Here is a 57,671-nt window from a genome sequence, read left to right as displayed (position 1 = left end):
AGCAGGATCGTGAGGAAGGCGCGACCCACGACGCCGTTGTCGGTGCCGACGAGCACCCAGACGACGCACACGATCGCGGCGAGGATGAGCGCCCCGATCGCGACCCACAGCGAGATGCGAATGAGCTTCGAATCGGCGGTGCCGGTCGACGGATGCTCGGGCACGGTCATTGTGGTCCCCTACTCTCTTCGCGGGCCCCCGCCCGCACGCCCATCCTGGCACGCGGCGCGTCGCGGGCCGAGGGGTCATTCCCGCTCTGAGGATGAACGCTCGAGCGCCTCGGGCAGCCGCCTGCTGCGCACCCCTCAGCGGAGGACGAGCGCGGCAGCGCCGAGCAGCGGGCCGTCTCCCCCCAGCGAGGAGCGCTCGACCCGCACCGCCCGCGCGTAGGGCAGCGCGGCCGACTCGTGCGCTGCATCCCGGACCAGCTCGATGTAATCGTCGGCGACGTTGACGAATCCGCCCGCGATGGCGACGGCCTCGAGGTCGAAGAGCGTCGCGGCCGTCGCGATCGCGCGGCCCACGGCATCCGCCGAACGTCGGACAGCGCGGATCGCGATGTCGTCGCCGGCACGATACGCCGCCGCGAGGTCCTCGCCCGTGGCGCCCGGCCAGCCCTGTTCCCGGGCCCACGCGACGGTCGCGGTGCCCGAGCCGATCGCCTCGACGGTGCCCACGAAGGGATCGTCGTCCACCCGCGCCTCGAGGCGGATCTGGCCGATGTGCCCCGCATTGCCGGAGACTCCCGTCACCGGAAGGTCGTTCGCGATGAAGCCCCCGCCGATACCCGTGGAGACCACCATCGCCAGTCCCGTCCGGCATCCCGCCAGCGCGCCCCGCCAGTGCTCCGCGAGCGCGATGCACGTGCCGTCGAGGGCGAGACGGACCGGAACCCCCGGTGCGAGGCTCGAGAGCAGCTCGACGACGGCGAGCCCGCGCGCGGCCGGCAGGTTGATCGGCGAGACGGCGCCGTGCGGCAGATCGACGGGGCCGGCCGACCCGATGCCGACTCCGACGAGACGCTGCTCCGCGGTCAGGTGCTCGAGGGCGGATGCCGCGGCCTGCGTGATCGACGAGGCGATCTCCTCGCGGCTCGACCCGCGGCCGGTCGGGCGCCGCGAGGCGGTGCCGGGCACGACCTGTCCCACGCGGGTCACCAGCGCCGCGTCGACCTTCGTGCCGCCGATGTCGACGGCGAGTGCGACATCGGCATGTCCATCCTGCACAGCGGGCTCCTTTGCGAGCGGTACACGACAACCTAGCGGCCCGGAAACGCCGAAGGCCCCCGCTGAGCGGGGGCCTTCGAATCGGGTGGCGAGTGAGGGATTCGAACCCCCGAAGTCTAAGACGGCTGATTTACAGTCAGATCCCTTTGGCCGCTTGGGTAACTCGCCAGGCGCACCCGCCCGGCTTCTTCAGTCGACCGGAGGCGCGATCAACAATCTTACTCTGGATCGGCGATGGCCCGAAATCGGCGGCGCAGACGGCATCATCCGCCTGTGAGCCGTCGACGAATCGGATCAGCGGGTAGAGAGCACCGCGCGCGTGACAGTCGTACGCCAGTGCGCCGCACGCCCGCTCAGGTGCCGATGCGGTCGAGATCGATGCCCTCGACGGCGGAGGGCAGGCGCAGGAGGGCTCCCTCGAAGCGGCAGGTGGCGGCCGCGACATCCATCGCCCGCCCCAGAAGCTCGCCCCATGCGTCGGCGTCGTCGGGGGTTCCGTCGAGGAGACCCGCGATGGCGGTCGCGAAAGCGGCATCCCCGCCGCCCATCGTGTCGACGATCCGCCCTGGGAGTACCGAGATCGGCCGGGTGACGACGTGCATGCCCGCCTCGATCGCGGCCCCTGCGGCGCCCTGCGTCGCGAGCACGGCGCCGACGCCGAGATCCACCAGACGCGCGCGAAGCGCGTCGAGCGGCTCTCCGTACAGAAGGGTGGCGTCGTCCTCGCCGACCTTGACGAGCGCGGCGCCGGCGGCGACGGTCTCGAAGCCGCGCACGAACTCGGCGCGATCCGACATCATTCCCGATCGGGGGTTGGGGTCGATCGCCAGGCGGGCATCGGCATCCCGAACCGCCTGCGCGAACTCGAGCGTCTGCGCGACGTCGTCGAAGGGGAAGCAGCTGACCGCGACCATCGGCGCATCGGCGATCGCGCCGCGCTCGGCGGGGCCGAAGTGGATGCGGCGCTTCTGCGCGGCCTCGTTGAAGACGTACTCGGGCTCGCCGCCCCCGCTGCGGGTGCTGACGGCGCGGGACGAGCCGTGCGGGCCGATCGTCGCGAGGAGCTCGACGCCGAAGTCGCCGAGGTAAGAGCGGATGTGGTCGCCGGCCTCGTCTTCCCCCACCATCGCGATGAGCGTCGCGGGCACGCCGAGGCGCGAGAGCCCGACCGCGACGTTGAGCGCCGCTCCCCCGACGAACTCGCGCACGCCCGAGTCGTCGCGCAGTTCGTCGATGAGGGCGTCGCCGACGACGACGACCCGACCGGTCACGCGGCGGCTCCCTCGAGGACGCGCTCGACGAACGCCTCGATGCGACGGCGTGTGCCGTCGATCTTGAGGTCGACGCTCGCTCGCATCTCACTCGGCGCGAGCGGCGCGGCGAGACGCACGTTCTCGTGGCACGACAGGTCGCGGCAGATGTACGTGCCGATGCTGTCGCCGTGCGAGCCGGCGGGCCCGGCCTTGCGCGCCGTGAAGAGCGTCACCTGATCGGCGGGCTGCATCGTGTGGCAGACGTTGCACATCGCCGATCGTGCGCGCGACGTGGGTTCGGCGGCGCGCAGCACGACACCCGTGGGCGAGCCGTCGACCTCGGCGATGACGTAGCCGCGACCCCGCGTCCGCGGATCGCGCCATGCGAAGAAGTCGAGGTGATCCCAGTCGGTGAGCATGAAGTCCGCGGGCAGCGACACGAGTCTCAGGTCGTCGGGACCGGCGTTCACGAACGTCGCTCGGATGTCTTCCTCGGTCAATGGGCGCATCGATCCTCCTCGCCGTGGCGACCCCCAGTCTACGAAACGGGTCGAGTGACGGAAGAGCTCGGGATGCCGCGCCCGCCGTGGGACGTCATGCCCACCCCAGCCGAGCGGCGACGGCGTCGGCCGCCCTCGTGGGGAACTCCGGCCAGCCGTCCTCGAGTTCTCGGACCAGGCCGAAGAGATCCCTCGCCGCCTCCTCGACCGGCTGAGCGGAGGCCTGCGCGATGCGGCCGGCCCACTCCGGGAAGTCCCGCTCGAACCGGCGCATCGGATCGATCGTGTCGCGAGCACTCGTCGACTGCGAGGCCTGCCGGCCGCGGATCACCCGCACGAGAAGCCGCACCGCCCAGCCGCGCACGAAGTCGCCGGCGTTGAGCACCTCGCCCCGTCGGGCGCGCCCGACGCCGATGAGCAGCTTGACGAGCACGAGGCGGGCATCGTTCACGGGCTCGAACGCGTCAGCGGTCGCCGCTCGCTCCCGCGACTCGGCGAGGAGCCGTGCCACCGTGCCCTGCTCATCGTCGACGGCCACCGTCGCGGCGCCGGCGAGGGCGCCCGCGAGTTCCGAGGCATCCGAGAACGCGAACTCCAAGACGTGCCCGTCGTCGTACACGGCGACGAACCCGAGCTCGCCCTCGCGAGCCGTCAGGACGAGCCGGTCCTGGTCGGGCAGCCACGAGACGTCCGGGCGCAGCGCGCGACCCCGCCCCTCGCGCGTGATGGCGAAGAAGTCGTGATCGGACCACTCGTCGCGTCGATCGGATGCCTCGTCCGATGCCGAGCCGAGCAGCACGATGCCCGCGAAGTCGGCGTGCCGGCCGACGGCGTCGGCGAGGCCGGCGCTGAGGGAGGCGAAGCGCTCGGGCGACGCCATCAGCGCTGACCCGTCGCGGCCGCCGGCGAGGCGGGATCCGGAACCCGTACTCCCGGGAGCGCCCATGCGGCGAACGCGGGACCCTCGGCCGTGATCGCGACGGCGCCGTCGTCCGACGTCGCGAACGTGGCCTCGCCGAACAGGGGGTCCGCGTCCGAGCCGCCGGCGATCAGGCCGGGAGCGAGTTCGACATCGACGTCCGCGCGGCTCGCGACCACGACGACGCTCTCGTCAGCGCTCTCGCGAACGAACACGACGGTGTCATCGTCGACGTGCAGCCACCGCAGCCCGCCCGTGCCGAGCACGGGGTGCGTGCGCCGAAGCGCGACGAGGTCGCGGTAGAGGGCGGTGCGAGCCGCGATGGGGGGGCTCCTCCGCCCGCGACCAGGGCATCGGCGTGCGGCTCGCCTCACCGTCGACGCCCCTTTCGCCGAACTCGTCGCCCGCGAACACGACCGGCACTCCGGGAAGCGTCATCGAGAGCCCGAGGGCGACGGGGATCGCGCCCGGCGCGGCGTTCGTCGCGAATCGGGCGGTGTCGTGCGAGTCGAGCGCCTGCATGTTGCCGAGGCGCACGCGCCACGGGATCGTCGCCGAGAACCGGGTGACCGTGTCGGTGAACTGCCGGGCCGTGTAGCGCGGGATGCCCCCGACGGGCTGCCCGAAGAACCACGGCTCGGTGTGCTCCCGGCCATCGGCGTCGAGGTACGGCTCGAAGGTCGGCTCGCTCAGCCACGCCCAGAGCGGGCGCGTGAACGAGGGATACGTCATCGCCCCGTGCCAGCCGTCGCCCTGCAGGTCGGTCGCGGCATCGTTGGTCGACTCTCCGAGGAGGATCGCGTCGGGGTTCGTCGTGAAGACCGTGCGGCGCAGCAGCTGTCGCACGTCGGCGTTCAGATCGACGTCGCCGTGTCGCCCGGTCATGTTCGCGACGTCGACGCGCCAGCCGTCGAGGCTGTACGGCGGCTTGAGCCACTTGGCGACGATGGAGTCCGGACCGTCGATGAAGCGCCTCCGCAGGGCCTCGGAGGCCCAGTCGAACTTCGGCAGGCTCGCGTAGCCGAGCCAGGAGACGTATTCCTCGTTGTCGGCGTCCAGGAAGTAGTAGTACTCCTGCTCCGGCGCACCGGGGTTGCGATGCGCCGACCGGAACCACTCGTGGCCGTCGCCCGAGTGGTTGCTCGTGAGATCTCCGATGACACGGATGCCGCGGGCGTGCGCCTTCTCGACGAGCTCGACGAGCGCGGCATCCCCGCCGAGCAGCGGGTCGACGCGATCGAAGCTCGAGGCGTTGTAGCGGTGATTCGACTCCGCGGGGAACACCGGCGTCAGGTAGAGAAGGTTGACGCCGAGGCCGGCGAGGTGGTCGAGCCTGTCGATCACGCCGGGGAGGTCGCCGCCATAGAACTGCTGCGACCGCCCCGGTGCGACGTGGTCGACGGGGTCATCCCAGTCCGCCGGAATCGCCCAGTCCGGGGTCGGGTGGAGGTCGGCCTGGTCGGACCGCGCGAAGCGGTCGGGGAAGACCTGGTACATCACGGCGTCGTGCAGCCACTCGGGCGCCGACGGTCCGGCGACGAGGGCGAAGTCCTCTGCATCGAGCGTCTCGATCGAGTGGATGCCGGTCTGGTTGAGCCACTCGACCGCTCCGTCGGCGTGGAGCAGCAGCCACCGGTAACCGTGGCGGGGGTTGCCGACGCGGATGCGCGCCTCCCACCACTCCCATCCGTCGACGACGCCGAGGGACGAGGCATCCGTCCATTCCGGCTCGTGGTCGGGGTTGGATCGGGTGCGCACGGCGGCGAGGGGGCCGTAGCCCACGGGAACGCGCAGGCGCACCCGCACGGTGTCACCGAGGGCGGGCGACGCGTGCGAGACGTAGAGCGGAGAGCCGTCGTGATGCGGGACGGGAGTCGTCATGGCAGGGGCCTTTCGAAGCCGTGCGGCCGTGCGCCGCGCGAGGAAGCGACGTGGTTGCACGGCGGGACGCCATGACAGAGCCCTTGAGTTGTTGTTCGGTTGTGACGACGGATGCCTCGGCCGAGGCATCCGTCCCTACTTGACGCTGCCCGAGACGAGGCCGCCGGCGATGTAGCGCTGCAGGAAGAGGAAGAGCACCATGACCGGCAGGGCCGCGAGCACGGCACCGGCGCAGAAGATTCCCCAGTTCTGGGATTGGAAGCCCGAGACGAGCTGGAACAGGCCGATCGCGACGGTCTGCTGGTTCGGGTCGGTCAGGATGACGCTCGCGATCGCGAACTCGCCGATGATGCCGATGAAGGTGAGCAGTCCGATGACGGCGAGGATCGGTGTCACGAGCGGCAGCATGATCGTGAAGAAGACGCGCGCGTGGCCGGCTCCGTCGATCTTGGCGGCCTCGTCGATCGCCGTCGGGATCGTGTTGAAGAAGCCGTACATGAGGAACGTGTTCACGCCCAGTGCGCCGCCGAGGTAGATCATGATCAGGCCCGCGTGCGTGCCGAGACCGATCGCCGGGAAGACGTCGGTGATCTGGATCATGAGCAGGAAGATCGCGGTGATCGCCAGCAGCTGCGGGAACATCTGCAGCACCAGCAGCGTCACGAGGCCGAAGCGGCGGCCCCGGAAGCGCATGCGCGAGAACGAGTACGCGCCGAGCGCGCACAGCAGCACCGTGAAGACGCTCGTCACGATCGCGATGAGGAGCGAGTTGATGTACCACTGGCCGTACGGCACGTCGGGGTTGTTGAACAGGTTGGTGTAGTTGCGCAGGTCGAAGCGCTGGAAGAGCGCGTTCGAACCCGTCAGCGTGCCGACCGGGTTGAACGACACCGACAGGATGTACGCCAGCGGGAACAGCGCGAAGAGGATCGCGACCCACGCGACGACGTGGCGCCAGCCCTTGTCGACGAACCAGCGGCGGAACGACTGCCGGTTCTGACGAGGCTCCTCCGGCAGGGCGTCCTGCCGGTCGACCGCTTCGAGGCCCTTGAGGCCGAGACCCGAGTCCGCGGCGTTGACGTTGCTTCCGCGGGGAATGACATCGCTCATCAGTTCAGGTCCTCCAGTGCCTTGGTCTGCCGGAAGCTGATCACGGCGACGATCGTCACGATGATGAAGATCAGGATCGAGAGTGCCGACGCGAGACCCAGATCACGACCGCCGCCGCCGCCGAACGCCACCTTGTAGACCATCGTGATCATGATGTCGGTCGCACCGATGTCGAGGGTCGTATCGGTGAATCTCGGATTGCCTCGGGTCAGCATGTAGATGACGCCGAAGTTGTTGAAGTTGTACGCGAACGTCGCGATGAGCAGCGGTGCGACGGCGACGAAGAGCAGCGGCAGCTTGACGGAGCGGAAGATGCGCCAGGCACCGGCCCCGTCGACCTTGGCGGCCTCGATGATGTCGTCGGGCAGCGACTGCAGGGCGCCCGTGCAGACGAGGAACATGTACGCGTAGCCGAGCCACATGTTGACGAAGATCACCACGCCGCGGGCGAGCCACGGCTCGGCGAGCCACGGGATCTGCGCACCGCCGAGCAGCACCTGGTTGATGAACCCGAACTCCTGGTTGAAGAGGCCCGCCCACACGAGGCCCGTCAGATACGCGGGGAAGGCGTACGGGAGGATCACGAGGATGCGGTAGATCTTCTTGCCGCGCAGGGTCGGGTGGTTCAGGACGATCGCCAGGAAGAGCCCCATGGCGAAGCAGACGAACGTGGAGGCCGCGGCGAAGAAGAACGTCCAGAGGGTCACGCGGATGAGCGGGTCGCGGATCTGCTCGTTCGTGAACGCGTACGCGAAGTTCTGCCAGCCGACCACGACGCGCCATCCGGGGGTCAGGGTCGTGCCGTCCTCGGCGCGGAAGTTGCCCTGGCCGTCGTCGGCGTAGACCTGGCCGGTCTCGGTGTTCGTGAACGTGTCGGCGGACTCGTCGTATTCGAGGCTCGACACGTAGACGTAGGCCTTCTGGCCGTCGGAGGTGCGCAGCGTGCCGTCGTTGATGTCGTCCGAGACGGGGACGTTGATGGCGAGGATCTCGTCCTGGAAGCGGACGATCTGGCTCAGGTTGAGCTTCTCCCACCCGTCGGGAGCTGAAGAGGCCTCTTCGAGCGCCTGGTCGCTCGTGCCGAAGGCGGTGTCGCCACCGGGCTCGGCGACGAGGAGCCCGAACTGGTCGGCCTGCTTGTAGACCTCGACGGTGTACTCGGGCGAGTCGGGGACGCGCTCCTGAGACGTGCGCACGATCTGCGCGATCGCGTCTTCCTTCGTGCTGTTGTGCTGGTCGCCGGCGTTCGTGAACGCGATGTATCCGGTGTAGATGATGACGAACACCTGGAACACCGCCAGGAAGGCGAGTCCGGGTGTGAGGTACTTGCCCGGCAGCAGGCCCGGACGGATGTAGATGAAGTTGACGCCGATGACGACCAGCGCCAGCACGATCGCGGCGATCCAGTCGCCCTTCGCGACGAGCACCCAGACGGCGAAGATCGTGAGCGCATCGATGATGGCGAGAAGCACGACCTTGACCAGCAGGGCGACGAGTCCGCCCGAGGTCAGCCGACGCTGCGGCTTGTGGAAGGGATCGTCTCCCCACGCGCTCGGGGCCGCGGGAGCCTTCGTCTCGGCGGATTTCACGTCGGCCATCGAAGGACGCTCCTTCTTCGCAGTGTCGTCGGGTTCAGATTAGGGAGGTGGGTGGGGCTGCGGACAGCCCCACCCACCGATGAGCGACTTATCGCTCGATCAGCCGATCTTCGACTGGATGTTGGTCGCGGCGGTCTGCCACACGGTGGCGGGGTCGCCACCCTCGCCCTTGATGATCGAGAGCTCGGCGTTGCCCCAGTCGGACCACACGCCACCCATCTCGGGGATCGCGGGCATGGGAGCGCCGGTCTGGCCGATCTTGCCGAAGGCCGCCACGTCGGCGTCGTCGGCCGCAGCCTTCTCGTAGGCCGCCGTGAGTGCCGGCGGGCGTCCGCCGACCTCGTAGAGGCTCATCTGCGCGTCCTCGGTGCTGAGGTAGTTGACGATGAAGTTCGTCGCCGCCAGCGCGTTCTCGGACTTGCTCGAGAGGAAGAAGCCGTTGACGCCGATGAAGGGCTTGGCCTCCTGGCCACCGGCGCTCGGGAGCGGGTCGATGGCGTAGTTGATGCCGGCGTCCTTGATGGCCGGGACGTTCCACGGACCGGTCAGGTAGTAGGGCGACTTGCCGGCGAGGAAGAACTCGCGCGCCTTGTCACCGTCGATGTTGGCGTTGAAGACGCCGGTGCCGGCGGCACCCTGCCCGGCGAGCCAGGTGGCGAATGCCGTGCCGGCCTCGTCGCCGAGGACGAGCTGCGAGGCGTCATAGCTGCCGTCGGCGTTCTGGGCGAAGACCTGCGAGCCGAACGAGGTCTGCAGCGGGTACATGTGGTACGGGTCGCCCTGCTCCGGCGAGAGGCCGACGAGGAACGGGTACTCGGTGCCCGCGGCCTTGCCGTTGGCGATGACCTCGTCGAAGGTCGTCGCCGGGTTCGGCGCGAGGTCGGTGTTGCGGACGAGCGCGACGTTCTCGATCGAGTAGGGGACGCCGTAGACCTTGCCGTCGTACGTCATGGCCTGCATGGCCGACTCGGCGAAGCCGTCAGCGACGTCACCGAGCTCGAGCGGCGCGACGACGCCGGCCGACACGTACGAGCCGAGCTTGTCGTGGGGGCTGACGATGATGTCGGGGCCCTTGCCGGTGGGGACCTGGCTGATGAAGTCCTGGTCGACCGTCGCGAAGTCCTTCGTGACGAGCTTGACTTCGATGCCGGTGTCTTCCGTGAACGACTTGGCGACGTCCTCGAGCGCGGGCTTGCGCTCGATGTCGACCCAGACCGTGATCGGCGTCGAGTCGCCGTCAGCGGAGTCGGTGTTTCCGGCGCTGCCGCCGCCGGCGCAACCGGCGAGCAGCATCGCGCTGCCCGCGATGAGCGCGCCGAGACCGATCACGCCCTTCTTGTTCACCATCATCGGTGTGCCTCTCTAAGTGCAATTGGGATGAGCCCGGCCTTGGCCGGTGCGGGTGCACCGTTGAAGGCCGTTCTTCTGCTCGCGTGTATTGCAAGCGCTTACATTGTTACCACGCGCGCGCGGCCGCGCAACACCGAATGCCGGGATTCGATATCGGTTCGTGACTTCGGTCGCCCGGGGAAGCGCTTCCACACGGATGCTTCTGCAAACGCTTGCAGGAAACCCTCAGCCTTCGCTCGTCTCTCGCACGCCAGTAGACTCCCCGCATGGCTGACTCGAGTTTTGACATCGTCTCCAAGGTCGACCACCAGGAGGCCGACAACGCGCTCAACCAGGCCCGCAAAGAGGTCGAGCAGCGCTACGACTTCAAGGGGACGGATGCCTCGATCGAGTGGAGCGGCGAGGCCGTGCTCATCAAGGCGAATTCGGAAGAGCGCGCGAAGGCCGTGCTCGACGTCTTCCAGTCCAAGCTCATCAAGCGGGGCATCTCGCTGAAGAGCCTCGAGTCGGGCGACCCGGTGCCCAGCGGCAAGGAGTACCGGATCACCTCGACGATCAAGGACGGCATCTCGTCCGAGAACGCGAAGAAGATCTCGAAGATCATCCGCGACGAAGGTCCCAAGTCCGTCAAGTCGCAGATCCAGGGTGACGAGCTGCGCGTGCAGTCGAAGTCGCGCGACGACCTGCAGGAGGTTCAGCGCCTGCTGAAAGCGGCCGACCTCGACGTCGACCTCCAGTTCGTCAACTACCGCTGACATCCCCCCGGGATCGCCGGGAGGGGCGCGTGCGGCGGAGGCCGCCGACGGCGACGACGACTCCGAACACGGCGGCGACGACGATCGCCCCGGCCATGAAATCCATGAGGCTCAGGCGACCCGAGAGGATCGCGGCCATGAGCAGCAGCGCGCCGGACACCAGGGCGACAGTCGACCCCATCAGGGTCCACCACCACATGCGCCGCTCGTCCACGGCACCACTCTGCCCGACAGCAGGGCGCTCAGCGATGATCCACACGCCAGAGCGATGGATGCCTCGCGCCGCGGTCAACCGCCGGGTCGGGGCATCCGTCGTTCTTCGGGGAGATCGCGCCGCCCGCCCCAGTCCGCGATGGGGCCTCCCCGGGCCCGTGCCCGCGGACGAACGCGTTGTGGATGCGCTCGCACGCGACCCGGAGCGATGTCGCCCAGCCGATGACCTCGCCGCGGTACATGGTCTTGTAGCGCACATCGGTGCCGTTCATGACCCGACGGATTTCGACGTGGCCGTAGACCTTGCCCTGACCGTCGACCATGCGCCACGTCCCGGTCGGGCCCTCGACGGCGCTGAGGATCGGGTGCCACTCGGCCATGCGGGGGTGCCGGTTCCTTCCTCCGGCCGAGGATTCCAGGGTACTTCGCAACCGCGACATTCGAAAGTCCGTTCGAAGTCGGCGGCCGCCTCAGCTGCGGTCGAGCGCTCCCCAGATCAGCCATCGCTCGACCGCACGGTAGGCGGCCGCGCGCGGCTCCGGCCGCGAGAGGAAGACGTCGTGCAGGGCGCCGTCGATCCGGGCGATCGAGACGTCGCGGCCGAGGCGCGATGCCGCGCGGGCGATGTCGTCGACGATCAGCACGGAGTCCGCCGAGGTCATGTCATCGCGCCACGCGAGCTGGACCGCCGAGCGCGCCGAGAGCAGCACGAGGGCGGGGCATCCGACCTCGACGCCGTAGGCGATCGTGCGGTGGCCCTGCAGGATCGCGGCGAGCCAGCCGGGGTGGGTCGCGAACCCGAACTCGGGCCGCCACTCGTCGTGGTACGCCAGCGCGGGGAGCGCCCCGACCTCGTGCTGGGCGCGCGTGTAGAACCCGAAGTCGACCGTCGCCTGCTGGCCGCGCGGATCCCATCGGGCCCGGGCCTGCACGAGCGGCGCGAGCGCCTGCCGTCCCATGGCACCGAGCTGCAGCTCGAGCCAGGGACTGTTGAGCACGAGCGCGGCAGCGCGGCCGCGATGCCGCGCTGCCCAGAGAGACAGGATGAGGCCGCCGGTCGAGTGGCCGAGCAGCACGAGCCGCCGGCCGCGCCGGTGCCCGACCGCGGCGAGCGCCGCCTCGATGTCGACGTCGTAGTCGGTGAGATCGGTGATGTACCCCGGGGTCTGCCCGTCGCGGAGACTGCGCCCGTACTTGCGCAGATCGAGCGCGTAGAAGTGCGCGCCCAGCTCGGTCCAGAACCGGGCCTGTGCCGGCTGGAAGAAGTAGTCCGACCAGCCGTGCACCGACAGCACGTCGACGTCGCGCAGGGGCCCTGCGAGCACCCGGATCGGGTTCGGGATGCTGCGGATCAGCGTCGCGACGAGCGGCCCCTCGTCGTCCTCGCCGAGCGGCAGGGTCCGCTGCTCGAACCCGTCGCCGAGGATGTCCGGCGCCCACTCGCCTGCCATGACCCCAGCCTATTCAGGGGTGCCGGCCGCGCCGCTGCGCGGCATCCGTCTGCGCCCTAGTCGCGGGAGATCGAGATCATCTCGTCGCGCGGGACGACCTTGATGCGGGCGCGGCCGTGCGGCCGGCCGAGATCCATCTCATGGCTGTCGAGGCGGTGCCAGCCGTCGAGGTCGGTCCACACCACGCCGCGCGACGCGAGGAGCGCGGGAATCGCGTCCTCCGACGGGTCGGCGGGCTGCCACCACGAGCCCTGGTCGTTGATGACGTGGCGGATCGTCTCCATCGCGTCCGACTTCGTGTGGCCGATGAGGCCGACAGGCCCCCGCTTGATCCAGCCCGTGGCGTAGACGCCCGGGACGCGCTCGTTGGAGTCGCGCCGCAGGACCTGGCCCTCGTGGTTCGGGATGACGCCGTGGCGCTTGTCGAACGGAACGCCGGGCAGCGGCGAGCCGAAGTAGCCGACGGCGCGGTAGATCGCCTGGATCGGGATCTCGCGGATCTCACCCGTGCCGACGACCCCGCCCGCGCCGTCGGGACGCGTGCGCTCCCAGCGGAACGCCGACACGCGGCCCTCGGGATCCTTGACGACCTCGAGCGGCTTCGCATAGAAGTGCAGGTGCAGGCGGCGTGACGCCGAGCCGCCGGCGTTGTTGACCGACTCGCGCGTGCGCCACGACTGCAGGACGCGGTCGATGACGAGCACCTGCTTGTTGCTCGCGATGGCGGCCTTGGACGCCTCGTCGTAGTCGAAGTCCTCGTCGTAGACGACCATGTCGACGTCGCGCAGCTCGCCGAGCTCGCGCAGCTCCAGCGGCGTGAACTTGACCTGCGCGGGACCGCGACGGCCGAAGACGTGGACGTCGGTCACCTTCGATGCGGCGAGGCCCGCGTGCACGTTGTCGGGGATCTCGGTCGGCAGCAGGTCCTCCGCGTGCTTGGCGAGCATGCGCGAGACGTCGAGCGCGACATTCCCGTTGCCGATGACGGCGACCGACTCGGCGTCGAGCGGCCACTCGCGCGGCACGTCGGGGTGCCCGTCGAACCAGCTGACGAAGTCGGCGGCGCCGTACGACCCCGCGGCGTCGATGCCGGGGATGTCGAGGGAGGAGTCGCGCACGGCACCGGTCGCGAAGATGACGGCGTTGTAGTGCCGCTTGAGGTCTTCGAGCGTGATGTCCTCGCCGAAGCGGACATTGCCGAAGATGCGGATGTCACCGCGGTCGAGCACTTCGCGCAGCGCCGTGATGATGCCCTTGATGCGCGGGTGATCGGGCGCGACGCCGTAGCGGACGAGCCCGTAGGGCGCCGGCAGCTGCTCGAAGAGGTCGATCGACACGTCGAACTTGCGCTCTGCCTTCAGGAGGATGTCGGCCGCGTAGATCCCGGCAGGGCCCGCGCCGACGATGGCGAGTCGGAGCTTGGTCATGTGGGGGTCCTTTCTTGTGCTCGGCCGAAGTCGGCCCCCGCGACGGGCGCGAGGAGTGCGACTCGGGTCAGCTCGAGCGATCGGCGACGGCCTGGGCGAAGCGCGTGAGGGCTTCGCGGACGGGTCCGTCGGGAATCGGGGCGAGTGCGTCGATCGCCTCGCGCGACCACGCGTGGGCGAGGTCGAGGGTCGCGCGCGTCGCATCGTGCTCGCGCAGGTCGGCCAGCGGGTCGTCGAGCAGAGCCGGGTCGGCACCGTCGGCGATGCGGGCGACGCCGTCGTCGATCCTGTCGCGGAGGGCGACGGATGCCTCGTCCTCCTGCCGGCCGAGAAGGAGGTAGGGCATCGTCGGCACACCGGCACGCAGGTCGGTGCCGGGCACCTTGCCCGTCTCGTCGGCGTCGGCGGAGAGGTCGATGACGTCGTCGAGGAGCTGGAAGGCGACACCCGCCTTCTCACCGAAGACGAACATCGGCTCTTCGTACTCGGCCGGACCCTCGCTGAAGATGACACCGGACTGCGCCGCCGCCGCGATGAGGGATCCGGTCTTGTCGGACAGCACCTGCAGGTAGAACTCGACGGGGTCGTCCGAGTCCTGAGGCCCGACCGTCTCGTGCATCTGGCCGAGGACGAGTCGCTCGAAGGTGTCGGACTGCAGCCGGATCGCACGGTCGCCGTGGCGGGCCATGATCTGGCTCGCGCGCGAGAAGAGCAGGTCGCCGGTGAGGATGGCGATGCTGTTCCCCCAGACCGCGTGGGCGCTGGGCACTCCGCGGCGCTTGTCGGCGGCATCCATCACGTCGTCGTGGTAGAGCGAGCCGAGATGCGTCATCTCGAGCGCGGTCGCACCCTGGATGACCTCTTCGGTCGTGCCCTTGCCGAGCTGCGCCGTCAGGAGCGCCAGCATGGGGCGCACGCGCTTGCCGCCCGCCTCGTACAGATAGCGGCTCGTCGTGTCGGCGAGCTGGTCGGAGACGTGCAGCTCGTCGCGCAGCGTCGCGTCGACCCGCTCGAGACCCGCTTCGACGGTCGAGAGGAGCCGGCGAGACCTCGGACCCGCGAAGACGCGGTCGGTGAGGCCCAGCTTGCTCGCGAGACGCGAGCCCGGCGCTGAGGGAGACACGGGACCAGCCTACCGGGCGGGCGTTGACCGCGTTCCGTCGAGCGGGGGCGTTGCCTCGTCAGCGAGAGGTCGCCGGCTTGCGGGCGCGGTGCAGGGCGACGATGCCGAACGAGAGGTTGCGGTGGGCGACATCCGTCCACCCCGCCTCGCGGATCCACGCCGACAGGGTGCGCTGGTCGGGCCAGTCCTTGATCGACTCGTTGAGGTAGTCGTAGGCCTCGGCGTTGGAGCTCACAGCCTTCGCGACTGTCGGCAGGATGCGGTCGTTGTAGAAGCGGTAGAGGCCGTTGAAGCTCGGCGACGGCGGCTTGGAGAACTCGCAGATCACGAGGCGGCCGCCGGGCTTCGTGACGCGCAGCAGCTCGGCGAGCGCCTTCTTCGGCTCGTTCACGTTGCGCAGGCCGAACGACATCGTGACCGCGTCGAACTCGCCGTCGCCGAACGGGAGCGCCGTGGCATCTGCTTCGACGAACGAGAGATTCGGGATGCCGCGGTGCCGCCGGCGCCCTTCGGCGATCATGCCCGGCGAGAAGTCGGCCGCGACGACGTCGGCACCGCTCTTGGCGAGCGACACGCTCGAGGCGCCCGTCCCTGCGGCGAGGTCGAGGATCCGCTGCCCCTTGCGGGGCGCCACGGCGCGGGTCGTCGCAACCCGCCACAGCTGGTCGTTGCCGAGGCTCAGCACCGTGTTGGTGCGGTCGTAGCCCTTCGCCACCTGGTCGAACATGCCGCTCACGCGCCGGGGATCCTTGCCGAGATCGGCGCGATTGGGCTCGTGGTCGGGGGCGCTCGGGGTCACCCGTCGAGTCTAGGCGTCGGGTGCGACGGACCCGAGGGCCTGGAGCCGGGCCGACCAGGCCGCCGGCGTGGCGGCGTCGAAGGGCGCGGTGTGGGCGATGACCTTGCGCTCGAGGTCGATCGCGAGCGTCTCGAGGCGCTCCACGATGCCGAGCGGGTAGCCGTAGGCCACGCGGTGCTCGTCCCACTCATCGCGGTCGTCGATCCAGATGCCGCGCCCGTCGCGGGCATCGACGACATCGAGGTCCATGTCGATGCCGGTCGGCTCGCCGGCCTCCCAGCGGACGTCCCACGCGATGTCGATGTAGACGCGGTAGGTCGCCGGCTCGGCGTTGAACGTCGCCGTGAAGTCACCGCTCGGCGGCAGGAGCGTCACGTTGTCGCCCTCGGCGGGGAAGTCCCGCCCGGGGCGGTGGCTCCGCCATCCTGCACGCTGTCCGAACCAGTCGCCCCACTGGTCCGAGCCGAGGTACACGCAGTCGTGCATCCAGTGCGGGCTGCCGTCCCATTTCCGCCAGCGGAACGTCACGCGGGTCCCGGGCTCGGGCCGGACCGCGGGGGAATCTCCGGTCACCCCAGCGAGTCTAGGCTTGCCTTGTGACCGACCCCCTCCGCCCGCCGCGCCTGGTGGTCGAGACCCGCGAGGTCGACCCGGATCGCGATCTGCTCGCGTACACCGACCCCCACTCGCCCTTCGCGTGGTTCCGCCGGGGCGACGGCATCGTCGGCGTCGGCGGCGCCGTCGTCGGATATGAGGCAGGCGGCCCCTTCGCGCCGGCGCGCGACGAGGATCGGCCGTCGCCGTCCGACACGTGGCGCGCCATGGCCGCCGCGGCCGAGATCGACGATCCCCTCGGCCTGCCCGGCTCGGGGCTCGTGGCCTTCGGCGCGCTGGCCTTCGATGCGCGCTCCGCCTCGATGAGCCGCCTCACCGTGCCCCAGGCGATCCTCGGTCGCCGTGACGGGCGCGCCTGGATCACTCGTGTCCGGGCGGTGGGTGCCGAACTCGACGAGCCGCGTCTCGAGCCCCTCCCCTACGGCCCCTATTGGTCGGCGACGCTCGGACCGGGTGCCTTGAACCCCGCCGGCTACCAGGCGGCCGTGCGGCTCGCGCTCGACGCGATTGCCGACGGCGAGGTGGGAAAGGTCGTGCTCGCGCGTGACCTCGTCGGCACGGTGCCCGCGGGCGCCGACCTCCGTCGCCTCGTCCGCGCGCTGGCGACCGGGTACCCCGACACCTGGACCTACGCCGTCGACGGCCTGATCGGGGCGAGCCCCGAGACGCTCGTCACGGTCTCGGGCGGCAGCGTCACGGCACGCGTGCTGGCCGGCACGTTCCCGCGCGGGACGGACGCGGGTGGGGATGCCGAGGCATCCGTCGCCCTCTCGCACAGCGCGAAGGACCTCGACGAGCACCGCTACGCCGTGCGCAGCGTCGTCGACTCGCTGCGTCCGCACACGACCGACCTGCGCGCCGACGACGAGCCCTTCGCGCTCGAGCTGCCGAACCTGTGGCACCTCGCGACCGATGTGGCGGGCGACCTCGCCGACCATGCATCGGCGCTCGATCTCGTCGCGGCGCTCCACCCCACTGCCGCGGTGGCGGGGACGCCGACGGATGCCGCGATCGAGCTGATCCGGCGCCTCGAGCCGTTCGACCGCGGCCGCTATGCGGGACCCGTGGGCTGGGTGGACGCGAACGGAGACGGCGAGTGGGCGATCGCGCTGCGCTGCGCGCAGATCGGTGCCCCGCCGAGCCGTCGCTATGCCGAGTACAGCGATACGATCCCCGTCGTGGCTCATGCGGGTGCGGGAATCGTGGCGGGGAGCGACCCCGAGACCGAGCTCCTCGAGACGAGGGTGAAGTTCCGCCCGATCGTGGACGCGCTGGCATGAGCGCGGTGCCGTCGATCCCCCAGCGCGGCGATGCCGTGCTCACGAACCTGCAGCTGATCGACGGCCTGACCCCCGAGCCGCGCGGCGGTCTCGCGCTCGTCATCCGTGCCGGCGTCATCGAGGCGGTCGTTCCCGCGGCCGATGCGACCGACTCGGCGATCGACCTCGACGGCGCGTTCGTCATGCCGGGGCTCGTCAACATGCACACGCACTTCTCGCTGTCGCTCCCGGGCGCCGGCGGCGACGCCGTCGCGGCGCTGAGCCCCGATGCGCTCGCGCTGTACATGGCGGACGGAGCGCGGCGGACCCTGCTCTCGGGGGTGACGACCGTGCGCTGCGTCGCCGAGAAGGGCGGCGCGGACTTCGCCCTCCGCCGGGCCATCGAGGCCGGGCACGTCCCCGGCCCGCGCATCTTCACCGCGGGGCGGGCGCTGTGCTGCACGGGCGGCCACGGCCATGACACCGACGACACGATCGAGTGCGACGGGCCGGACGCGATGACCCGGGGCGTCCGGAGCCAGGTCGCGCTCGGGGCCGACCTCATCAAGCTCATGATCTCGGGCGGGATCGCGGGCGAGCACGAGCAGATCACGACACCCCAGCTCACGCGCGCCGAGATGGCCGCCGCGATCGAGACCGCCCACGCGTGGGGGCGCAAGGTGACCGCGCACGCGGGCCCGGCCGCCGTCATCGCCGAGGCCGTCGAGCTCGGCCTCGACTGCGTCGAGCACGGCTACGAGCTCACCCCCGACGTCGCGCGGCTCATGGCCGAGCGCCATGTCTCGCTCGTCCCGACGCTCGTCGTCACACGTGCGCAGGCGTTCTTCGACGACCTCGGCATCCCGCCGTGGATGCAGGAGCGCTCACTGGGGGCCGGCCCCCGGCATCTCGAGTCGTATCGGCACGCGATCGACGCGGGCGTCGACATCCTCCTCGGCAGCGACATGCCTCCGTTCTGGGACTTCGAGGGCACGAGCGCCGTCGTCCGCGAGCTCGAGCACATGCAGGCCGGCGGTCTGTCCGCCTCGCAGGTGCTGTCGGCCGCGACGGCCGCGCCCGCGCGATGGCTCGACGCCGACGACCGCATCGGCATCCTCGCCCCCGGCCGATTCGCCGACCTGATCGCGATGCCCGACGACCCCACAGCCGATGTGTCGGCGCTGCGCGGAATCGACTTCGTCATGAAGGGCGGCGTCGTCGTGCGCGACGAGGAACGGATCGTGCGATGACCGCCGAGAATGAGGCGCCGCGGACCGAGCTGTACGACCTCCGCGTCGTCGTGGAGCGCATCGAGGGCCGGTCGGTGTGCGGGATGAAGGTCGGCGACCACATCGACCTCGTCGAGAGCAGCCGGCTGTGCCTGCCCGACGGCGGGCACTTCTGCATGTACGCGCTGCAGGCGGTCATGCCGCTGCTGCCGGCCAAGCAGCGGCAGCTGCCGGAGGGCGACTGGCTCGAGCGCGACGACCGGGTCGCCTGCCCCGACCCCGACGAACGGCTGATCATGCGGATCGAGCGCACCGGCATCCGCTCGATCCCGACCGAGGACCTCACGTGAGAGCGGTGCAGGTCTCGCTCGGGCTGCAGACCGACAAGGCGCCCGGCGAGTACGCACGACTGGCTCGACTCGCTGAAGACGCCGGCTTCGACGGAGTGAGCGTGTTCTCGGACCTCCTCTATCAGCCGCCGGTCGCAGCGCTGCTCGAGATGGCCGGTGCGACCTCGCGCCTGCGGCTCGGCTGCGCGTGCTGGAACCCCTACACGCTCCACCCGTACGAGATCGCGGGGCAGTTCGCCGCGGTGGATGCCGCATCCTCCGGCCGCGCGTACCTCGGTCTCGCGAAGGGCTCGTGGCTCGAGGCGATCGGGCTCGAGGCACCCCGTCCGATCGCCCACCTCCGTGACGCGGTGGGCGTCGTGCAGGCGCTGCTCGGCGGCGAGGGCGCGGGATACGACGGCGAGGTCTTCCGGGTCGAGCCCGGCGTGCGGCTGCGCTACCCCGTCGAGCGCTCGCGCGCGCCGATCCTGATGGGCTCGTGGGGTCCGCTCGGCACGGCGCTGGCGGGCGAGGTCGCCGACGAGATCAAGGTGGGCGGCAGCGCGAACTCGGCGATGGTCGGCGTCGTGCGCTCCCGGCTGCGGCGCGGACTCGAGCGCTCCGGCCGGCCCGCTGATGCCGTCGGCGTGGTGCTGGGTGCCGTCACCGTCGTCGACCGCGACGGCGACGCCGCGCGGCGGCACGCACGCCGCCAGGTCGCGATGTACCTCGACGTCGTCGCGGCGCTCGATCCCACCGTGACCCTGCCCGACGATCTGCTGCCCGCGATCCGCGCACGGCTCGCGGAGGGAGACGACGAGGGTGCGGGTCGCCTCGTCCCCCGCGATGTGCTCGACCTCTTCGCCTTCTCGGGGACTCCGGAGGACATCGCCTCGCACGCCCGGCGGCTGATCGGGGCCGGCGTCGACCGCATCGAGTTCGGGACGCCGCACGGCATCGACTCGGCCGAGGGGATCGCGCTGCTCGGCCGCGAGGTGCTGCCGCAGCTCGAGGACTGAGGGTCGCACCTCGCCCTTCTCGGCGAGTGCACACGCACTCGCCGAGAACACACGACGTTTGCGTCGTTCACGTGTGGTTTCGGCGAGATCGTACGCTCTCGCCGCGCGACGCCCGCCGGCGGGCCCGGACCGGCCTCCGGCGTCAGGCGAGGAGGGCCGCGCGGAGGGGCTCGAGACCCATCGGGCCCAGGCCGAGGGCGTCGCGGTGGAAGTCGCGCAGCACGAAGGCAGGACCGAGCTGCTCGGCACGGGCCGACCGGGCCTCCTGCCAAAGGCGCGCGCCGATCTTGAAGGCGAGGGCCTGGCCCGGCCACCCGAGGTACCGGTCGACCTCGAAGCCGGCGAGATGCGGCTCGACGAGGGCGAGGTCGACGAGCATGCGGCGGGCGAGCTCCGGGGTCCACTCCCCCTCGGTCACGAGAGAGTTCGCCGGGATCGCCCAGCCCGTGTGCAGGCCGATGTCGGCGACGATCCGCACCGACCGCCAGATCTGGCCGAGGAGCAGGCCAAGCCGCTCGGCGGGGTCGCGGACGAGCCCCAGCTCGTCGGCGAGCTGTTCGGCGTAGTGCGCCCAGCCCTCCGCATAGCCGTGGATGTGGCAGAGGTGCCGCTGCCACACGTGCAGGTCGGGGTACGAGGCCGTCACGACGAATTGCAGGTGGTGGCCGGGCAGCCCCTCGTGGTGCACGCTCGTGACCTCCTGCCACGAGGCGGCGACGGGGATGCCGCTGGGGATCGTCCACACGATGCGGCTGGGGGCGGAGCCGTCGGGCGGGGCCGGGGTGTAGTAGACGACGCCCGACGAGGCTTCGGACACGAGGCACTCGACGTCGCGGATCGCCGGCGGCAGGTCGAAGGCGTCCGCCAGCGCATTCGTCGTCTCGTCGACCCGCCGCTCCAGCCACTCCCGGATCTCGGCCACGCCGTCGAGCCGGTAGCGGGGGTCGGCATCGAGGACGGATGCCGCGTCCCGCACGACATCCCGGTCGTCGGCGTCCTCGCCGGCACCCTCCAGCAGCTCGCCCGCCAGCTCCTGCGCCTGACCGACGAGCCGCTCGAGCTCCGCCCACCCGTAGGCGTAGGTGTCGGCGAGGTCGACGCGGGCTCCGAGCATCGCGGCGGCGAGATCGGCGTACACCTCGGCGCCGACGCCGTCCTCGGTCGGTGCGCCGGGTCGCAGCTCATCGCGGAGCAGCGTGACGAGCTCGGCGAGCGCCGTGTTCGCCGCGTCCGCGGCGGCACGCACGCGGGCCGATTCGGCCCCGTCGGCGACCGGAATGGAGCCGAACCAGTCGGAGGCGATCCACGAATCCACCTGGTCGGCGAGCGTGTCGAGCTGACGCACGGGCGCGACACCCGAGCCCGTGAAGCGCTCGGCGTGGTCGCGCGACCACCGGAGCGTCGCGATGTACTGCGCGACGGCGGCGGGGACGGCTTCGAGCTTGGCGACGAGGGCGGCGCCCGAGGCATCCGTCGTCACGGTCAAGCCCTCGAAGGCGTACCGCACGAGGTGCACGGGTGTCGCGAGACCCGCGACGAGCCGTGTCGTGAACCCGGTGTCGAAGAGCAGGCGCTCGCGCTCGAGGCGCTCGCGCAGGGCGACGCGGAGGGCGGTGTCGCCCTCGCCTTCGGGAACCGCGTCGAGGGCCCGGAGCGTCTCGCCCTGCACGTCGTAGCGGCGCAGCAGCCAATCGGGCCCCAGGTCGGGGAGGAGCGGCCCGTCGGTGCGGCCGAGCGCCTGCGCGGCATCGGGCTCGTGCTGGGCGAGCTCCTCGACATAGGCGTCGGCGATTCGGCGGATGGGGTCGGCGGCGGCGCTCACCGCATCAGCCTAAGCGCGCAGAAGGGCCGCCCTCCGCAGCGTGGGGGCGGCCCTCCGATGGTCAGATCGAGCGCTGGTACGAGCGGATCGCCCCGACCGACCAGAGGAAGGCGAGCGCCGCGAGCACGGCGAGCCCGCCGGCCTGCCACCAGCCGTACTCCGGGTAGGAGCCGTCGAGGCCGCCGCGGCCGAGTTCGACCGCCCACGTCATCGGGTTCCAGCGGGAGACGCTCTGCACCCACTCGGGCATGAGGTCGGCCGGCATCATCGTCGTCGACAGGAAGGTCGCGGGGAGCACGATCAGCTGCGACAGGCTGATGAGCGCGATCTGGTTGCGGGTCGTCAGCGCGATCGCCGTCGACATCGAGCAGAAGACCGTCGCGAGGAGCGTCGCGACGCCGAGCGCCACCGCCATGCCGACGATGCCTCCCGGGTAGCGTGCGCCGGCGAGCCAGCCGATGCCGAGCACCACGAGCGACTGCAGCACGTTGATGATGAGCTGCTGCGCGAGCTGCCCCGTGATGATCGCGCTGCGCGAGATCGGCGACGTCAGGTACTGGTCCATGACGCCGGAGCCGATGTCGTCGATGTACCCGGTCCCCGCCCACGCGCCGGAGTAGAGCACCGTCATCATGAGGATGCCGGGAACGAGGTAGTCGATGTACCCCTCGCCGCCGAACTGCGGCAGGTCGCCGAGTGCCGAGAAGACGGCTCCGAACAGCGCGATCCAGATGATCGGCTGCACGAGCGACATGACAGGACCCCACGCCTGCCGCACGCTCGAGATGAGCCACCGGCGCAGGACCTGCCCGGTCTGGGTGAACCAGCCCGAGCGGGCCGGGGTCGTGCGTGTGGTCGTGAGCGCGATCGTGCTCATGCTGCCGCTCCTGTCGTGATCGTGTCTGCGTCGCCGGCGGTCGCACCGCCGCCGGCCCCCGAGCTCGTCGAGGGGTCGCCGAAGGTGTGGCCGACGAAGTGCAGGTACACGTCGTCGAGGGTGGGGTGGGAGGCCGCGACCTGCCCGTAGCGGATGCCCGCGGCATCCAGCGCGGCGATGACCGCTCCGACCGCGCCGGACGCGTCGTCGGTGCGGGCGGCGAGGACGCCGTCGGTGCCGGATGCCTCGACCACGACGTCGCGGAGCCCCGCGACGCGCGCAACGGCGGCTCGGACGGCGGCGGGGTCGGGTTCGACGAGCGAGACGCGGATCGAGTCGCCGTGCAGGGCCTCTTTGAGCGCCTCGGGTGTGCCCTGCACGACGGCACGGCCGCCGTTCACGAGCAGGAGCTCGTCGGCGAGACGATCCGCCTCCTCCATGTAGTGCGTGGTGAGCACCACAGTGAGCGCCTCCTCGCCGGACAGGCGGCGGATCTCGGACCACATCGCGGCACGAGCCTCGGGGTCGAGGCCCGTTGTCGGCTCGTCGAGGAACAGCACCCGCGGGCGGTGCACGAGGGCGGCCGCGACATCCAGGCGGCGGCGCATGCCCCCCGAGAACGTCGAGACGGGGCGGCGGGATGCCTCGGCCAGGCCGAAGTCGTCGAGGAGGCGCGCTGCGCGCCGGCGGGCATCACCCGACCCGATGCCGCGGAGGCGACCGGCGATCTCGAGGTTCTCGGTCGCCGTGAGGACGGGGTCGGTGCTCGACCCCTGCGACACGTAGCCGATCGCGGCGCGCACCGCATCGGGAGCGCGGAGCACGTCGTGCCCCGAGACCCGTGCAGCGCCGCTCGTCGGCTTCGACAGCGTCGTGAGGATCTTCGTCGTCGTCGACTTGCCGGCGCCGTTGGGGCCGAGGAGGCCGAAGACGCGTCCGGCGGGAACGGTGAAGCTCAGTCCGTCGAGCGCCCGCACGGCGGGCTTTCGGGCTCGGCCGGGATAGATTTTCACGAGGTCTTCGGCGACGATCGCGAGGTTCTGGTTCTCAGGCATGGCGAGGCATCCCTTCTTTCTCTGTTCGGTGTTGCATGTCCGTTCCGCCCGCGGGCCGCCGGGTGACGCCCACGACGAGCGCCGACTGCGTGGCGAGGACCACGAGGATGAGCGCCCGCTGCACGATCCCGGCGATGCCGTCGTTGCCGCCCGCACCGGTCGCGTCGAAGGTCGCCATGAAGACGGCGAACAGCGCGAGCGAGACGATGCCACCGACCACACCGACCACGGCGAGCCGCGGGTCGGAGCGCCGCAGGGCGACGGCGGCGAGCAGGAAGCCGGCGGCGGGCAGCGGAACGGCGAGGAGGAAGCCGAGGAGGTGCAGCATCATCGACTCGAGGGTGAAGACGCCGCACACGATCATCCCGACGCCGGTCAGCGCGATGAGAACGAAGGCCGTCGTCGAGAGTCCGCCCCGGCTGAGCCATTGCCGCGCCGATGCGAGGGTGCCGGCCATGACCAGCAGTCCGCCGACGATAAAGGCTGCGTTCATCCAGGGGCCCGTGACCCCGAGTCCGAGCCCGCTCACGGGCTGGCTGATCCAGGAGTACGGCGCGATGACGTGGCCGAAGAGCTCGTAGCCCGGGCTCGCGGCGCCGAGGATCAGCCAGGCGGCGGTGAACAGGACCGCTCCGGCGGGGGCCAGGAGTGCCGACCGCGAGGCGGCCGAACTGTCGTTTTCAGGCATGGCGAGGCATCCCTTCTCTCTGAATGGGTTCGAACGGGGCCGGCGGGGGCCGGGTGAGAAGCGGCCGGAGACCGCGTGGACGGGCCTGAACGGGCCGAGGTCAGGGCTTCTTGCGCGCGCCGAACATCATGTTGGCGAGCACGAGCATCATGACGGCGAAGCCGCCGACGAAGGCGAGCGGCGCCCACCACCAGCCGACCGTGAAGACGAGCAGCACGATGACGGCGAACGTGATGATCCAGATGACGGCGGTGTAGATCCCGAAACGGGCAGCGGTCTCGGGCTCGTCCTCAAACCGGTTGCTCACCTCGTGGTCCCACGCGGTGCGCGTCCAAGCCTTCTTGCGGTTGGTCTGCGTCGCACCCAGCCAGCTGAACAGCACGACGGATGCCACGAACAGCAGCGCCGCGAGCACCACGAGCCATACCGCCTCGACATAGACGGCGAAGACGGCGCCGAGGGCGAGTCCCTCGAGCACTCCGAAGGTCGCCGCGCCGAAGCCGACAGCGCGGCCGGTCGGCAGCGGATGGTTCGTCGTCGTCTCCTGCCGCAGCGCGTCGGCCGTGACGAACCCGAGCGGTGCCGAGAAGGCGAGCCCCAGGGCGATGAGCCCCACCATGCCCGCGGGCACGATGGCGAACACGCCGAGCACCAGCACCACGAGTGCGATCGCCGCGACGATGCTCAGGGCGACCGTGCGGACGACGAAGCCGCTCTTCGGACGCACGCGGTGGCGGAGGAAGGCCGCCTGCGGAGTCTCACGGCCGGACGATGCGCCTGAGCTGCCGGCCGCGGGCCGGGCCGAGGCATCCGTCTCCCCCAGGAGCTCGCGGACATCGCCGAGCTCGGCGATCGCACGCTGCGCCGCGACGGACGGAGAGACGCCGGATGCCTCGAGCTCATCGACGCGGGCGACGAGGTTGGCCCGCACCTCCTCCTTCAGGTCCTGCGCGTCGGGGGTCATCTCGACGCCCTGGAACGCCTCGTCGAGGAGGCGGTGGATGTCGGTGTTCATTGCTGTTCCTTCACGTCGAGGAGGGAGTCGATGATGCGGCGCGTGGCGACCCAGGCCGCCACCTTGGAGCGGTAGACGGCGCGGCCGGCGTCGGTGATGCGGTAGTACTTGCGACGGCCGCCCTGCGTCTCGTCGCCCCAGTAGGACTCGACGAGCCCGTCCTTCTCGAGGCGCCGGTAAGTCGCGTAGAGGGTCGCTTCTTTGATCTCGTGGTCGCCGCCGGTCGCATCGCGGATCGTCTTGTAGATCTCGAAGCCGTAGCGGTCGCCGCGACGCAGCACACCGAGCACGATCGTGTCGGTGTGGCCGCGCAGCAGGTCGGCTGCGAAGGCGTCGTCCTGTGTCATGGCAAGTACTGTACCACATCAAGTACTTGCCCACACAAGGTTGCTTCAGGCTCGGGATGCTCCGGCGTAGAGTCCGCGCATGAGCTTCGACGTGCCCGCCGCGACGTACGACGACTTCATGGGACGCTTCTCGTTCCCGCTCGCCGAGGAGTTCGTCGACTGGGTGGATCCGCCCGCCGACGGCCGGGCACTCGACGTCGGCTGTGGCACGGGTGCACTCACGTCGGTGCTCGTGCGGCGTTACGGCGCGTCGGAGGTCGCGGGCGTCGATCCGTCGGAGTCCTTCGTCCGGTCGACGGCCGAGCGCTTCCCCTGGGCCGACATCCGTCACGGGGCCGCAGAGAGCCTCCCGTTCGACGACGACCTCTTCGTCGCGACGCTCGCCGAACTCGTCGTGCACTTCATGGCCGATCCCGCGGCGGGTGCGCGGGAGATGGTCCGCGTGACGCGGCCCGGGGGTGTCGTGGCCGCCTGCGTCTGGGATCTCGAGAACGAGCGAGCACCGTATTCGGCCTTCGCGCGTGCGGCCCGCCGCGAGACCGGATCGACGGCGGGACTACCCGGTCGAGCGGGCACCCGCCAGGGCGATCTGGTGAGACTGCTCGAGGAGGCCGGATGCAGCGCCGTGCGAGAGACGGCGCTGACGGTGGCCGTGGAGTACCCGGACTTCGACGGGTGGTGGCGCGTGCAGACACACGGCACCGGCACGGTGGCCGGCGCACTCGACGGCCTGGATGACGAGGCCGTCGCCCGCGTGCGCGCCGAAGCCATCGAGGCGGTCGGTCAGGGACCGTTCACGGTGAGCGCGACAGCGTGGGCCGCCCGCGGCACGGTGTGAGCCTCAGCTGGCGGCGAGACGCGCCTTCTCGGCCTCGACGTCGAACGTGGGGGCCGGCCAGCGCGGGTCGACCCTCTCCAGCGCCTCGAGGAGCAGAGCCTGCACGGCGATGCGCGCGTACCACTTGCTGTCGGCCGGGACGACGTGCCAGGGCGCCCACGGCGTGGACGTCCGCTCGAACACGAGCTGATAGGCATCCATGTACTTCGGCCACAGGAGCCGCTCGTCGACGTCGCCGGGGTTGTACTTCCAGTACTTGTCGGGTCGCTCGAGCCGCTCCATGAGCCGCTCGCGCTGCTCGTCGGGCGAGATGTGCAGCATGACTTTGACGATCCGCGTGCCGCCGTCGGAGACGCGCTTCTCGAAGTCGTTGATCGCGTCGTAGCGGCGGTCGATCTCCGTGGGCTCGGCGAGATCGCGCACCCGGGCGATGAGGACGTCCTCGTAGTGAGAGCGGTCGAAGACGCCGATGAAGCCCGGCGCGGGCAGCTCCTTCTCGATCCGCCAGAGGAAGTCGTGCGCGAGCTCCTCCTTCGTCGGCGCCTTGAAGGCCGCGAGCGCGACGCCCTGAGGATCGACCGAACCCACGACATGCCGGATGATCCCGCCCTTCCCGGCGGAGTCCATCGCCTGAAGCACCAGCAGCACCGCGGCATTCGTCGCGTCGGACCGGCTCTCGGCGAAGAGCCGCTCCTGGTACTCGTCGAGCTCCGCGGCACCCGACTCCAGATCCTGCTGCGCCGACTTCTTCCCGCCGTCGTATCCCGGCGTCGCGGACGGGTCCACATCGGCGAGCCGGAAGCCCTCGCCCACGCGCAGGAGCTCGGACGGCTCACCGGTCCAGTTCTTCTGACTCTTCGCGGTCATGCGTTCATCATGGCGGAGCGCTCGCCTCGCACACGAGAGGTTGCGCATCGCGTCATGACCTGGGACGGATGCCGCGTCTCAGCGCGGCAGCGGCACCTCGACCAGCTGCCGGCCGGACGGCGGAGCCGTCAGCACCTGATCGAGCTCGGCCCGGGTCGCGGCCCGCGCGTACCCCCCAGCCGTAGGCGCGGGCGAGGTCCTCGAGCGAGACGGTGTGCGGCGTGTAGAGCACCCGGTCCATCGCATCGCGCTCGGCCACCTGCGCGACCTCCAGCCCGTCGAAGATCGTTCCGCCCCCGTCGTTTCCGACGATGACCTGCAGGCGAGGCTCCCGCTCCCCCGGCGCCAGGAGCAGCGCCCCCACGTCGTGCAGGAACGCGAGGTCGCCGAGCAGCACGCGCGTGACGCCCGGCCGGCCGTCCGTCTGGCTGGCGAGGGCGATGCCGAACGCCGTCGCCAGCGTGCCGTCGATCCCGGCGAGGCCGCGGTTGGCGTGCACGGGGATCTTCTTGCCGCCCAGCAGCGCATCGGCCACCCGGACGAGGCGCGACGACCCGAACATGAGGCGGTCGTGCGGCCACGTGGCGCGCCACACCGCGTCGACGAGCGTCGCCCGGTCGATGGGCGCCCGGATGGCGTCGAGCTCGGCTGAGATGGCGCCGAGCCGCTCGCTCGGGACGGCGGACGCGAGGCCGTCGGCGTCGGGAGCCGGCGGGGAGAGGTCGACGGATGCCTCGCGCGAAGCGCGCAGCCACAGCCCGAGCCAGTCGCGGTCGATCTCTCCGACGGCGACCCCCACGGCGTCGAGCGGCGTGGTCGCGCCGTTGAGGTTGATCGGCTCCCCGGGTCCGCGGAGCGCGTAGACCTCGACATCGGGATCGGCAAGCAGCGCCGCCGTCTCGCGGCTCAGCGTGGGGTGCCCGAGCACGACGACCCGCTCGATGCGCCCCCCGAGCTCGGGGTCGGCGAGCAGCTCGCGGTAGCCGTGCACGAGGTGACGCCCGAAGCGCGCACCGCTGACGACCTCGGCAACGAGGGGCCAGCCGCCCGCGTGTGCGAGCTCCTCGGCCTCCGGCCCGGCATCGGCGCCGGCGAGCACGACGGTGCGCGGGCCGCGGTCGAGGATGTGGGGAACGCGCTCGGGCTCGATCGGCAGGTCGGACTCGCCGATGCCTCCCCCGCCCTGGTAGAGCGCGCCCGACGGCTCGTCGATCGCGTCTGCAGGAACGGGCGCGAGGTCGGGGTCGTCCAGGGGCTCGACCGTGAGCTCGGCGACCGGCACGGTGAGCCAGGTCGGAACGTCTCCCGCGAGGGGCTCGCGGAACGGCAGATTGAGGTGCACGGGCCCGGAGGAGCGCGTCCCTTCACCGAGGGCCGCGGCGACGGCCTGCTCGGCGACCTCGCGGAGCATGAGGCTCTGCTCGGAGCCGCCCTCGGGGTCGGTGGACTCCGGCACGGGCAGGTCGGCCTCCCAGCGCACGTTCGGCGCGAACATGCCGGGCTGGCGCGTCGTCTGGTTCGCGCCGACGCCGCGCAGCTCGGGCGGGCGGTCCGCCGTCAGGAGCAGGAGGGGCACACCGGCGTGATGAGCCTCGAGCGCAGCCGGCAGGAGGTTCGCAGCGGCGGTGCCCGACGTGCAGACGACAGCCGCCGGCATCCGCGTCTCGCGTCCGATGCCGAGCGCCGTGAACCCCGCGACACGCTCATCGAGCCGCACGTGGAGCTGGAGCACGCCCCGGCGTTCGAGCTCAGCGGCGACGAGTGCGAGGGCCTGTGACCGCGAGCCGGGGCTGAGCACGACATGCCGGACCCCTTGGTCGACGAGCGCTCCGAGGAGGGCGGCCGCGGCATCCGTCGCCGGAGAGGCCAGCCGGCGCGGATCGTGCGCGGGCTCATCGTCGGTCGCGGCGACGTGCTCGCCGTCAGCCTCGGGATCCACCGTCAGCCGAGGGCCCCGCGCTGACCGCGGGTCTCGTCGTCGTCGGGACCTGTTCCGAGGCCCGTGGGCTCGCCGGGAGCGGCCGACTCGCCGGGCTTGGCGGCTGCCGGTCCGGGCGCGGGCGGAGCCGGCGGGTGCCACTTGGGATCGTCGTCCTCGGCATCGAGGAGCGCGAGCTCTTCTTCCAGGCGGCGGATGCGCTCGTCCTGATCGCTCACGGTGCCGATGCGTCCGAGGAACTCCGGGTCGTCGTCGGGTGCCTGACGCACGGCTGCGAGGCTGCCGCGGACGCGGCCGACGAGGAGCCACAGGATGCCGCCGAGCACCGGCAGCAGGACCACGATCAGCACCCAGACGGGCTTGCTGACGCCCCGGTGTCGAACCGGCGGCTGCACGGCGCAATCGACGATGGTGAAGACCCAGAACGCGATCGCCACCACGGCCAGAATCAGCAGCAGCTTCACCACGTACTCATCCTAGGCGCGTGGGCTGTACATGGCCTGGGCGTGACCGAACGGTGACCGGTGAGTGTTCCACCGAATTACGATGATGTGGTGAAAGCCCGCTCCGCGATCCTCTACACGGTGCTGCGGCTCCTCGCCTTCCTCGTGCCGTTCGGCATCCTGATGCTGTTCCCGGTCTTCCGCGAGCTGTACTGGCTCGCGGCGATCTTCGCGGCGCTCATCGGCCTGAGCCTCTCGCTCCTCTTCCTCCGCCGGCCCCTCGAAGAAGCGACCTCGGGCCTCGCCGAACGTCGCGAGCGCACGCGGCGGCGTGACGCCGTGCGCGACGAGGAAGCGGAGGATGCCGCGGCCGACGCCGTCGACTCCTCCGAGCGCGAACAGCGCTGACGCGAACGGGCGCGTCGCACGACGCCCGTCGGCGCGCGCGTCTGCCTATGAAGCCCCGGGCCGGGAGCGTCAGCCGATGAACGCCCAGAAGAGCGCCGCACCGTAGGCGATCGACGTCAGCGACGTGAGGGCGAGGGCGACGAGGAGCTCCTTCGGCACGCGATACGTCCAGACGATGAGGATCGCGGGGAGCGCCGCGAGCAGCACGAGAAGCGTCAGCCAGGCGATCGGGTAGAAGAGCGCCAGGAATACCGCGATGCCGAACGGCACCAGCACGAAGACCGTGAACAGCCACTGCGTCGCGCGGCGGCCGATGAGCACCGTGAGGGTGCGCTTGCGCGCGGCGCGGTCCTGGTCGATGTCACGGAGGTTGTTCGCGAGGAGCACCGCGCACGCGAGGAGTCCCGCCGCGACGCCGCCGAACCACGCCTCCTGCGGGACCGACAGCACCTGCACATAGGTCGTGCCAGCCGTCGCGACGAGCCCGAAGAACACGAAGACGAAGAGCTCGCCGAGACCGTAGTAGCCGTACGGCCGCTTGCCGCCGGTGTAGAACCACGCCGCCAGGATGCAGACCGCGCCGACGAGAAGCATCCACCACTGCTGCGTACGGATGACGATCGCAAGCCCCGCGAGCGCCGCGAGCGCGAAGAAGGCGAAGGCGACGAGCAGCACGGTGCGCGGCTTCGCCTTGCGCGACGCCGTCAGCCGAGCGGGGCCGACCCGATGGTCGTCGGTGCCGCGGATGCCGTCGCTGTAGTCGTTGGCGTAGTTGACGCCGATCTGCAGGCTGACGGACACGAGAAGGCAGAAGAGCGCCAGGACCCAGTGGAACTGCGCGTCGACGAGGTGCGCCGCCCCCGTGCCGATGAGGACCGGGGTGACGGCGAGGGGAAGCGTGCGCAGCCGCGCGGCACCGATCCAGTCGCGGGCGGTCGCCTTCTGAAGGGGCCGCGGAGCGCGCGATTCGCCGGATTTCTGCGGATTCCCGCGCGGGGGCTGCTTCTTGGGGCCCGTCTGCCTGCGGTTCTTGCTGGGGGTGCCTGCCACGAGGGGAAATCATAGATGCCGCGCTCATGACGCACGCGCAACCCCTGTTCGCGGCGCCCGTCTGTCGTCACAATGACGGCATGCTGAGCGTAGGGACCGTCGTGCTGACCGTCGAGGACATCGAGCGGGCGGGCGCCTTCTGGCGCGCCGCGCTGGGGTACGTCAACCGGAGCGAGCCGTCGGACGACTGGGTCGTCCTCGACCCGCCGTACAAGGAGAACTGGAAGGCTCCGGGGGCGAGCATCGCGCTGTCCGTCACCGGCTATCCGCAGCATTACCCGCCGCGGATCCATCTCGACCTGTACGCCGACGATCAGGCCGCGGAGATCGAACGCCTGCTCGGGCTGGGTGCTCACGAGGTCGACTGGGACAAGTACCCCGAGGACGCCGATTGGGTCGTCCTGGAAGACACCGAGGGCAACCGGTTCTGCGTCGTCGACGCGCGCTCCGACGAGGACGGGGCGGGCGACTAGTTCTTGGCTCGGCGCCAAATCAGCACCAGCAATGACGCCGCGGAAATGAGCAACACTATGCCGCAGAGAAGCAGTAATGCCCAGTCGACTCCGCCTCGCCAGAGGGACGCGATGACTGAGGCGACCGCTATGCCAGACGAGGATGCGATAACGCGCTTCAGACGAGTGTCCGCGTCCGCCAGCGCTCCGCTCGACGCGCACCCGCGGTTTCCAGGTCCGCGCGTCGTTCGGATCGGGGACTTCTCCAGGCCGACCGATTCCGAAGCACGGTGACGAAGCCGACGGTGAGTCCGGCCAAAACAGACCCCAAACATCCCCGCCACGACGAATGTCGTACCACTCAAGTGGCGCGATATTCCGCCGTTCCCAGTTGGCTGTTGCCGGCCCTCGCCGGGCTCGAATACGACCCACGGCTGCTACCGCCGAGATCCGTGGTCCCCAGTCGCTGTGGCCGACACACCACCATAGACTGCCAGCATGAAAGCAAGGCTGGTCGACGAGCGGGATGCCCTCTGGGAGGCAAACGCCGACGGCTTCCGTGTCAGCATCTTCCGCGCCGGGGAGCGCGTAGAAACCTTCGATCTTGACACGCCGAACGTCGTCGGTGCACTGGATTGGGCAAATGAGCTGCAGAATGACGAGGCGTTCGAGCTCTTCGCGAAAGTTTCCGACCCGAGCGGCGGGGTTGGTCTAGTCTTGCTCCTCTCCCGCCGCCCGGGCGCGACCGCCCACTAAGGAGCGATAAAAACGACCTGGGAGATGTCGGACCCCACCTTTTGTCCGGTGGGAGAAGTGATTTCCACTGTGCTCGAGCCCTGGTAGTGTCCAGTCGATCCGGCGCCCGGGGTGCCTGACTGGGGAGTGTAGAACGTGTTCCACACCCCGTTGACCTGCACGATGCGCGACTCAGTGCTTGAGCGGATCGCGTACCAATTGATCCCGTTAGAGGTGTCCCCGCTGTAGGCGGCGCTATCGAACATGAGGGCGCCCCGCACGCGGATAGTCACCTGCAGAGGAAAAGCGCCCGTGCCCAGGCAAGAGACGCGTGTCTTGTAGATCACGCCACCGGCACCCGATGAGATGTGGGGATTTTGTGCGTCAGGCGTACATGTCACTGTGTACCCGGCGGCCGCGATCGTCACTCCGCCTGAGGGTTGTGGTGCCACACCAGCCAATACCGGAGCCGGATCACCGGTCGGGATCTGAGAGCCAACCTGGCTGACGTGCTGCTGCACAGGGTCGGCCGGGTCGCTCTTTCCCGCGGCAGAGGCCGGTACGGCTGCCAACACGCTCCCCAAGATGAATGCGCCAGTCAGCGCCGCCACACCAACCCGGCTACGGATTCTGCGGATCTTCAAAGAGATTCCTTTCGTTGCGGTGGTGCGTCGTTGCACCGCCGCTCGCGACGCTAGCAACATCACGCACGCTGCGATGTCGGCCGATTGGGGGACGGCTAGCTCAGCGCAGGGCCGCGACGGCGCGGCGGATCGCCTCGCGGTCGGGCTTGCCCGAGGGCAGCGTCGCGAGCTCGTCGACGAGCACGAGCCGCGCGGGCCGTGCGTGCGGACCGATCTCGTCGGCGACGGCCGCCCGCGCCTCCTCGAGCTGCACGGATTCGCTGCGCCGCAGGGCTTCGCCTCGGGTGGCGACGACGACGGATGCCTCGCCCCACTTGTCATCCGGAACGCCGATGACGACGGCGCCGGAAAGACCCGGGACGGATCGCACGATCCGCTCGACGCGGTCGAGCGACACGTTGATCCCCCCGGTGACGATGACGTTGTCGATGCGGCCGCGCACCCGCAGGACTCCGTCCTCGATGAGGCCGGCATCGCCCGTGCGATACCAGCGCCGTCCCACGCCGTCGCGGAGGAACACGGCATCCGTCAGCTCCGGCTCGCCGAGGTACCCGTCCGCGAGGGTCGGACCCGACAGCTGCACCTCGCCGTCGACCAGCCGCACCCCCACCCCGTCGAGGGGCCGACCGTCGTACACGCACCCGCCGCTCGTCTCGGTCGAGCCGTACGTGCGGACGATGCGCGCACCGAGCGCCTGAGCGCGCTCGAGGAGGACCGGGGGAAGCGCCTGACCCCCGACGAGGATCGTCTCGAACGAGCGCAGCGCCGTCGCGACGCCGGAATCCTCGTCGGCCGCGTCGAGGAGTCGCGCGAGCTGGGCCGGCACGAGCGACGTGTACGTGGGCACGCGGATGCCGCCTTCGCTCGACGCCATGGTGAGCGCGGCGGCCGCGAAGGCCTGCGGCGTGAACGATCCGCTGAGGATCGCCGGCTCGCGGTCGGCCACGATGGCGCGGACGAGCACCTGCAGCCCCGCGACATAGCTCGCCGGGAGGGCCAGCAGCCAGGCGCCCTCGCCGATGCGGGCAGCGGTCGCGAGGGCGCTCGCGGTGAGCGCGTCGCGGCTCAGGACGACGCTCTTGGGGACGCCGGTCGAGCCGGAGGTCGTGACGACCACGGCTGTCCCGGCGCGGACGGACTCGGGCATCGCCCGCACCATGCCGAGCCCCAGAGCGGGACCGGCGCCGTGGATCGCGGAGCGGAGGGCCCGGAGGATCTCACGCGGATCGTCGCCGACGACGGGTTCGAGTCTCATGCCGTGCCGGAGCTCCTCGCGATGCCGCGCGCGAGCGACGACGCGCGGAGGAACAGGCGGCATGCGCCGCGGTGGAGAGGTGCGATCGCCATGGCCGAGCTCAGTACTGCCAAGGGTATGGCGCCCAGTCGGGGTCGCGCTTCTCGAGGAACGCGTCACGCCCCTCGACCGCCTCGTCGGTGCCGTACGCGAGCCGCGTCGCCTCGCCCGCGAACACCTGCTGGCCGACGAGCCCGTCGTCGACGGCGTTGAACGCGAACTTGAGCATGCGGATCGCCGTGGGCGACTTGGTCAGGATCGTCCGGGCCATCGAGAGCGCCTCGGCCTCGAGCCGGTCGTGCGGCACGACGCGGTTGACGGCGCCCATCTCGTACGCGCGCTGAGCCGAATACTCCTCGGCGAGGAAGAACACCTCGCGCGCGAACTTCTGCCCGATCTGCCGGGCGAAGTACGCCGAGCCGTAGCCGGCGTCGAACGAGCCGACGTCGGCGTCGGTCTGCTTGAAGCGCCCGTGCTCGGCGCTCGCGATCGTGAGGTCGCACACGACATGCAGCGAGTGCCCTCCGCCGGCCGCCCACCCGGGGACCACCGCGATGACGACCTTGGGCATGAACCGGATCAGCCGCTGCACCTCGAGGATGTGCAGGCGCCCGGTGCGCGACGCATCCACTCCCCCGGTCCTTGGGCTTCCCCCACCGGTCCCTGACCCTCCACCCCCGGTCCCTGAGCTCGTCGAAGGGTCGTCGTCGGCGTACTGGTAGCCGTCGCGGCCGCGGATCCGCTGGTCCCCGCCGGAGCAGAACGCCCAGCCGCCGTCCTTCGGGCTGGGGCCGTTGCCCGTCAGGAGCACGACACCGATGCGCGGGTCCTGCCGCGCCGTGTCGAGCGCCCGGTACAGCTCGTCCACGGTGTGCGGGCGGAAGGCGTTGCGCACCTCCGGCCGGTCGAACGCGATGCGCGCGATCCGGCCGTCGGTCGAGATGTGCGCCGTGATGTCGGTGTATGCCTCGGAGCCGGGCGCGGCCCTCCACGCACCCTCGTCGAACAGCTCCGAGACGCTCATGCCGTTCCGTTCTTGGCGTCGCGCCACGCGAGCCAGCGGTCGACGACGTCGTAGTCGTAGTCCGGGCCGCCGAACCCGAGCGTGAAGAGCCGCACGCCGGCGTCGAACATCTCGTCCGCCGCGGCGGCGTCCCGCCGCTGCAGCTCGTTCGAGATGACGATGTGCGAGGTGTCGTGCCCGTCGCGCTCGCCCCAGCGCTCGATGACCGACACCTTGTGCTCGAGCTGCTCGGCGGACGCGAAGCTGTGCCACACGTCGGCGTACCGCGCGACGAGCCGCAGCGTCTTCTGCTCACCGCTCCCGCCGATGAGGATCGGGATGCGGCGGGTCGGCGGCGGGTTGAGCTTGTCCCACCGCTGCGTGATGCGCTCGAGGCCCTGGGCGAGGTCGTTCAGGCGCGTGCCGGGCGTGCCGAACTCGTAGCCGTAATCCTCGTAGTCCCGGCGGAACCAGCCCGCACCCGTCCCGAAGATGAACCGGCCGACGTCGCCGCCCTTCGCCGAGATGTGGTCGACGGTGCGCGCCATGTCGGCCTGAAGGTCGGCGTTGCGATAGCTGTTGCAGTTGACGAGGGCGCCGAACTCGACGCGTTCGGTCTGCTCCGCCCACGCGCCGAGCATCGTCCACGATTCGAAGTGGGGGCCGTCGGGTTCGCCCGACAGCGGGAAGAAGTGGTCCCAGTTGAACAGGATGTCGACGCCGGCGTCTTCCAGCCGCAGCACGGCGTCGCGCAGCTGCGCGTACGACACATGCTGGGGCTGGAGCTGCACGCCGAGTCGGACGGGCGTGTCGAGGAGCATGCCGCCAGCCTAGGACGCGAAAGGGATGCCGCGACCCGGCGCCGCGGCATCCCTCCCGTCCGTTTCGACTCAGCGTGCGCGGCGCGCCTTCAGGAAGGCATCGATCGAGTCCCAGACCGCGATTCCGGCGAAGAGGAAGCCGAGGACGACGTTCAGGATGCCGTCGACGACCGCGCCGTCGTCCGTGATGACGGCCGGGAAGAAGTCCGGGTTGATGAAGAGCCCCCGCGAGATCAGCCACAGGGCCGGCAGCGCGATCGCGACGTTCAGGACGAGGTTGAGGTAGGCGAGCCCCGTCGTCCAGCGGCCCCTCGCGTATACGGCGATCGAGAGCGCGGCCTCGGCCGCCATGAGCACGAACAAGCCCGTGATCCACCACGGCCAGAGCGCCGGGTCGAGGAACGGCATCGTCTGGCCGCCCCCGATGGGCCAGCCGACGAAGTGATCCCACAGCACGGCCCCCGCCGCGATGGCCAGGAAGACGAGCGACCCGATCAGGTCGCTGAACTTCGCTCCGGATGCCTTCGGCTCCGGCAGCTTCTCGGGAGTCCATGGACTCGGGTCCATCGTCTCGTGGCCCGTGCGCTCGAGGATCACGAAGACGAGCGTCACCCAGAACGCGACGTGCACGATCACCGAGATCACGACGCCGATGACCGCGCCGATGATCTCGCCCAGGGTGGCCCCCGCGATGGTCTGCGCGACCGCGACGCCGAACGCGGCGCACGCCGGGACGATCGCGAGGAGGAGCTTGAGGAGCCGCCACCAGTCCAGGAAGTAGCGCGGACCGACGAGCCAGAGGGGTCGCTCGAGGTAGCCCGCTGCCAGCTTGTCCGGGTCGCCGAGCTCGACGAGCACGGCGCGTTCGGCGGCGTCCTGCGGCTCGCCGGCATCGATGCGCGCGTCGATCTGGTCGCGGATGGATGCCCGCAGCTCGGCGGAGAGATCGTCGCGCTGCTTCTCGGGGACGCTGCGCATCGCAGCGTCGACGTAGCGGTCGGTGAGGGTGGCGTTCATGGTCAGTCCTTCTCGGGGAGGGCCGCGATCGCGGCGGAGATGGCGCGGAAGTCGTCGGTGAGGGTGGCGGCGAGTCGGTCGCCGGCGGCGCTCGTGCGGTAGAACTTGCGCGGCCGCGCCTCGTCGGTGTTCCACTCGCTCACGAGGTGGCCCTGCTTCTCGAGGCGGCGCAGGAGCGGATAGAGCGTGTTGGCATCGGTGTCGAACCCCCGGGCCTCGAGCTCTTCCAGGAGCCCGTAGCCGTAGCCAGGGGTGGTCAGCAGCCGCAGGCACGCGAGCACGACCGTGCCCCGCCGCAGCTCCTGCAGGTGGGTCTCGAGCGCCTCGTTCTCGGTCATGAGTGACACTGTACTGTGTGTCACACACTATAGGCAAGCGCACAGTGATGTGCCGCGGCCGGGGGTCGACCCTTCGACGGCCCCGGCGACCGGGGCGGGGACGGCGCGGGGGTGCGAGAGGATGGGCGCGTGACCGACGCCGCTCCTGTCCCCCCGCTTCCCGAGATCCTCGCCTCCGCGCGCGTGGTGTCGCTCCCCCTCGCCAGCCGCTTCCGAGGCGTCGACGTGCGGGAGGCGGTGCTCTTCGAGGGGCCCGAGGGCTGGACCGAGTTCTCCCCCTTCGTCGAGTACGGCGACGCCGAGGCCGCGACGTGGCTCGCGGCGGCGCTCGATTTCGGATGGATGCCGCAGCCTGCGCCAGTTCGGAACGAGGTGCACGTCAACGCCACGGTGCCGGCGGTGGCCGCGGCATCCGTCCCCTCCGTCCTCGCCCGATACGACGGATGCCGGACCGCCAAGGTCAAGGTCGCCGAGGCCGGGCAGACCCTCGCCGACGACGTCGCGCGCGTCCGCGCGGTCCGCGAGGCGATGGGACCGGAGGGTCGCGTGCGCCTCGATGCCAACGGCGCATGGAACCTCGACGAGGCTGAGCACGCCATCCACGCCCTCGCCGAGTTCGACCTGGAATACGTCGAGCAGCCGTGCGCCAGCGTCGACGAGCTCGTCGAGCTCCGCCGCCGTGTGAAGTACATGGGCGTCCCGATCGCCGCCGACGAGAGCGTGCGCAAGGCCGACGACCCCCTGGCGGTCGCACGAGCCGGTGCGGCCGATCTGCTGGTCGTGAAGGCGCAGCCGCTCGGCGGAGTCCGGCGAGCGCTCGAGATCGTGGAGGCCGCCGGGCTTCCGGCGGTCGTCTCGAGCGCCCTCGACACCTCCGTGGGACTGGGGATGGGCGTGGCCCTGGCCGCCGCGCTCCCCCACCTCGACTTCGACTGCGGCCTGGGGACCGCTTCGCTGTTCACGACGGATGTCGCATCCCCCACGCTCGCCCCGCGGGCCGGCGTGCTTCCGGTCGGCCGCGTCATCCCGGATCCCGCCCTGCTCGACGAGAACGCGGCATCCGCCGACCGACGCGACTGGTGGCTTGCGCGAGTGACGCGCTGCCACGCGCTGCTCGAGGCCGGTCGCGCCTAGGGAAGGTCGATGACGAGCGTCGCGGCGCGCGCGATGTCTTCGTTCGTGCGCCGGCAGAGCTCTTCGTAGTCGACCCCGGCCATCGTGCCGCGCACGGTGGAGCTGTCCCAGATGGTGATGAGGATGCGGGCCGCCTCGGCGGCCGGCACGCGCAGGCGGAGACCCTTCGTGCGCTCGATGTCGGCGACGATCTGCGTGACGCTGCGGTGGAGCTCGTCGTCCCACACGAGATATGCGGCGGCCAGCTGCGGGTCGCGCAGCGCGCGGATGCGGATCTCGCTCAGCAGCAGCACGCCGAGCCGGTCGTCACCGGTGACATCGAGCACGCGCTGCACGATGTCGAGCGCGCTCTCGGCGCTCACCTCGAGCGAGCCCTCGCTCTCGAGCTCGGCCACCCTCTCCTGCACCGCAGCGAGCCGCTCGTGCGTGACGCGGCGCGCGAGCTCGAGGAAGAGCTCGTCCTTCGAGTCGAAGTTCGAGTAGAACGCCCCGCGCGTGAAGCCCGCGCGTTCGCAGACGGCTTCGACGGATGCCGCGTCCAGCCCGACCTCGGCGAACACCTCGGCCGCGGCATCCAGCAGTCGCTGTCTCGTCGCGTCGCGTCGACGGGTCGGAACCACATCGGTCAATGCGTCCTCCTCGCCTCGATTTTCACACCTCGCGTTCAGCCTTGCGACCGGCGATCACTTTACGATACATCTATGTATCGGATACAGCGACGTATCGGTTCTTCCGCACGTCGCTCGCACTGAGCTTCCGCGGCATCACGAAATCCACCCGGAGGGTCCGTGTCCACACTTCTCTACGCGCTCGGCCGCTGGTCGTACCGGCACCCCTGGCGCGTCCTCGTGACGTGGCTGCTGCTCCTGGGCATCGCCGGAGGCAGCGCGGGCCTGTTCATGCAGGGCACCGACAACTCCTTCACGATCCCGGGCACCGAGGCCCAGGCCGGGCTCGAGCAGCTCAGCCGCTCGTTCCCCCAGGCAAGCGGAACCAGTGCGCAGCTCGTCGTGGTCGCAGCCGACGGCGGCAAGATCGACCAGGACCCGTACGCGAGCGAGATCGCGGACACGATCGACCAGCTCGACGATCTCGACGGCATCCTGGCCGTCACCGACCCGTTCGACGAGATGGTGTCGGGACTCGTCTCGGACGACGACAGCGCTGCCATCATCCGTCTGCAGTTCGACGGGCAGTCGACCGACGTGACGCCCGAGACGAAAGCCGACCTGCACGACATCAGCGCGCAGCTCGAAGAGTCCCTCCCGGCCGGGTCGCAGGTCGCGATCGGCGGCGACCTGTTCTCGCAGTCGATCCCGACGATCTCGATCATCGAGGCCGTGGGCGTGCTCATCGCGCTGTTCGTGCTGATCGTGACGTTCCGCTCGTTCGCCGTCGCGTGGTTCCCGCTCATCAGCGCGCTCATCGGCGTCGGCCTCGCGATCGCGCTCATCTTCGTCGCGACGGCGTTCGCCACGATCTCGGCCACCACCCCTCTGCTCGCGATCATGCTGGGCCTCGCGGTCGGCATCGACTACGCCCTCTTCATCGTCGCGAGACACCAGGACCAGGTGCGCGGGGGCATCGCACCCGAGGAGTCCGCCGCCCGCGCGACCGGCACCGCCGGCTCGGCCGTCGTTTTCGCGGGCGTCACGGTGCTCATCGCGCTCATCGGCCTGGCCTTCGCGAACATCCCCTTCCTCACGACGATGGGGATCGCGGCATCGGTGGCGGTCGCGATCGCCGTGCTCGTCGCGATCACGCTGACCCCGGCTCTTCTCGGCTTCGCGAAGGGCCGCGTCGTCGGCTGGAAGCGCCGGGCCCGGCGAGCGCCGCGGTCGAGCCGAAGCGCCGCCGAGGCGCCGGTGGAGACGAGGACGAGCGCCGAGGCGGAGGCCACGCCCCGGACCCGCGCGGCGGAGGCAACGCGCAGGCGCGGCTTCGCCGACCGGTGGGTCACGGGCGTGACGCGGCATCCCATCGTCACGACCGTCGCAGTCGTCGTGGGACTCGGCGTGCTCGCGATCCCCGCCGCGAGCCTCGCCCTGGCGCTGCCGAACGCGGGCATGCAGCCCGAGTCGAGCGAGGCGCGGCAGGCGTACGACCTCACGTCCGAGCACTTCGGTCCGGGCTTCAACGGTCCCCTGATCCTCACCGGGACGATAGTGACCTCGACCGACCCGCTCGGACTCATGAAGGACCTCGGCGAGGAGGTCGAAAACATCCCGGGTGTCGCGACCGTCGCGCTCGCGACCCCCAACCAGACGGCCGACACCGGCATCGTGCAGCTCGTGCCCACGACCGCTCCCGACGACCCCGCGACGGCCGAGCTCGTCCGCGAGCTGCGCTCGCACCACGACGAGTGGCTCGACGAGTACGGCGTCGACCTCAAGGTCACCGGCTTCACCGCGGTCGCGATCGACATCTCGGACCGCCTGGGTGCGGCGCTCCTCCCCTTCGGGATCTTCGTCGTGGGGCTCTCGCTCGTGCTCCTGACGATCGTCTTCCGCTCCATCTGGGTCCCCATCAAGGCCGCTCTCGGTTACCTGCTGTCGGTGCTCGCGGCGTTCGGCGTCGTCGCACTCGTGTTCGAGCACGGCGTCGGAGCCGACCTGCTGCACGTCGCCAAGACGGGCCCCGTCATCAGCTTCATGCCGATCATCCTCATGGGCGTGCTGTTCGGCCTCGCGATGGACTACGAGGTGTTCCTCGTCTCGCGCATGCGCGAGGACTACGTCCACAAGCGGCGCGCGAACGGCGGCGTCGATGACAGGGCGACCGCCGTCGGAGCGATCCGCTCCGGCTTCACCGCGTCCGCCCGTGTCGTGACGGCCGCGGCGATCATCATGTTCGCCGTGTTCGCCGCGTTCATCCCCGAGGGCGACACCGCCATCAAGCCGATCGCGCTCGGGCTCGCCGCCGGCATCGCGATCGACGCCTTCGTCGTCCGCATGACGCTCGTGCCGGCCGTCATGGCCCTCATGGGCGACAAGGCATGGTGGATGCCTCGCTGGCTCGACCGCGTGCTCCCCCACTTCGACATCGAGGGCGAGGCGGTCGAGCGCGAACTCGCGCTGGCCGAGTGGCCCGGTCCGGATTCCACGGCGGTGGTCGTCGCGGAGGACCTCGAGGTCGCCGACGAGGGCCGCGCGCTCGTGCGGGGCGTGTCGCTGAGCGTCGAGCCCGGCGAATCGCTCGTCGTGACGGGCGACCCCGTCGCCGCGAGCGCGGTGCTCCTCGCCCTGTCCGGGCGCCTCGCCGCCACGGGCGGACGCCTCCGCGTCGCAGGCCACCTCCTCCCCGAGCGCGCCGCCTGGGTGCGCGCGCACGTCGGCGTCGCGCTCCTGCACGCGTCGGCCGATCCGCTCGACGAGCTCCGGGACGCCCTCCGCGGGCGCACCTCGCTGGCCGTCATCGACGGCGCCGATGCGCTCACCGAGCCGCAGAGGTGGGAGGCCGCACGGATGCTGCGCGATGCGTCGCCCGTGACCCTGGTCGTCTCGGCTGCCGACGCCGCGAGCGCGCAGGCGCTGCTCATCGGGGCGGGCCGCGCAGAGGCATCCGTCCTCGATCTCGACAACACTCGAACGTCCGCTCTCTCGTCTGCAGAGGTGATGGCATGACCCTCCACATCGAACGCGCACGCTCGCGCCGCCCCGTCACGTGGCTGACCCTCATCGGGGTGCTGCTGCTCCCGGTGGTGATCGGCGGCATCCTGGTCGCATCGCTCTACAACCCGGCCGAGCGCCTCGACTCAATCACGGCGGCGATCGTGAACGAGGACGAGCCCGTCACCATCAACGACCAGACCGTGCCGCTGGGGCGCCAGCTCACGGCCGGCCTCGTGGAAGGCTCGGACGATCTGGACAGCAACCTGAACTGGACGCTCTCGAACGCCGACGACGCGGCCGACGGACTCGCCGACGGCACCTACGACGCGATCGTGACGATCCCGTCGAACTTCTCGGCTGCCGCGACCTCCACGCAGCCCGGTGAGACGCCCGAGCAGGCGACGATCCAGGTGCAGACCCCGCCCGACTCGCTCGTGGTCGACGACGCCATCACGGCGCAGGTGACGCAGGCGGCGGCGAGCCTCATGGGCCAGCAGCTGTCGCAGGTCTACCTCGAGAACGTCTTCCTCGGCTTCACGACGCTCGGCGACAAGCTGGGCGACGCGGCGACGGGCGCTCAGCAGCTCGCCGACGGCGCGCATCAGGCCGCCGACGGGGCTGCGCAGCTGCCGGGTGGGGCGACGCAGCTCGCGGACGGCGCCGGGTCGCTCTCGACGGGTGCGACGTCGCTCGCGGGCGGCCTCGACCAGATCGCGGCGGGGATCGGCGGAGCCGCGGGCGGCGCCACCGACCTCGCGAACGGGCTCGATCAGGCAGCGGCCGGCGTGCAGAACCAGCAGCTGAAGGATGCCGCGAACGCCTCGGCGTCATATGCCAAGACCGCGGCGGACCAGACCGCGGCGCTGGCGCTGACGCTGGGCAATCCGGATGAGAGCAAACCCGGACTCGCGCAGCAGCTCGGCGCCTTGGCCCAGCAGTGCCTCGCGTCCGGTGCCAACCCGGCGTACTGCCAACAGCTCGGCGGGGTCTCCGCCGCCCTCGGCACCGCGGCGCAGGCGGCCGGCGATGCGGCGACGAGCGCCGGCTACGCGAGCGGCTACGCCGCCCCGACCGCCTCGGGGATCACCAGCCTGATGGACCAGACGAGCGCCGGTGTCTCCAGCGCGGCGGACGGCGCCCGCGGCCTCGCCGACGGTCTCGGCAAGCTGCAGTCGGGCACGGTCCAGTCGGCCGATGGTGCCCGCCAGCTCGCCTCCGGTGCCTCGCAGCTGTCGGACGGTGGCAGCCAGCTCGCCACGGGCTCGCAGAGCCTCGCAGACGGCGTGGCGCAGCTCGCGACGGGCACCGACTCGCTCGCCGACGGCCTGACGACGGCCGTCGAGCAGATTCCGACCTACTCCGATTCGGAGGCGTCGAGCCTCGCCGATGTCGTGGCGGACCCTGTCGCGGCGAAGGGCAACGGCACGAGCCTGTTCGGGGCATCCGCGATCCCGCTCCTCGCCACCGCGGCGCTCTGGTTCGGGGGCCTCGCCACCTTCGTCGCACTGCAGGCGGTCACCCGGCGCACTCTCGCGTCCCGACGGCCGTCGGCCGTGCTCGCGCTGCGCGCACTGCTCCCGGCCGCCGCGCTCGGCGCCCTGCAGGGCCTGCTCGTCGCGGGGGTCGTGCAGCTCGCGGCCTCGTACGGCTGGGCCGAGTGGTCGGTGTTCGCCGCCCTCTGCATCGCGGCGGGTGTCGCCTTCGCGGCCGTCAACCAGGCGCTCGTGGCCGTCTTCGGGGGCGCGGGGCGCTGGATCGCCGCGCTCATCGGCGCCCTCGCCGTCGCGACCGGAATCGTCTCGACCGTTCCCCCGGTGATCGCCTCGATCGCCTCGCTCCTTCCCACGGCGCCCGCCTACAACGCGATGGTCTCGGCCCTCACCTCCACGTCCGGGGTGACCGCCGCACTCGTCGGGCTGATCGTGTGGGCGCTCCTCGCGTTCGTCGCGACGGTCCTCGCGGTGGCGCGGCGCCGGACGGTCTCGGCGCGGGCGCTGGTCGAGGCATCCGTCGCCACCGCCTGAGCAGGAAAAGGCCCGCTCATCCGTCGCCGCACGGGGCGAGGGGCAATGCGTCGCACCCGGGACGGATGAGCGGGCGGCCGCCCGTCGGCGGCCCGGCCGTCGGGTTCGGCCAAGCGCCATCCGTCAGCGGTCGTCGTTGACGATCGTCACGACACCCCCGGACCGCTGCAGATTCACGGCCGGGTTCGGCTGGAGCCGCACGACGAACGATTCGTCGGGCTCGATGACCGCGTCGCCCTTGATCGTGAAGGTGATCGTCGCGGTGGTCTGTCCGGGTGCAAAGGTGACGGTCATGACGGTCGGGGCGGTGTAGTCGCTGCCAGCGGTCGCCGACGCTCCGGTGAGGGCGCCCTCGATGACGTAGCTGAGAGTCAGCGATCCCTCCGACGACGAGCGGGTCACGGTGAGCGACACGGTCTTCGTCGTGCCTGCGGCGCCCTCGGTGACCGAGGCATCCGTGATCGAGACGGTCGGGGCGGGTGGCGGCGCGCCGGCATACTTCGCCTCGTCGGTCTTCAGCCGATAGTCGGCGACCGAGACGACCGTGCCGGTCCCCAGGCCGAAGACGCCCTGTCTGCCGTCGGCCAGCTGCGAGTTGTAGATGACGGATGCCAGCACCGAGCCGTTCAGCGTCACCGTGACGACCGTCGCCTTGAGGACGATGTTGAGCACGTAGTCGGTGCCCGCCACGAGGGTGCGCGCGATGGCCAGGTCGATGATGCGGCTGTTGCCGGAGACGTGCCCCACGATGACCCGCTGGCCGGCGACATCCAGGGCGACGAACTTGTGGTCCTTCGCCGAGTACCAGTCGAACACGAAGCCCGTCGTTCCCATCGCCCGGAAGGTCGACTCGAGCTCGACGTAGGCCATGGGATCGAACTGCGGCACGGAGCCCGCGGGGGTTGCGTTGGGAGAGCCGAAGCCGATGAGCGTGGCCCCCATGCCGTTCGCGGCGGTGACCTCGAGACGCCCGGTGCGCGTCACGGTGGAGGTTCCCGACTGGTCGGCGGTGATCGCGGTACCGCTGCCCTCGAAGTAGTCGACGCGGTCGATGGTGATGGCCGGTGAGATCACGGTGAGCGTGATGTTGTCGAAGAGGCCGTGCGCCTGGTCCGATCCGAAGCCCACCATGCCGCGGTTGAGCGCCACCTGCTCGCCGCCGAGCGTCCGGGGGGCGAAGGTATAGGTCAGGGCGTTCTTTCCGTCGATGGTCACCGTCACGACGAGGCCGTTGACGACCACATTGAGGTTGTAGAAGGTCCCGGCCTTGATGCCGCCGGGAACGCTGCCCTGCGCCAGTGCGGCCCAGCCCCAGCTCGCGCGGTAGCCGATCACGACCTTGTTGGTCGACTGGTCGATCCCGGCGAACTTGAAGTCCATCGGGCCGAAGTAGTCGAAGATCACGTAGGCGTTGGCCTTCCAGCCCGACGTCGGCTTGTCCATCGAGATCTTCGCCGCAAGCTCGTAGTAGACGGTCTGGTACGCATCGCTGTGCCACACCGCGACCGCGTCGCCGGTGTTGCTGGCCGCCGCGACCTGGAGCATGCCCTGCGAGACCGTGAAGACACCCGAGTCCGCGAGGAAGCCGCCGTTGGTCCCGTCGTTGAAGTCCACGCCGCGAAGCGTGTCGCGCCGGCCGCCCGGGATGTTCCCGGCCTGCGGGTCGGTCGGGCCGCCGGTCTGCGTCTGCCAGTAGCCGTGGTCGGACTGGCGGATGAGGCCGAGCTCGCCGAAGGGCTCGCCGTTGCGGGCGGGGTCGCTGCCCTCGTCGCTCGCTCGGGTGAGGTCGACGCCCTGGCTGCGGCTGAGCGCGTACAGGAACTCGGGCAGCTGGGGCTCGTTCTGGCGGCTGACCGTCGCGATACCGAAGGGCGCGAACGGCACGATGTAGCTGTTGAACTCGCCCACCCAGTCGATGAGGCGGTCGCCGCCGGTGTTGCCGATCAGGATGTCGAGGCCCGCGCCGCCGTACACGCGGTCCTGGAAGCTCGAGTTGACGCCGTCGGGCACGTCGTTGAGCCAGGTGTCGCCCGCGAGGGTGCACGTTCCATTGGGCTGGGCGGTGATGCACCCCGAGTGCAGGTTGTCATCGGCGTTCTGGAGGTCGTTGCCCCAGCCGCCCCACAGCGTGTCCTGACCGGTGCCGCCGACGAGCCAGTCGTTGCCGAGGTCGCCGAAGATCACGTCGTTGCCGTCGGAGGCCTGGGTCGTGGTGGTCGCCGTGCAGTTGCCCTGGTTGTCCACGGCGATGCACGCCGTCACGTAGTTGCCCTTCAGGTCCTCGTTGTTGAGGAAGAACTGGTTCGGGAACTGGGCGATGTTCGAGCTGCCCGTGCAGGTGTGTCCGCTCGGCGACCACGAGGTGCAGCCCCAGGTCTTGCCGGAGGCATCGAAGCGGATCTCGCGGCGCGGGTCGTACTCGTCGTACAGGAGGAACTCGCCGAGCCGCGTCTCGTTGTGGTGGTTCGCGTGCCACGGGTTGGTGTCGGCGCCGAAGTGGAGCACGTCGCCGGGGTTCCACGGGTGGGCGAAGTCGATGTACTCGAGCCCGATCGGGTTTCCGGCGGCGTCGAAGTGCTGCGCGAACCCGCCGCCTGTGTAGTCGGCCTGGCCGGCGCCGATCGCCTCGCCGCCGCTGATCGCGTCGTCGCCTGCGCCGCCGTGGATCCAGTCGCTGCCGAGGCCGCCGAAAATGATGTCGTCGGAGTTGTTGGCGTCGTACAGCGGCTGGTTCACGACTTTGTTGAGGCCGGCATTCACGTCGGGGCCGAGGTTGTAGACCGTGAGATCGACCGACTTCAGCAGCGCGCCACCCACGTTGATGGTCGCTGTCTGCACCTGGCCGGGCGTGTAGATGAACTCGTTGAGGACGTTGCCCTGGCTGGTCTTCGTGTCGGGATCGGTCGGCAGGAGCGCCAGGATGCCGAACAGCCGCTCGCTGTAGCACGCGTTGCCGGAGTCGGCCGTGCTGTTGTTGCCCGTGCAGGCCACCCCAGCGGCCGTCACACCCGTCGAGCTGTTGCGGCTCGTGAAGATGCGGCCGTCGTCGCCGAGGATGCCGTCGTCGCCGGTGCCGCCGGAGATCCAGTCGTTGCCCCAGCCGCCGATGATGTCGTCGTTCTGGGCGTCGCCGTAGATGACGTCGTGGTCGGCTCCGCCGTACACGGTGTCGTCGCCGGTCTCGCCGTGCACCTCGTCGCGGCCGCCCGTCTGCCACGGCGTCGTGCCGCCGAGGAACGACGTGTTGCGCCACGCACCCGTGTCGGTGTTGAGGACGAACGAGCAGATCGGCTGCGTGGGCGAGCCGTTGCAGTCGGCGCCCGGGCCGCCCAGGCCGAAGTTCTGCGGCAGGTAGTCGGGGCCGCCCACCGTGTAGTCGAGGAGCGTGACGCCGCGGACGATGAGGCGCTGGGTTCCCGGCGTCCCGTACGTGTCGTACACGAAGGTGACATAGGGGGTGCTGTTCGCGACCGGGGCGACGCCGACCTGGCCCGCGACGGCCGTGCCGCCGTCGATGTGGTTGATCCCGACGATCCGGATGATGCGGCCGTTGTCGCCGACGATGGTGTCCGCGTCGCGGGCGTCGAGGTCGGCGGTGACCGTCGACGTCAGTGCCGTCTGACCGGTGACCGTGCCGACGGTGGCCGAGCCGTCCGTTCCGAAGCTCTGGTCGTTGATGCCCGCACGCTGGCCCGAGCCGCCGAAGATGATGTCGGCGCCGCGGTCGTGGCCCGGCTGGTAGTTGTAGGCCGGGTTGACGAGTCCGTCGGGACGCTGGTCGACACTCACGAGGCTGAAGAAGTCGCTCGAGCCGCCGACGATGTCGTCCTGGCCGAGGCCGCCGAAGATGACGTCGTTGCCCGCGTTGCCCTCGAGGTAGTCCTGGCCGTCGGTCGGGAGCTCGGTCGCGGGCACGATCACGAGGAGGCCGGTGTAGTCGCAGGTCATCGCTCCGACGGCACCGGTGCAGCCGGCGGGTGTGCGGGAGGCGCCGACGTGGAACGTGGCCGTCGTGGGGTTGATGGTCGTCGTCGTCGGGAACGTCGGGTGCTGGTCGATCCAGCGGGCGTACGCGCGGTCGATGTCGCCATCGCCCTGGATCACGTCGTCGCCCAGCTGGCCGAAGACGAGGTCGTTCGCCTGACCGCCGGCGAGGTAGTCGTTGCCCCACGTGCCGGCCCACTTCGTGCCGGTGTCGGATGCGAGGTCGTGATACAGGTTCACGACGTCGTACTCGGCCCACCACGGTGCGCCGTCGGGGTCGCGGAACGGCTGTGCGACACCGTCGACGAGAAGGACGCCCGAGTTGTTCTCGGTCGGGACCGGCGCGCCGTTGCAGAGGTTCGCGAGGTTCGCGGCTCCCTGAGTCATGTCGCTGCGGCTGTAGAGGAGCGTTCCGCAGAGCGCCTGGAAGCGGCCGTTCGTCCAGTCGCCCGGAGTGCGGCTGAACCACACCGAGTCGCCGAAGACGATGTCGTCGGCCTCATCGCCGTCGGCCATGTCGTTGCCGGCTCCGCCGATGAGCACATCGCGACCCAGGCCGCCGAAGATGACGTCGTCGCCGCCCTTGTCGAGGTTGACGCTGCGGATCGCGATGATCGTCGAGAGCGCAGTCGTCTGGATCTTCTGCAGGCGGGTGTCGGGCTCGTTCGGGTCGGCGACGTTCTGGTCGATGGCGCCGTGGTCGCCGAAGACGATGTCGTCGTAGGCGGTGTCGGGCGCGGCACCTGCGTTGACCGTGAAGGCGCCGAGTCCGAGGCCCTGCGCACCCTCGCCGTAGAGCAGGTCGGAGCCGGCCACGAGCAGGTCGTCGACGATGCCCGGGATGCCGCCGGCCACGGGGATGATCGTGGTGCCGTTCGAGATGACGCCGGCGCCGGTGACCGACGGGCGCGGGCTGCGGTTGGTCGTGGCGATGTCGAGGGCGCGCGTCAGGATGTCGACGTTGACGCCCGAGTCGCCGTAGATCGCGTCGACGCCGCGCTGGCCGCGGATCTCGTCGTCGCCCGAACCGCCGGCGAGGTGATCGCCCGCCTGGCTTCCGATGAGAAGGTCGTCGCCGAGTCCGCCGTAGGCCGTGATGCCGACCGTGGGCAGGCTGCCCGGCGCGAGCTCGGCGAACAGGCCCGAGGCATCGATGATGTCGTTGCCGCTGTAGTCGTAGGGGTTCGCCAGGCCGAAGACCCACTCGTCGTCCTCGTTCTCGGCATCCGGGATGTGCGTGAACGGATCGAACGGCTTCGGGCCGAACTCCATGCCGAGGTTGTCGCCCGGGTGGCCGGAGTACCAGATGCCGTCCTGCGACGTGTCGCCGTAGACGACGAGCGGCGAGTTCGGGCCGGCCGTGTGGGACTGGTCGCACGTCACCGGGTCGTTGACGAGACCGTCGGTGTCCGCGGCGATCTTGAAGAGGAGACCGGATGCCGCGCGGTTGCACACCGTGATGATGTCGCCGCCGATCATGATGCCGCTGGACTGGCGGAACTCGTCCCAGGCGGTGAGGGTCAGCGTGACGGCATCCCAGACCGCGACGCCTGCCGCGTTCAGGTGCATGCTCGGCGCCCACGCGGTGTTCGCGAAGAAGATCTCGTTGCCGGTCTGCGAGAAGCCGGAGATCGTGAAGGATCCCGCGAACCCGCTCACGTGCACCTGCATGCCGACCTTGTAGCCCGCCGCCTTCCAGCTGCCGCCATCCGTGCGGACGATGCTCGACGTCTTGACGTAGACGGGGGTCGTGACCTCGACCTTGACCGGCTGCGCGACACGCACGTCGGTGAGGAGGTTGGAGCCGGCCGGGAGGGCGACGGGCGCGGGAGTCCACTGCAGGTCGGGCCCGCTGAGGATCATCACGGAGCCCTTGCCGCAGCCGGGGAACGAGTCGGCGTACGGGCACGGGGCGTCCTCGAAGCCGAGGATCGTGCGCGTGAAGTTCTCGCCGACGAGCTGGACGTGCTGGTACGCGTGCAGGTACGGGTCGCCCGCGTAGTATCCGCTGCCCGGGAGGAGGCCGTTGAAGGCCCAGTTGAGTCCGTCACGGCGGGTGAGCTTGATGCCTCCGCCGGCGGTCGCGGTGCGGTCCATCTGGAAGACGGTCTGGATCGGCGCGTTGCCGCCGCCGTGGACCGTGGTCAGGCCGCCGTGCGGTCCGGGGACGAAGACCGACGGCGTTCCGGTGACGGATGCCGCGATCTTGTCGCCGCGCTGCAGGGTGAGGGTCCTGCCGTCGGCCGAGATCCCCATGAGGCGCCACTTGCCGCTGAGCCCGTCGATCATGACCAGCTGACCGACGACGAACCCGTCTGCCGCCCAGCTGCCGGTCGCGCGGGTGACGGTGCCTCCATCGGTTCCGATGGGCGTGATCGTGATCGTGCCGGTCGGGTTGCCGGCCGCGACGCCGCCCTTGACGACGATGTCGGCCGCGGTGATCGTGCGCTGCGCCGTTCCGGTCACGGGCGAACCTGAGACGAGCACGAGGTACACGATCGTGTTCTCCGTCGTGTCTTCAGGGTGGTCGTCGCCGAAGCCGACGATCTTGTACGTCGCACCCCCGGTCACCGTGATCGTCTGGCCGACGAGGAAGCCCTGCGCCTTCCAGTCGAACGGCGTCGGGCGGGTGAGCCGGTGCGTCGAGCCGAAGGGCCCGGCTGCGGCGGTGAGCGTGACGGTGCCGACGAGCTTGACCGGCACATCGGGCTGCAGCGTGCCCTGGATGTCGAGGCGGTCGTTGCCGGAGCCGAGGAAGAGGTTGACGACCTCGATGGTGCTCACGGCGCTGTCGGCCTGGTACTGGCCGTCGACGAACGAGATGGATCCGAAGCTGATGCCGCCGGGGAAGATCTGCGGCTCGCCGAACGTCTCGTTCTGCGTCCCGCCGTAGGAGGCGCCGAAGTCGAGGTCCTTGGCCATGCCCAGACCGCGGATGGTCGTCGACGTCATGACGCCCCAGTTGTTCGCCACACTCCCGTCGCCGTAGATGTTCAGGATGTCGATCTGCTTCGACTCGGGCGCCTGCGCGGCGATGCCGAAGAGCGGTCCGTCCTGCTCGCCCGGAAGCTTCAGCCCCAGCTCGAGCGACCGGTCGGTTCCCGTCACGCCGCCCTCGACGGCCAGCGGGCCGCGCAGGCGGGTGAGCAGGTGCTGCGAGGCCGGGAACGTCTTGACGCCCTGGCGGACGATCGGCTGGTAGTAGCCCAGATCCGCCCGCAGCTCGACGAGCTGGTCGGTCATCCAGTTGCCGGTCGTGAAGGTCGCCTGGGCCGCGATGCGCGTCACGGTGAAGCTCGAGCCCACGAGGGTCGCGAAGTCGTCGTACGACACCGGGCGGAACTCGAGCTGCTCGTCGTGCGTCGCGTTCGTGCCGCGGATGTTCTGGATCTTCGCGCGGACGCAGTGTCCGAAGCCGTCGCAGACCTCGACCCACTGGCCCTCGAGGAAGCCGTCGGCGAGCCAGCCGCCACCCGGCCGCGTGAGGCGGTAGTGACTCAGGAGGTCGTCGCCGGTGGCTGCGGCGATGCTCGCGCCCGCGCCGCTCCACAGGCCCTGACGCGTCAGGACGTTGATCGAGGTGCCGGTGACGGCCGAGCCGGAGCAGGCGAGCGGCGTGGAGACGGTGAAGCTCTTTCCGTCGAGCGCGATGCTCTGCACCGTGTAGGTGCCCGTGCACGCGGCGAACTGGATGCGCTGGCCGATCGCGAGACCGTCGTCGAGGAAGCTGCCCGTGTCGCTGCCGTTCGCGCGCGTGATGGTGCTTCCGCTGAAGAGCAGGTTGCCCAGGAAGACGCGGGACGGGATGTCGCCGCCGATCTTGACGTACTGGCTCGGGGTGACGGCGACTCCGCCGATGGACACGACGTCGACGAGCCCGTCCGGCGTGATGACGACGTGCACGTCGCCCGTCGGAGTGGTCGTCAGGCGGATGGTGTAGCCGTCGGTGAGGCCGGGCGTGGTGCACGCCGTGTTGCCGCACTTCACGACGACGGTGTCGGTGCCGGTCGGGATCGTGACGACCTGGGCCGTCTCGTCGTCGTACACGAGCACGTCGGCGCGCTGGTCGCCCGAGCGGAGGTTCGGGAACTTGTAGGCGGTCGTGATCGTGCCGGCCTGCCCGAACGAGATGACGGCGGTCGTCGGGTCGCCCGGGTCCGGGTTGTTGCGCGCCTGCACCGTGAGGCGCACCGGGGTGTTCCAGTTGGAGTGGTCGAACGTCAGCTCGTAGTGCGTGCCGCCGTCGGCGTCGTGGACGAGCGTCCAGCGGCTGCCGAGTCCCGGGTCCTTGATCTGCAGGAGACGCTGCGAGTCGGCATCCATCGAGATCTTGACCGTCACCACGAGGCCGCAGGCGGGGTTCGCCACCGGGCACGGGTCCTTCGCGAGCTGCACGAGCAGGTCGTCGGTGCGCTGCGTGGTCGAGGAGCCCTCGATGACGACGCCGCGGTCGTCGAGGGTCGTCGTGCCGGGCTCGACGTGCGTCACATAGACGCCCGGGGTGTCGTTGTCGTAGACCTTGACGTTCACCTGCCGCACGAGTGCGCCGTTGAACGAGGCATCCTGCGAGATGACGGAGTGCTGCACCACGACGTTGCGGTCGCCCTCGGAGCGCTCGTCGTCGACGGCGCGGACGTACACCCGTTGCGGCGAGTTCCAGTTGCCGTCGGTGAAGGTGAGGACGACGGCGCGCCCGGCCGCGTCGACGACGACCCCGTTGCGGATGTAGTGGCGCTGGAACTGCGCGATCGTCGAGCACTCCCCGGCGACGACGGGGCCGGTGGCGACGCAGAGCCAGATGGTGTCGCCGAGACCGTCGGTCAGGCCGAATCCGGTCGGGTTGTGCAGCGCGCCGCTCGCCTCTTCGGACGGCGAGGGGGCGGCCGAGACCGTGACGTAGACGTTCGACGTCGGCTTGTGGCTGAGCTCGACCGTGTAGAAGGCGGTCTCCTTGATCGGCCCGGTCGTCGTGCCCTCGCGGACGCTCGTCGTCGTGCCCTGCTCCTTGATGACCACGACCCCCTGGTCCGGCGTGGCCAGGTTGTAGGGCACGCCGTCGACGACCGTGCCGTTGTAGCGCGGGTCGTCGGAGAGCACGATGTGGTCGACCGCACCCGAGATGCCCTCGAGCTCGCGCGTGACGATGTCGGACGTGACGTCGCCGGCGACCGAGATCTGATCCGAGCCGAGGCCGCCGATCACGCGGTATGCGACGCCGTACGCGGTGGAGAGGACGAAGAACTGGTCGTCGCCTTCGAGCCCGTCGACCTCGAGGATCTCGATCGTCGTGTACTTGACGTTGAGTCCGGCGCCGTAGATCGCCTTGTCGGTGATGACGAAGTCGTCGGCGAACTCGGTGCCGAGCACGACCATCTTGTCGAAACCCGTGCCGCCGTCGACGTTGACCGGTGCGTTGACGTTGTACTGCACTTCGTCTTCGCCGCCACCGGCACGGATGTCGAGCGGACGGCTCGTCGAGAAGCCGAGGCCGATCACCGGCACCGCCACGCCGTTCGCGTCGAGCGGGATGACGTCATCGAGCCACATCGTGTTGTCGAGGTCGACGTTGCTGCCCGGGAGGTGGTTGAAGGTGATGTGCGCGTCGGCGTTGTTGCAGACGCCGTCGCCGTTCCGGTCGTACCGCGTGTAGCCCGAGATGCCCTGATACGTCCCGATGACGCAGGAGCCGAACGGCGTGGTCGTCGGGAAGACCCCGCCGGCTGGGCGGAAGTCGACGTCGGTCAGGCCGCAGCCGGCGACGCTGTCCGCGTTCGTGTCGCAGACCGCCGCGACGGCGAAGGCCCGGACGATGAACAGGTCGTTGTCGTCGTCGCCGTTGAGCTGGACCTCGGCCTGGTTGGAGTAGACGACGAACTTGTCGTTGCCGGTGCCGCCGGTGGCCAGCAGCGGCGCGTGGGTGCCCGGGCTCAGCCAGCCGCGGGTCGTGGGAACGAGGGCCGGGAACGTGTCGGCGGAGAGCAGAGCGCCTCCGTCGGGTGCGGGCTGGCTGTCTCGCTGCGTGCCGAAGATCTGGCCGATCTGGAAGGTGTCGTTGCCGGCGCCGCCGTCGAGGGTGATGGACGCCTGCGTGTCGTCGACGTAGAAGGCGTCGTTCCCGCCCAGGCCGAAGACGGTGATCCGTCCGTTCAGCGCGCGGTCGTAGTTGATGCGCTGCACGAGTGGGCTCGGCTCGTTGCCCTGCGTGCGGTCGCGGTAGCTGCCGATGCCGCCGTCGGCGCTGTTGCTGCCCGCGAGGAGGGCGATGAAGGCCGGGTGGTCCGCCTGCTCCGTCGGCGAGCCGCACGTCGCCGGGACGCCCGAGATCGTGAACGGCGACTCGTTGTCGATGCAGGTCAGCGCCCGCAGCAGCCAGATGTCATCCGCTCCGCCGTTGGCACCGTTGAACGCCGCGGCGGCGTTGTCGTAGCCGTAGATGTCGAGCTCGTCGACGCCCTGGTTCGCCAGGCCCGTGTCGAGGACGTTGATGACGTAGTTGCGGATGTTCCCGTGGCTGCCGTTGGTGTAGATCGAGTAGTGGTCGGTCTCGCCCTGGCCGTCGAGCGTGAGGGTGTGCCCGGCGCCGATGCCCGTCTGGAGGCCGGTCGGGCTCGTCACGACGTTCATCGACTGGAGGTACCAGACCGTGAACTCGTCCTCTCCGTCGTCCGTCGTCGAGGTGAGCGTCGCGTTGCCGTGGACTGTCGTCTTGGCGCCGAAGAAGATGTATCCGTCGTCGCCCCACTGCTCTTTGTTGAGCGCCGGGTTCGCCGTCTGCGCGAGGTCGAGGCCCTTCTTGTCGCCGAGCTGGAAGACGTCGACGTCGCTGCCGCCCCAGATGTTGACCTGGCGGGTCGGCACGGGGTTGGCGGTCGACGGCGCGCACGTCCCCATCGGGAAGCCGGTGGAGGCTCCCAGCGCCACGACGCAGTCGGCGATGATGCGGCCGCGCAGGATCATCGACGTGCCGAACTCACCGGCGCCGCCGCCGGTGTCGGCGTTGCCGTAGTCGCCGCGGATGTCGATCGACAGATCGGCCAGGATCTGCGTGAACGGGTGCAGCGTGACATCGTCGCCGATCCACAGCTCGACGAGTCCCTGCTCGGCGAAGATCGTGCCGTTGTCGATCACCCGCGGCGCATCGGCGTCGTCGCCGGGTGCGGTGCTGCCGTCCTCTGCGAAGCGTGCCGTGCCGTGGAGGACCAGGTAGAAGTCCTCGTCGGTCTGAGCCGACTCGCGGACGTTGAGGTAGATGTCGCCGGCCGTCGCGTGGGCGAGGAGGAGTCGGAGGTACTCGTCGAACTCGGAGTAGAAGATGCCGTTGGATGCCTCGAGCGCGACGTCGTCGGCGATGACCTCGAGTCCCGGGTCACGTGTGCCGTCGGCCGCGTCGGCGCAGTTGACGCGCAGGCATGCGAACGGCGAGCCGACGAGGGAGTCGACGTCGAGGAAGCTGGTGCGCGTGCCGATGCTGCCGCCGTGCGCATCCATGTCGACGGCCTGCCCGATGACGTTCACGAGCGAGTCGTTGACGTCCTCGAGGATGCTGCCTGCCCGTGTGCGCAGCGAGACGTTGCCCGTCGTCAGCGAGGCATCGCCGGCCGTGTGCACGAGGTGGATCCACAGATCGCCCGCGACCTGGTCGAGGTAGATGCCGAGCGTCTTGTCGTCGTCGGCGGCCGTGTCGATCGCGTTGAGCACGCCGAGGGGCCCGCCGACGGCGTTCACCTGGATCTCGAGGAAGTTCGTCGGAAGTCCGATGCCGCCGATCCCCGAGACGCTGCCCGCCTGGCCGAGGCCGTTGTCTCCGGCGACGAGGGTGATGTTCCGGCCCGTCACGTCGATGCTGTTGGGCGTGCCCGGCGCGCAGTCGAGGTCGTACGCGTCGACACAGGTGCGGTCGTCGTCGGTGTCGATGACGCCCGCGTCGAGCTCGGCATCCAGGATCCGCGCCGGCGAGCGGAGCGTGACGTCCGCTGCGATCGTCGCCGAAGCGCACGCCGTTGCGACCGCTCCCGTGCAGAGGCCCGTCGCGTGGATGTGCCCGACCCGCAGATCGCCCTTGCTGCTCTGCTCGACGACGGTGATGCTGCCGTTGGTCAGCACGTCGATCTTGCCCGAGCCGTCGGTGAGCCCGCGGCTCGCGGATGTCTCGTCGTCCGTCCACGTGGAGTCGACGTCCGTGTAGGCGAGCACCGTGATCTCGGTGGCGCTGGACGGGTGCTGGATCGAGATGTTGTGGCCCGCGCGGATGTCGCTGAACTCGTAGTCGGCCTTGCGGGGGCTGAGCACCGTGCCTAGGGCCACCAGGACGACACGGCCGCCGATGATGACCGGCGCGTCCACTCCCCCGGTGCACCCGGCGCCGTCGGGGCGGAAGTAGCAGGTGGTCGGGACCGATTCGAGAACCGGGCCGCCGGGCAGGTTGTTCGGCGTGAAGATCTGGACGTTCACGTCACCGACGACCGCGGGGTCGCTGCCCTCGGCGCTGTCACGGAGGATCACGACGGCGTCGTGGCCGGCCTTGATCGACTCGATGACGGGGTGGAGGGGCGCGTTGCTCGGAGTGAGCGAATCGCGGCGGAGGGTCGTGACGTCGAGGAAGACGTCGTTCCCGGCCTCGGCATCCAGGTGGATGAGCTTGAGGGTCGCCGGCACTCCCTGCTCCCCGCTGTGCGTGATCTGCAGCAGGACGAGCGTGATGGGCTGGGCGACGGTGCCGATGGAGCCGAGCTCGGAGTCGAGCGTGACGCGGTTCGCGGTGAAGGTCTCGCCGCCGGCGTCGCTGCCGCGGAGGATGGAGCCGCGGTCGTTGGTGATGGTCAGGGATCCGAGGGGGTTGTAGATGTCGCCGTCGATGGTGACGTCGTAGCCGGTCGTCGCGGAACCGCGAAGGCTCTCGATGACGACGTCGGTCGCGGGGAAGATGTGCTCGATCTTCCAGAACCACTGGGTCGACGGGGGCGCGTGCGGTCCGTTGTCGACCGAGACGTTGATGATCGCCTCGGGCGTCACCGAGAGGTCGGCGTTGACCGTGTTGATCGACATGCTCGGGATGCCGCCGGTGCCCTTCAGGTAGACGGCCTTGTCGGACGAGTTGATGATGCGTACCGAGTTCCACGTCTCCTGCATGTAGAAGATGCCGAGCGCGCCGTGGATGAGACCGTTGCACAGGCCCGTGCAGCTGTCGGGGTGGTTCGCCTCGAAGAGCG

Annotated in this window: 46 protein-coding genes, 1 tRNA gene and 1 pseudogene (2 of these 48 running past the window's edge); 12 read left to right on the top strand and 36 right to left on the bottom strand. The window is 70.3% G+C overall.

Annotated elements, in window-relative coordinates:
* The 11 genes from G5T42_RS09960 to G5T42_RS09915 form a co-directional block, all read right to left on the bottom strand.
* On the bottom strand, positions 1 to 170 hold the start of the coding sequence (locus G5T42_RS09960; protein ID WP_165128156.1) for a hypothetical protein. The gene continues 769 nt to the left of window position 1, outside the view; only the first 170 of its 939 coding nucleotides appear in the window; the start codon lies at positions 168 to 170; its stop codon lies beyond the left edge, outside the window.
* Between the two features lie 135 nt (positions 171 to 305).
* A complete protein-coding gene (locus tag G5T42_RS09955; RefSeq protein ID WP_165128154.1) occupies positions 306 to 1,226 on the bottom strand; it encodes an ROK family protein in 921 nt (306 codons plus the stop codon).
* An 86-nt stretch (positions 1,227 to 1,312) separates the two neighbouring features.
* Positions 1,313 to 1,394: transfer RNA gene (locus tag G5T42_RS09950), tRNA-Tyr, on the bottom strand.
* A 185-nt stretch (positions 1,395 to 1,579) separates the two neighbouring features.
* Complete coding sequence (locus G5T42_RS09945; RefSeq protein ID WP_165128152.1) at positions 1,580 to 2,497, bottom strand: PfkB family carbohydrate kinase; 918 nt, start codon at positions 2,495 to 2,497, stop codon at positions 1,580 to 1,582.
* A complete protein-coding gene (locus tag G5T42_RS09940) occupies positions 2,494 to 2,988 on the bottom strand; it encodes an FBP domain-containing protein (RefSeq protein WP_165128150.1) in 495 nt (164 codons plus the stop codon). Before G5T42_RS09940 ends, G5T42_RS09945 begins: the two co-directional genes overlap by 4 nt.
* 85 nt (positions 2,989 to 3,073) lie before the next feature.
* Positions 3,074 to 3,859 carry a hypothetical protein gene (locus tag G5T42_RS09935; protein ID WP_165128148.1) on the bottom strand — a complete coding sequence of 262 codons (786 nt, stop codon included), beginning with the start codon at positions 3,857 to 3,859 and terminating at the stop codon, positions 3,074 to 3,076.
* Positions 3,859 to 4,164 (bottom strand): alpha-glucosidase C-terminal domain-containing protein, encoded by a 306-nt coding sequence (locus tag G5T42_RS17700; RefSeq protein ID WP_241245769.1) that lies wholly within the window; start codon positions 4,162 to 4,164, stop codon positions 3,859 to 3,861. The genes G5T42_RS09935 and G5T42_RS17700 overlap by 1 nt, the downstream gene beginning before the upstream one ends.
* Positions 4,121 to 5,779: a glycoside hydrolase family 13 protein gene (locus G5T42_RS09930; RefSeq protein ID WP_241245768.1), complete on the bottom strand. Its 1,659-nt coding sequence runs from the start codon at positions 5,777 to 5,779 to the stop codon at positions 4,121 to 4,123. The genes G5T42_RS17700 and G5T42_RS09930 overlap by 44 nt, the downstream gene beginning before the upstream one ends.
* 135 nt (positions 5,780 to 5,914) lie before the next feature.
* Positions 5,915 to 6,889: a sugar ABC transporter permease gene (locus G5T42_RS09925; RefSeq protein WP_165128146.1), complete on the bottom strand. Its 975-nt coding sequence runs from the start codon at positions 6,887 to 6,889 to the stop codon at positions 5,915 to 5,917.
* Positions 6,889 to 8,487 carry an ABC transporter permease subunit gene (locus tag G5T42_RS09920; protein ID WP_165128144.1) on the bottom strand — a complete coding sequence of 533 codons (1,599 nt, stop codon included), beginning with the start codon at positions 8,485 to 8,487 and terminating at the stop codon, positions 6,889 to 6,891. The genes G5T42_RS09925 and G5T42_RS09920 overlap by 1 nt, the downstream gene beginning before the upstream one ends.
* 99 nt (positions 8,488 to 8,586) lie before the next feature.
* The gene (locus G5T42_RS09915; protein WP_165128142.1) at positions 8,587 to 9,837 is read right to left on the bottom strand and encodes a maltose ABC transporter substrate-binding protein; all 1,251 of its coding nucleotides are present in this window, start codon (positions 9,835 to 9,837) and stop codon (positions 8,587 to 8,589) included.
* Positions 9,838 to 10,103: 266 nt separating this feature from the next.
* On the opposite strand from G5T42_RS09915, the gene G5T42_RS09910 reads away from it, so the two are divergent.
* Positions 10,104 to 10,592: a YajQ family cyclic di-GMP-binding protein gene (locus G5T42_RS09910; RefSeq protein WP_165128140.1), complete on the top strand. Its 489-nt coding sequence runs from the start codon at positions 10,104 to 10,106 to the stop codon at positions 10,590 to 10,592.
* On the opposite strand, the gene G5T42_RS09905 is transcribed toward G5T42_RS09910, so the two are convergent.
* From G5T42_RS09905 to G5T42_RS09875, 7 genes are all read right to left on the bottom strand, one after another.
* A complete protein-coding gene (locus G5T42_RS09905; protein WP_165128138.1) occupies positions 10,579 to 10,806 on the bottom strand; it encodes a hypothetical protein in 228 nt (75 codons plus the stop codon). The genes G5T42_RS09910 and G5T42_RS09905 overlap by 14 nt on opposite strands.
* Before the next feature lie 28 nt (positions 10,807 to 10,834).
* Positions 10,835 to 11,185 carry a hypothetical protein gene (locus G5T42_RS09900; protein ID WP_241245767.1) on the bottom strand — a complete coding sequence of 117 codons (351 nt, stop codon included), beginning with the start codon at positions 11,183 to 11,185 and terminating at the stop codon, positions 10,835 to 10,837.
* A gap of 90 nt (positions 11,186 to 11,275) precedes the next feature.
* Positions 11,276 to 12,256 (bottom strand): alpha/beta hydrolase, encoded by a 981-nt coding sequence (locus tag G5T42_RS09895; RefSeq protein ID WP_165128136.1) that lies wholly within the window; start codon positions 12,254 to 12,256, stop codon positions 11,276 to 11,278.
* Positions 12,257 to 12,312: 56 nt separating this feature from the next.
* Positions 12,313 to 13,683: an FAD-dependent oxidoreductase gene (locus G5T42_RS09890; protein ID WP_165128134.1), complete on the bottom strand. Its 1,371-nt coding sequence runs from the start codon at positions 13,681 to 13,683 to the stop codon at positions 12,313 to 12,315.
* A gap of 67 nt (positions 13,684 to 13,750) precedes the next feature.
* Complete coding sequence (locus G5T42_RS09885) at positions 13,751 to 14,806, bottom strand: polyprenyl synthetase family protein (RefSeq protein ID WP_165128132.1); 1,056 nt, start codon at positions 14,804 to 14,806, stop codon at positions 13,751 to 13,753.
* A gap of 58 nt (positions 14,807 to 14,864) precedes the next feature.
* A complete protein-coding gene (gene ubiE, locus G5T42_RS09880) occupies positions 14,865 to 15,605 on the bottom strand; it encodes a bifunctional demethylmenaquinone methyltransferase/2-methoxy-6-polyprenyl-1,4-benzoquinol methylase UbiE (RefSeq protein ID WP_165128130.1) in 741 nt (246 codons plus the stop codon).
* Between the two features lie 9 nt (positions 15,606 to 15,614).
* Positions 15,615 to 16,178, bottom strand: coding sequence for a DUF402 domain-containing protein (locus G5T42_RS09875; protein WP_241245766.1), 564 nt, complete (start codon positions 16,176 to 16,178; stop codon positions 15,615 to 15,617).
* 23 nt (positions 16,179 to 16,201) lie between these two features.
* On the opposite strand from G5T42_RS09875, the gene G5T42_RS09870 reads away from it, so the two are divergent.
* Genes G5T42_RS09870 through G5T42_RS09855 form a run of 4 tightly spaced genes read left to right on the top strand, consistent with a single transcriptional unit; the run spans position 16,202 to position 20,056 of the window.
* On the top strand, positions 16,202 to 17,500 hold the full coding sequence (locus G5T42_RS09870) for a chorismate-binding protein (protein ID WP_241245765.1): 1,299 nt from the start codon (positions 16,202 to 16,204) through the stop codon (positions 17,498 to 17,500).
* Positions 17,497 to 18,729, top strand: coding sequence for an amidohydrolase family protein (locus G5T42_RS09865; RefSeq protein WP_165128128.1), 1,233 nt, complete (start codon positions 17,497 to 17,499; stop codon positions 18,727 to 18,729). The genes G5T42_RS09870 and G5T42_RS09865 overlap by 4 nt, the downstream gene beginning before the upstream one ends.
* The gene (locus G5T42_RS09860; protein ID WP_165128126.1) at positions 18,726 to 19,058 is read left to right on the top strand and encodes a TIGR04076 family protein; all 333 of its coding nucleotides are present in this window, start codon (positions 18,726 to 18,728) and stop codon (positions 19,056 to 19,058) included. The genes G5T42_RS09865 and G5T42_RS09860 overlap by 4 nt, the downstream gene beginning before the upstream one ends.
* Positions 19,055 to 20,056, top strand: coding sequence for an LLM class flavin-dependent oxidoreductase (locus tag G5T42_RS09855; RefSeq protein ID WP_206535615.1), 1,002 nt, complete (start codon positions 19,055 to 19,057; stop codon positions 20,054 to 20,056). Before G5T42_RS09860 ends, G5T42_RS09855 begins: the two co-directional genes overlap by 4 nt.
* 142 nt (positions 20,057 to 20,198) lie before the next feature.
* On the opposite strand, the gene G5T42_RS09850 is transcribed toward G5T42_RS09855, so the two are convergent.
* The 6 genes from G5T42_RS09850 to G5T42_RS09825 form a co-directional block, all read right to left on the bottom strand.
* On the bottom strand, positions 20,199 to 21,878 hold the full coding sequence (locus G5T42_RS09850) for a DUF885 domain-containing protein (protein WP_165128124.1): 1,680 nt from the start codon (positions 21,876 to 21,878) through the stop codon (positions 20,199 to 20,201).
* A 61-nt stretch (positions 21,879 to 21,939) separates the two neighbouring features.
* Positions 21,940 to 22,755, bottom strand: a complete 816-nt coding sequence (locus tag G5T42_RS09845; protein WP_165128122.1) for an ABC transporter permease — start codon at positions 22,753 to 22,755, stop codon at positions 21,940 to 21,942.
* The gene (locus G5T42_RS09840) at positions 22,752 to 23,810 is read right to left on the bottom strand and encodes an ATP-binding cassette domain-containing protein (protein WP_165128120.1); all 1,059 of its coding nucleotides are present in this window, start codon (positions 23,808 to 23,810) and stop codon (positions 22,752 to 22,754) included. The genes G5T42_RS09845 and G5T42_RS09840 overlap by 4 nt, the downstream gene beginning before the upstream one ends.
* A complete protein-coding gene (locus G5T42_RS09835) occupies positions 23,803 to 24,498 on the bottom strand; it encodes a DUF998 domain-containing protein (protein ID WP_165128118.1) in 696 nt (231 codons plus the stop codon). Before G5T42_RS09835 ends, G5T42_RS09840 begins: the two co-directional genes overlap by 8 nt.
* Before the next feature lie 100 nt (positions 24,499 to 24,598).
* On the bottom strand, positions 24,599 to 25,513 hold the full coding sequence (locus G5T42_RS09830) for a permease prefix domain 1-containing protein (protein WP_165128116.1): 915 nt from the start codon (positions 25,511 to 25,513) through the stop codon (positions 24,599 to 24,601).
* On the bottom strand, positions 25,510 to 25,860 hold the full coding sequence (locus tag G5T42_RS09825; RefSeq protein ID WP_165128114.1) for a PadR family transcriptional regulator: 351 nt from the start codon (positions 25,858 to 25,860) through the stop codon (positions 25,510 to 25,512). Before G5T42_RS09825 ends, G5T42_RS09830 begins: the two co-directional genes overlap by 4 nt.
* A 79-nt stretch (positions 25,861 to 25,939) precedes the next feature.
* Between G5T42_RS09825 and G5T42_RS09820 the strand changes: the two genes are divergently transcribed.
* Positions 25,940 to 26,698: a class I SAM-dependent methyltransferase gene (locus tag G5T42_RS09820; RefSeq protein WP_165128112.1), complete on the top strand. Its 759-nt coding sequence runs from the start codon at positions 25,940 to 25,942 to the stop codon at positions 26,696 to 26,698.
* Positions 26,699 to 26,701: 3 nt separating this feature from the next.
* On the opposite strand, the gene G5T42_RS09815 is transcribed toward G5T42_RS09820, so the two are convergent.
* From G5T42_RS09815 to G5T42_RS09805, 3 genes and pseudogenes are all read right to left on the bottom strand, one after another.
* Entirely contained in the window at positions 26,702 to 27,565 is an 864-nt protein-coding gene (locus G5T42_RS09815; RefSeq protein WP_165128110.1) for a polyphosphate kinase 2 family protein, read from the bottom strand.
* Between the two features lie 78 nt (positions 27,566 to 27,643).
* Positions 27,644 to 29,435, bottom strand: a pseudogene (gene menD, locus G5T42_RS09810) (2-succinyl-5-enolpyruvyl-6-hydroxy-3-cyclohexene-1-carboxylic-acid synthase).
* A gap of 71 nt (positions 29,436 to 29,506) precedes the next feature.
* Positions 29,507 to 29,971, bottom strand: coding sequence for a PLDc N-terminal domain-containing protein (locus tag G5T42_RS09805; RefSeq protein WP_165128108.1), 465 nt, complete (start codon positions 29,969 to 29,971; stop codon positions 29,507 to 29,509).
* Positions 29,972 to 30,058: 87 nt separating this feature from the next.
* Here G5T42_RS09805 and G5T42_RS09800 point away from each other — a divergent pair, with 87 nt between their 5' ends.
* Positions 30,059 to 30,355 carry a DUF4229 domain-containing protein gene (locus G5T42_RS09800; RefSeq protein WP_165128106.1) on the top strand — a complete coding sequence of 99 codons (297 nt, stop codon included), beginning with the start codon at positions 30,059 to 30,061 and terminating at the stop codon, positions 30,353 to 30,355.
* A 69-nt stretch (positions 30,356 to 30,424) separates the two neighbouring features.
* On the opposite strand, the gene G5T42_RS09795 is transcribed toward G5T42_RS09800, so the two are convergent.
* Positions 30,425 to 31,405, bottom strand: coding sequence for a 1,4-dihydroxy-2-naphthoate polyprenyltransferase (locus tag G5T42_RS09795; protein ID WP_165128104.1), 981 nt, complete (start codon positions 31,403 to 31,405; stop codon positions 30,425 to 30,427).
* An 80-nt stretch (positions 31,406 to 31,485) separates the two neighbouring features.
* Here G5T42_RS09795 and G5T42_RS09790 point away from each other — a divergent pair, with 80 nt between their 5' ends.
* Together G5T42_RS09790 and G5T42_RS09785 are read left to right on the top strand one after the other, a co-directional pair.
* Positions 31,486 to 31,878, top strand: a complete 393-nt coding sequence (locus tag G5T42_RS09790) for a VOC family protein (protein WP_165128102.1) — start codon at positions 31,486 to 31,488, stop codon at positions 31,876 to 31,878.
* Positions 31,879 to 32,355: 477 nt separating this feature from the next.
* Positions 32,356 to 32,613: a hypothetical protein gene (locus G5T42_RS09785; protein ID WP_165128100.1), complete on the top strand. Its 258-nt coding sequence runs from the start codon at positions 32,356 to 32,358 to the stop codon at positions 32,611 to 32,613.
* Here the strand turns inward: G5T42_RS09785 and G5T42_RS09780 are convergent.
* The 6 genes from G5T42_RS09780 to G5T42_RS09755 all read right to left on the bottom strand — a co-directional run bounded on the left by G5T42_RS09780 (position 32,610) and on the right by G5T42_RS09755 (position 37,709).
* Positions 32,610 to 33,272, bottom strand: coding sequence for a hypothetical protein (locus G5T42_RS09780; RefSeq protein ID WP_165128098.1), 663 nt, complete (start codon positions 33,270 to 33,272; stop codon positions 32,610 to 32,612). The two genes, G5T42_RS09785 and G5T42_RS09780, sit on opposite strands and share 4 nt — an antisense overlap.
* Before the next feature lie 64 nt (positions 33,273 to 33,336).
* Positions 33,337 to 34,491 (bottom strand): AMP-binding protein, encoded by a 1,155-nt coding sequence (locus tag G5T42_RS09775; protein ID WP_165128096.1) that lies wholly within the window; start codon positions 34,489 to 34,491, stop codon positions 33,337 to 33,339.
* A 100-nt stretch (positions 34,492 to 34,591) separates the two neighbouring features.
* Positions 34,592 to 35,554, bottom strand: a complete 963-nt coding sequence (locus G5T42_RS09770) for a 1,4-dihydroxy-2-naphthoyl-CoA synthase (protein ID WP_165128094.1) — start codon at positions 35,552 to 35,554, stop codon at positions 34,592 to 34,594.
* Complete coding sequence (locus G5T42_RS09765; protein ID WP_165128092.1) at positions 35,551 to 36,354, bottom strand: LLM class F420-dependent oxidoreductase; 804 nt, start codon at positions 36,352 to 36,354, stop codon at positions 35,551 to 35,553. Before G5T42_RS09765 ends, G5T42_RS09770 begins: the two co-directional genes overlap by 4 nt.
* 69 nt (positions 36,355 to 36,423) lie before the next feature.
* Entirely contained in the window at positions 36,424 to 37,371 is a 948-nt protein-coding gene (locus G5T42_RS09760; RefSeq protein WP_165128090.1) for a permease prefix domain 1-containing protein, read from the bottom strand.
* 2 nt (positions 37,372 to 37,373) lie between these two features.
* Positions 37,374 to 37,709 (bottom strand): helix-turn-helix transcriptional regulator, encoded by a 336-nt coding sequence (locus G5T42_RS09755; protein ID WP_165128088.1) that lies wholly within the window; start codon positions 37,707 to 37,709, stop codon positions 37,374 to 37,376.
* A gap of 129 nt (positions 37,710 to 37,838) precedes the next feature.
* Between G5T42_RS09755 and G5T42_RS09750 the strand changes: the two genes are divergently transcribed.
* Positions 37,839 to 38,843, top strand: a complete 1,005-nt coding sequence (locus G5T42_RS09750; protein ID WP_165128086.1) for an o-succinylbenzoate synthase — start codon at positions 37,839 to 37,841, stop codon at positions 38,841 to 38,843.
* Here the strand turns inward: G5T42_RS09750 and G5T42_RS09745 are convergent.
* On the bottom strand, positions 38,840 to 39,463 hold the full coding sequence (locus G5T42_RS09745) for a TetR/AcrR family transcriptional regulator (RefSeq protein WP_165130180.1): 624 nt from the start codon (positions 39,461 to 39,463) through the stop codon (positions 38,840 to 38,842). The two genes, G5T42_RS09750 and G5T42_RS09745, sit on opposite strands and share 4 nt — an antisense overlap.
* Positions 39,464 to 39,631: 168 nt before the next feature.
* Here G5T42_RS09745 and G5T42_RS09740 point away from each other — a divergent pair, with 168 nt between their 5' ends.
* Both G5T42_RS09740 and G5T42_RS09735 read left to right on the top strand, forming a co-directional pair.
* Positions 39,632 to 42,466 (top strand): MMPL family transporter, encoded by a 2,835-nt coding sequence (locus tag G5T42_RS09740; RefSeq protein WP_165128084.1) that lies wholly within the window; start codon positions 39,632 to 39,634, stop codon positions 42,464 to 42,466.
* Positions 42,463 to 44,478 (top strand): YhgE/Pip family protein, encoded by a 2,016-nt coding sequence (locus tag G5T42_RS09735; protein ID WP_165128082.1) that lies wholly within the window; start codon positions 42,463 to 42,465, stop codon positions 44,476 to 44,478. The genes G5T42_RS09740 and G5T42_RS09735 overlap by 4 nt, the downstream gene beginning before the upstream one ends.
* A 123-nt stretch (positions 44,479 to 44,601) precedes the next feature.
* On the opposite strand, the gene G5T42_RS09730 is transcribed toward G5T42_RS09735, so the two are convergent.
* On the bottom strand, positions 44,602 to 57,671 hold the 3' portion of the coding sequence (locus G5T42_RS09730) for a Calx-beta domain-containing protein (RefSeq protein ID WP_165128080.1). 15,697 nt of this gene lie beyond the right edge of the window; the window shows 13,070 of its 28,767 coding nt (coding positions 15,698-28,767); the start codon falls outside the window, past its right edge; it ends in the stop codon at positions 44,602 to 44,604.

The sequence above is a fragment of the Microbacterium sp. 4R-513 genome (genome assembly GCF_011046485.1).
Taxonomy (GTDB): Bacteria; Actinomycetota; Actinomycetes; order Actinomycetales; family Microbacteriaceae; genus Microbacterium.
The sequence above is the reverse complement of the archived record's forward strand: the minus strand, read 5'-3'. Positions and strand labels throughout refer to the sequence as shown.

What these genes read in the sequence shown, in the direction of transcription:
- G5T42_RS09915 (WP_165128142.1), bottom strand. Translation starts at nt 9,837, where the DNA reads ATGATGGTGAACAAGAAGGGCGTGATCGGTCTCGGCGCGCTCATCGCG.
- G5T42_RS09770 (WP_165128094.1), bottom strand. Translation starts at nt 35,554, where the DNA reads ATGAGCGTCTCGGAGCTGTTCGACGAGGGTGCGTGGAGGGCCGCGCCC.
- G5T42_RS09940 (WP_165128150.1), bottom strand. Translation starts at nt 2,988, where the DNA reads ATGCGCCCATTGACCGAGGAAGACATCCGAGCGACGTTCGTGAACGCC.
- G5T42_RS09860 (WP_165128126.1), top strand. Translation starts at nt 18,726, where the DNA reads ATGACCGCCGAGAATGAGGCGCCGCGGACCGAGCTGTACGACCTCCGC.
- G5T42_RS09755 (WP_165128088.1), bottom strand. Translation starts at nt 37,709, where the DNA reads ATGACCGAGAACGAGGCGCTCGAGACCCACCTGCAGGAGCTGCGGCGG.
- G5T42_RS09920 (WP_165128144.1), bottom strand. Translation starts at nt 8,487, where the DNA reads ATGGCCGACGTGAAATCCGCCGAGACGAAGGCTCCCGCGGCCCCGAGC.
- G5T42_RS09790 (WP_165128102.1), top strand. Translation starts at nt 31,486, where the DNA reads ATGCTGAGCGTAGGGACCGTCGTGCTGACCGTCGAGGACATCGAGCGG.
- G5T42_RS09815 (WP_165128110.1), bottom strand. Translation starts at nt 27,565, where the DNA reads ATGACCGCGAAGAGTCAGAAGAACTGGACCGGTGAGCCGTCCGAGCTC.
- G5T42_RS09890 (WP_165128134.1), bottom strand. Translation starts at nt 13,683, where the DNA reads ATGACCAAGCTCCGACTCGCCATCGTCGGCGCGGGCCCTGCCGGGATC.
- G5T42_RS09825 (WP_165128114.1), bottom strand. Translation starts at nt 25,860, where the DNA reads ATGACACAGGACGACGCCTTCGCAGCCGACCTGCTGCGCGGCCACACC.
- G5T42_RS09900 (WP_241245767.1), bottom strand. Translation starts at nt 11,185, where the DNA reads ATGGCCGAGTGGCACCCGATCCTCAGCGCCGTCGAGGGCCCGACCGGG.
- G5T42_RS09865 (WP_165128128.1), top strand. Translation starts at nt 17,497, where the DNA reads ATGAGCGCGGTGCCGTCGATCCCCCAGCGCGGCGATGCCGTGCTCACG.
- G5T42_RS09935 (WP_165128148.1), bottom strand. Translation starts at nt 3,859, where the DNA reads ATGGCGTCGCCCGAGCGCTTCGCCTCCCTCAGCGCCGGCCTCGCCGAC.
- G5T42_RS09785 (WP_165128100.1), top strand. Translation starts at nt 32,356, where the DNA reads ATGAAAGCAAGGCTGGTCGACGAGCGGGATGCCCTCTGGGAGGCAAAC.
- G5T42_RS09835 (WP_165128118.1), bottom strand. Translation starts at nt 24,498, where the DNA reads ATGCCTGAAAACGACAGTTCGGCCGCCTCGCGGTCGGCACTCCTGGCC.
- G5T42_RS09735 (WP_165128082.1), top strand. Translation starts at nt 42,463, where the DNA reads ATGACCCTCCACATCGAACGCGCACGCTCGCGCCGCCCCGTCACGTGG.
- G5T42_RS09840 (WP_165128120.1), bottom strand. Translation starts at nt 23,810, where the DNA reads ATGCCTGAGAACCAGAACCTCGCGATCGTCGCCGAAGACCTCGTGAAA.
- G5T42_RS09830 (WP_165128116.1), bottom strand. Translation starts at nt 25,513, where the DNA reads ATGAACACCGACATCCACCGCCTCCTCGACGAGGCGTTCCAGGGCGTC.
- G5T42_RS09775 (WP_165128096.1), bottom strand. Translation starts at nt 34,491, where the DNA reads ATGAGACTCGAACCCGTCGTCGGCGACGATCCGCGTGAGATCCTCCGG.
- G5T42_RS09930 (WP_241245768.1), bottom strand. Translation starts at nt 5,779, where the DNA reads ATGACGACTCCCGTCCCGCATCACGACGGCTCTCCGCTCTACGTCTCG.
- G5T42_RS09910 (WP_165128140.1), top strand. Translation starts at nt 10,104, where the DNA reads ATGGCTGACTCGAGTTTTGACATCGTCTCCAAGGTCGACCACCAGGAG.
- G5T42_RS09845 (WP_165128122.1), bottom strand. Translation starts at nt 22,755, where the DNA reads ATGAGCACGATCGCGCTCACGACCACACGCACGACCCCGGCCCGCTCG.
- G5T42_RS09820 (WP_165128112.1), top strand. Translation starts at nt 25,940, where the DNA reads ATGAGCTTCGACGTGCCCGCCGCGACGTACGACGACTTCATGGGACGC.
- G5T42_RS09895 (WP_165128136.1), bottom strand. Translation starts at nt 12,256, where the DNA reads ATGGCAGGCGAGTGGGCGCCGGACATCCTCGGCGACGGGTTCGAGCAG.
- G5T42_RS09765 (WP_165128092.1), bottom strand. Translation starts at nt 36,354, where the DNA reads ATGCTCCTCGACACGCCCGTCCGACTCGGCGTGCAGCTCCAGCCCCAG.
- G5T42_RS09925 (WP_165128146.1), bottom strand. Translation starts at nt 6,889, where the DNA reads ATGAGCGATGTCATTCCCCGCGGAAGCAACGTCAACGCCGCGGACTCG.
- G5T42_RS09760 (WP_165128090.1), bottom strand. Translation starts at nt 37,371, where the DNA reads ATGAACGCCACCCTCACCGACCGCTACGTCGACGCTGCGATGCGCAGC.